44 protein-coding genes and 1 pseudogene are annotated in these 57671 nt (G+C 69.4%); 18 read left to right on the top strand and 27 right to left on the bottom strand.

Annotated elements, in window-relative coordinates; translation table 11 throughout:
• The first annotated feature begins 8 nt into the window (after window positions 1-8).
• Both ACIQPR_RS34785 and ACIQPR_RS34780 read left to right on the top strand, forming a co-directional pair.
• Window positions 9-785, top strand: a complete 777-nt coding sequence (locus tag ACIQPR_RS34785; RefSeq protein WP_403656616.1) for an SDR family NAD(P)-dependent oxidoreductase — start codon at window positions 9-11, stop codon at window positions 783-785.
• The gene (locus ACIQPR_RS34780) at window positions 785-961 is read left to right on the top strand and encodes a hypothetical protein (RefSeq protein WP_403656614.1); all 177 of its coding nucleotides are present in this window, start codon (window positions 785-787) and stop codon (window positions 959-961) included. Before ACIQPR_RS34785 ends, ACIQPR_RS34780 begins: the two co-directional genes overlap by 1 nt.
• 82 nt (window positions 962-1043) lie before the next feature.
• On the opposite strand, the gene ACIQPR_RS34775 is transcribed toward ACIQPR_RS34780, so the two are convergent.
• Entirely contained in the window at window positions 1044-2237 is a 1194-nt protein-coding gene (locus tag ACIQPR_RS34775; RefSeq protein ID WP_403656612.1) for an RtcB family protein, read from the bottom strand.
• A 219-nt stretch (window positions 2238-2456) separates the two neighbouring features.
• Between ACIQPR_RS34775 and ACIQPR_RS34770 the strand changes: the two genes are divergently transcribed.
• The 3 genes from ACIQPR_RS34770 to ACIQPR_RS34760 all read left to right on the top strand — a co-directional run bounded on the left by ACIQPR_RS34770 (window position 2457) and on the right by ACIQPR_RS34760 (window position 5843).
• Entirely contained in the window at window positions 2457-3302 is an 846-nt protein-coding gene (locus ACIQPR_RS34770) for a DUF3558 domain-containing protein (protein WP_403656609.1), read from the top strand.
• Window positions 3303-3435: 133 nt separating this feature from the next.
• Window positions 3436-4341: a DUF3558 domain-containing protein gene (locus ACIQPR_RS34765; protein WP_403656608.1), complete on the top strand. Its 906-nt coding sequence runs from the start codon at window positions 3436-3438 to the stop codon at window positions 4339-4341.
• Between the two features lie 194 nt (window positions 4342-4535).
• Window positions 4536-5843, top strand: coding sequence for a DUF2637 domain-containing protein (locus ACIQPR_RS34760; protein ID WP_403657320.1), 1308 nt, complete (start codon window positions 4536-4538; stop codon window positions 5841-5843).
• Between the two features lie 65 nt (window positions 5844-5908).
• Here the strand turns inward: ACIQPR_RS34760 and lysS are convergent, their stop codons facing one another.
• A complete protein-coding gene (gene lysS, locus ACIQPR_RS34755) occupies window positions 5909-7651 on the bottom strand; it encodes a lysine--tRNA ligase (protein WP_403656605.1) in 1743 nt (580 codons plus the stop codon).
• 385 nt (window positions 7652-8036) lie between these two features.
• Between lysS and argS the strand changes: the two genes are divergently transcribed.
• Window positions 8037-9803, top strand: a complete 1767-nt coding sequence (gene argS / locus ACIQPR_RS34750; protein ID WP_403656603.1) for an arginine--tRNA ligase — start codon at window positions 8037-8039, stop codon at window positions 9801-9803.
• A gap of 122 nt (window positions 9804-9925) precedes the next feature.
• Here the strand turns inward: argS and ACIQPR_RS34745 are convergent, their stop codons facing one another.
• Window positions 9926-10363: a peptidoglycan-binding protein gene (locus ACIQPR_RS34745; RefSeq protein ID WP_403656600.1), complete on the bottom strand. Its 438-nt coding sequence runs from the start codon at window positions 10361-10363 to the stop codon at window positions 9926-9928.
• Window positions 10364-10670: 307 nt separating this feature from the next.
• Here ACIQPR_RS34745 and ACIQPR_RS34740 point away from each other — a divergent pair, with 307 nt between their 5' ends.
• From ACIQPR_RS34740 to ACIQPR_RS34730, 3 genes and pseudogenes are all read left to right on the top strand, one after another.
• A complete protein-coding gene (locus ACIQPR_RS34740; RefSeq protein WP_403656597.1) occupies window positions 10671-11486 on the top strand; it encodes a peptidoglycan-binding protein in 816 nt (271 codons plus the stop codon).
• Window positions 11483-12346, top strand: coding sequence for a helix-turn-helix domain-containing protein (locus tag ACIQPR_RS34735; RefSeq protein WP_403656595.1), 864 nt, complete (start codon window positions 11483-11485; stop codon window positions 12344-12346). The genes ACIQPR_RS34740 and ACIQPR_RS34735 overlap by 4 nt, the downstream gene beginning before the upstream one ends.
• 365 nt (window positions 12347-12711) lie before the next feature.
• Window positions 12712-12876, top strand: a pseudogene (locus ACIQPR_RS34730) (DUF2690 domain-containing protein); the annotation flags it as partial.
• A 171-nt stretch (window positions 12877-13047) separates the two neighbouring features.
• Here the strand turns inward: ACIQPR_RS34730 and ACIQPR_RS34725 are convergent.
• The 5 genes from ACIQPR_RS34725 to ACIQPR_RS34705 form a co-directional block, all read right to left on the bottom strand.
• Complete coding sequence (locus ACIQPR_RS34725) at window positions 13048-13422, bottom strand: hypothetical protein (protein ID WP_403657360.1); 375 nt, start codon at window positions 13420-13422, stop codon at window positions 13048-13050.
• 568 nt (window positions 13423-13990) lie between these two features.
• Window positions 13991-14425: a DUF4259 domain-containing protein gene (locus ACIQPR_RS34720; protein ID WP_403656592.1), complete on the bottom strand. Its 435-nt coding sequence runs from the start codon at window positions 14423-14425 to the stop codon at window positions 13991-13993.
• Window positions 14426-14471: 46 nt separating this feature from the next.
• Window positions 14472-21332: a polymorphic toxin-type HINT domain-containing protein gene (locus ACIQPR_RS34715; RefSeq protein WP_403656589.1), complete on the bottom strand. Its 6861-nt coding sequence runs from the start codon at window positions 21330-21332 to the stop codon at window positions 14472-14474.
• A 32-nt stretch (window positions 21333-21364) separates the two neighbouring features.
• Window positions 21365-24985 (bottom strand): LamG-like jellyroll fold domain-containing protein, encoded by a 3621-nt coding sequence (locus tag ACIQPR_RS34710; RefSeq protein WP_403656587.1) that lies wholly within the window; start codon window positions 24983-24985, stop codon window positions 21365-21367.
• 14 nt (window positions 24986-24999) lie between these two features.
• A complete protein-coding gene (locus tag ACIQPR_RS34705; protein WP_403656585.1) occupies window positions 25000-26556 on the bottom strand; it encodes a hypothetical protein in 1557 nt (518 codons plus the stop codon).
• 243 nt (window positions 26557-26799) lie between these two features.
• Between ACIQPR_RS34705 and ACIQPR_RS34700 the strand changes: the two genes are divergently transcribed.
• Complete coding sequence (locus ACIQPR_RS34700) at window positions 26800-28734, top strand: glycosyltransferase family 2 protein (protein ID WP_403656583.1); 1935 nt, start codon at window positions 26800-26802, stop codon at window positions 28732-28734.
• 5 nt (window positions 28735-28739) lie between these two features.
• Here ACIQPR_RS34700 and ACIQPR_RS34695 read toward each other — a convergent pair whose 3' ends face one another.
• Complete coding sequence (locus ACIQPR_RS34695) at window positions 28740-31481, bottom strand: protein kinase (protein WP_403656580.1); 2742 nt, start codon at window positions 31479-31481, stop codon at window positions 28740-28742.
• Between the two features lie 49 nt (window positions 31482-31530).
• Window positions 31531-31947 carry an ATP-binding protein gene (locus tag ACIQPR_RS34690; protein WP_403656577.1) on the bottom strand — a complete coding sequence of 139 codons (417 nt, stop codon included), beginning with the start codon at window positions 31945-31947 and terminating at the stop codon, window positions 31531-31533.
• A 122-nt stretch (window positions 31948-32069) separates the two neighbouring features.
• On the opposite strand from ACIQPR_RS34690, the gene ACIQPR_RS34685 reads away from it, so the two are divergent.
• The 4 genes from ACIQPR_RS34685 to ACIQPR_RS34670 all read left to right on the top strand — a co-directional run bounded on the left by ACIQPR_RS34685 (window position 32070) and on the right by ACIQPR_RS34670 (window position 34841).
• Window positions 32070-32882, top strand: a complete 813-nt coding sequence (locus ACIQPR_RS34685; protein WP_403656574.1) for a Scr1 family TA system antitoxin-like transcriptional regulator — start codon at window positions 32070-32072, stop codon at window positions 32880-32882.
• The gene (locus ACIQPR_RS34680) at window positions 32879-33118 is read left to right on the top strand and encodes a DUF397 domain-containing protein (RefSeq protein WP_403656571.1); all 240 of its coding nucleotides are present in this window, start codon (window positions 32879-32881) and stop codon (window positions 33116-33118) included. Before ACIQPR_RS34685 ends, ACIQPR_RS34680 begins: the two co-directional genes overlap by 4 nt.
• A gap of 37 nt (window positions 33119-33155) precedes the next feature.
• A complete protein-coding gene (locus ACIQPR_RS34675; protein WP_403656568.1) occupies window positions 33156-33923 on the top strand; it encodes a DUF4253 domain-containing protein in 768 nt (255 codons plus the stop codon).
• A 168-nt stretch (window positions 33924-34091) separates the two neighbouring features.
• Complete coding sequence (locus tag ACIQPR_RS34670) at window positions 34092-34841, top strand: SDR family oxidoreductase (protein WP_403656565.1); 750 nt, start codon at window positions 34092-34094, stop codon at window positions 34839-34841.
• A 51-nt stretch (window positions 34842-34892) separates the two neighbouring features.
• On the opposite strand, the gene ACIQPR_RS34665 is transcribed toward ACIQPR_RS34670, so the two are convergent.
• The 3 genes from ACIQPR_RS34665 to ACIQPR_RS34655 form a co-directional block, all read right to left on the bottom strand.
• Window positions 34893-36794, bottom strand: coding sequence for an FHA domain-containing protein (locus ACIQPR_RS34665; RefSeq protein WP_403656562.1), 1902 nt, complete (start codon window positions 36792-36794; stop codon window positions 34893-34895).
• A gap of 73 nt (window positions 36795-36867) precedes the next feature.
• Window positions 36868-38082 carry a PLP-dependent aminotransferase family protein gene (locus tag ACIQPR_RS34660; protein ID WP_403656559.1) on the bottom strand — a complete coding sequence of 405 codons (1215 nt, stop codon included), beginning with the start codon at window positions 38080-38082 and terminating at the stop codon, window positions 36868-36870.
• 72 nt (window positions 38083-38154) lie between these two features.
• Window positions 38155-39057, bottom strand: coding sequence for an SAM-dependent methyltransferase (locus tag ACIQPR_RS34655; protein WP_403656556.1), 903 nt, complete (start codon window positions 39055-39057; stop codon window positions 38155-38157).
• A gap of 306 nt (window positions 39058-39363) precedes the next feature.
• Here ACIQPR_RS34655 and ACIQPR_RS34650 point away from each other — a divergent pair, with 306 nt between their 5' ends.
• A complete protein-coding gene (locus ACIQPR_RS34650) occupies window positions 39364-39564 on the top strand; it encodes a hypothetical protein (protein ID WP_403656553.1) in 201 nt (66 codons plus the stop codon).
• A gap of 49 nt (window positions 39565-39613) precedes the next feature.
• Here ACIQPR_RS34650 and hemB read toward each other — a convergent pair whose 3' ends face one another.
• From hemB to ACIQPR_RS34620, 6 genes are all read right to left on the bottom strand, one after another.
• Window positions 39614-40609 carry a porphobilinogen synthase gene (gene hemB / locus ACIQPR_RS34645; RefSeq protein WP_403656550.1) on the bottom strand — a complete coding sequence of 332 codons (996 nt, stop codon included), beginning with the start codon at window positions 40607-40609 and terminating at the stop codon, window positions 39614-39616.
• 292 nt (window positions 40610-40901) lie between these two features.
• Complete coding sequence (locus tag ACIQPR_RS34640) at window positions 40902-42608, bottom strand: uroporphyrinogen-III synthase (RefSeq protein ID WP_403656547.1); 1707 nt, start codon at window positions 42606-42608, stop codon at window positions 40902-40904.
• Complete coding sequence (gene hemC / locus ACIQPR_RS34635; protein WP_403656544.1) at window positions 42605-43576, bottom strand: hydroxymethylbilane synthase; 972 nt, start codon at window positions 43574-43576, stop codon at window positions 42605-42607. The genes ACIQPR_RS34640 and hemC overlap by 4 nt, the downstream gene beginning before the upstream one ends.
• Window positions 43573-45312 (bottom strand): glutamyl-tRNA reductase, encoded by a 1740-nt coding sequence (locus tag ACIQPR_RS34630; protein ID WP_403656541.1) that lies wholly within the window; start codon window positions 45310-45312, stop codon window positions 43573-43575. The genes hemC and ACIQPR_RS34630 overlap by 4 nt, the downstream gene beginning before the upstream one ends.
• On the bottom strand, window positions 45309-46070 hold the full coding sequence (locus ACIQPR_RS34625) for a redox-sensing transcriptional repressor Rex (protein ID WP_403656538.1): 762 nt from the start codon (window positions 46068-46070) through the stop codon (window positions 45309-45311). The genes ACIQPR_RS34630 and ACIQPR_RS34625 overlap by 4 nt, the downstream gene beginning before the upstream one ends.
• Window positions 46071-46317: 247 nt before the next feature.
• On the bottom strand, window positions 46318-46557 hold the full coding sequence (locus ACIQPR_RS34620) for a glutaredoxin family protein (protein ID WP_403656535.1): 240 nt from the start codon (window positions 46555-46557) through the stop codon (window positions 46318-46320).
• 114 nt (window positions 46558-46671) lie between these two features.
• On the opposite strand from ACIQPR_RS34620, the gene ACIQPR_RS34615 reads away from it, so the two are divergent.
• The 3 genes from ACIQPR_RS34615 to ACIQPR_RS34605 all read left to right on the top strand — a co-directional run bounded on the left by ACIQPR_RS34615 (window position 46672) and on the right by ACIQPR_RS34605 (window position 50213).
• On the top strand, window positions 46672-47613 hold the full coding sequence (locus ACIQPR_RS34615; RefSeq protein WP_403656532.1) for an HAD family hydrolase: 942 nt from the start codon (window positions 46672-46674) through the stop codon (window positions 47611-47613).
• A gap of 315 nt (window positions 47614-47928) precedes the next feature.
• A complete protein-coding gene (locus ACIQPR_RS34610) occupies window positions 47929-48756 on the top strand; it encodes an ECF subfamily RNA polymerase sigma factor, BldN family (RefSeq protein ID WP_403656529.1) in 828 nt (275 codons plus the stop codon).
• A 233-nt stretch (window positions 48757-48989) separates the two neighbouring features.
• On the top strand, window positions 48990-50213 hold the full coding sequence (locus tag ACIQPR_RS34605) for a DUF5667 domain-containing protein (RefSeq protein ID WP_403656526.1): 1224 nt from the start codon (window positions 48990-48992) through the stop codon (window positions 50211-50213).
• Window positions 50214-50305: 92 nt separating this feature from the next.
• On the opposite strand, the gene ACIQPR_RS34600 is transcribed toward ACIQPR_RS34605, so the two are convergent.
• The 8 genes from ACIQPR_RS34600 to ACIQPR_RS34565 all read right to left on the bottom strand — a co-directional run bounded on the left by ACIQPR_RS34600 (window position 50306) and on the right by ACIQPR_RS34565 (window position 57544).
• On the bottom strand, window positions 50306-51388 hold the full coding sequence (locus ACIQPR_RS34600; protein ID WP_403656523.1) for a lysophospholipid acyltransferase family protein: 1083 nt from the start codon (window positions 51386-51388) through the stop codon (window positions 50306-50308).
• 14 nt (window positions 51389-51402) lie between these two features.
• Window positions 51403-52464 carry an NAD-dependent epimerase/dehydratase family protein gene (locus tag ACIQPR_RS34595; protein WP_403656520.1) on the bottom strand — a complete coding sequence of 354 codons (1062 nt, stop codon included), beginning with the start codon at window positions 52462-52464 and terminating at the stop codon, window positions 51403-51405.
• Window positions 52465-52652: 188 nt separating this feature from the next.
• Complete coding sequence (locus ACIQPR_RS34590; RefSeq protein ID WP_003948845.1) at window positions 52653-52751, bottom strand: 30S ribosomal protein bS22; 99 nt, start codon at window positions 52749-52751, stop codon at window positions 52653-52655.
• 111 nt (window positions 52752-52862) lie between these two features.
• Entirely contained in the window at window positions 52863-53075 is a 213-nt protein-coding gene (locus ACIQPR_RS34585; protein WP_004984898.1) for a helix-turn-helix domain-containing protein, read from the bottom strand.
• A gap of 129 nt (window positions 53076-53204) precedes the next feature.
• Entirely contained in the window at window positions 53205-54020 is an 816-nt protein-coding gene (locus ACIQPR_RS34580; RefSeq protein WP_403656517.1) for a phosphatase, read from the bottom strand.
• Window positions 54021-54446: 426 nt separating this feature from the next.
• A complete protein-coding gene (locus ACIQPR_RS34575) occupies window positions 54447-55619 on the bottom strand; it encodes an acetoin utilization protein AcuC (protein WP_403656514.1) in 1173 nt (390 codons plus the stop codon).
• Window positions 55570-56781 carry an MFS transporter gene (locus ACIQPR_RS34570; RefSeq protein ID WP_403656511.1) on the bottom strand — a complete coding sequence of 404 codons (1212 nt, stop codon included), beginning with the start codon at window positions 56779-56781 and terminating at the stop codon, window positions 55570-55572. Before ACIQPR_RS34570 ends, ACIQPR_RS34575 begins: the two co-directional genes overlap by 50 nt.
• Before the next feature lie 118 nt (window positions 56782-56899).
• A complete protein-coding gene (locus ACIQPR_RS34565; protein WP_403656508.1) occupies window positions 56900-57544 on the bottom strand; it encodes an HAD family hydrolase in 645 nt (214 codons plus the stop codon).
• Between the last annotated feature and the right edge of the window lie 127 nt (window positions 57545-57671).

Genomic DNA, 57671 nt, shown 5'->3' with positions numbered 1-57671 from the left:
AGCAGCCCATGGCCACCGCCGCACCGTCCGCCGCCTCCCGTATCGCGGTCGTCACCGGGGCGAGCGGCGGCATCGGCGCCGCCACGGCCCGCCGGCTCGCCGAGGCCGGGTACCGGGTCGTGCTCACCGCGCGCCGCAAGGACCGCATCGAGGCGCTGGCCGAGGAGATCAACAAGGCGGGCCACAAGGCGACGGCGTACGCGCTCGACGTCACCGACCGGAGCGCGGTCGACGAGTTCGCGACCGCCTTCAGGACGATCGGCGTGCTGGTCAACAACGCGGGCGGGGCGCTCGGCGCGGACCCGGTCGCGACGGGTGACCCCGCCGACTGGCGCACGATGTACGAGACGAACGTCCTCGGCACGCTGAACGTCACGCAGGCCCTGCTGCCCGCCCTCACCGCGAGCGGCGACGGCACGGTCGTGGTCGTCTCCTCGACGGCGGGCCACGGCACGTACGAGGGCGGCGCGGGCTATGTCGCCGCCAAGCACGGCGCCCATGTACTCGCCGAGACGCTGCGGCTGGAGATCGTCGGCACTCCGGTGCGGGTGATCGAGGTCGCGCCCGGCATGGTGAAGACGGACGAGTTCGCGCTGACCCGGTTCGGCGGGGACGCGGAGAAGGCGGCGAAGGTCTACGAGGGCGTCGCGGAGCCGCTCACGGCGGACGACGTGGCCGACACGATCTCGTGGGCGGTCACCCGTCCCAGCCACGTCAACATCGACCTGCTCGTCGTCCGCCCGCGCGCCCAGGCCTCGAACACGAAGGTCCACCGGGAGGTCTGATGCCCGACCGAGAGGGCGCCCCCGACAACTCCCAAGAGGCCCTGGACAAGCGCAGGTTGGCCGAGGAGACCAGAAACGAACGCAAAGTCTGGTATTTCCTCGGCTACTTCCTCTTCGGCATCCACATCGTCGCGTTCGTGATGATCTACGCGGTGACGCACGCACCGAACAAGTAGCGCCGACTCCTCACCCCGAGTCGGTGTGGTCGACCAACTCGTTCAGGACGGCCGAGGCCCCGGTCGGCCGGGGCCTCGGCCGTCAGCCCTTCACGCAGACGACCTGCTTCAGCTTCGCCACGACCGCCACGAGGTCCCGCTGCTGATCGATGACCTGCTCGATCGGCTTGTAGGCGCCCGGGATCTCGTCCACGACACCGGAGTCCTTGCGGCACTCCACGCCCCGCGTCTGCTCCTCCAGATCCCGCACGGTGAAGTGCCGCTTCGCCGCGTTGCGGCTCATGCGCCGACCCGCGCCGTGCGAGGCCGAGTTGAAGGCCTTCTCGTTGCCGAGGCCCTTCACGATGTACGAACCCGTGCCCATGGAACCCGGGATGATCCCGTACTCGCCGGAGCCGGCCCGGATCGCGCCCTTGCGGGTGACGAGCAGGTCCATGCCCTCATAGCGCTCTTCGGCGACGTAGTTGTGGTGGCAACTGATCTCCGGCTCGAAGGTCGGCTTCGCCTTCTTGAACTCCTTGCGGACCACGTCCTTCAGGAGCGCCATCATGATGGTGCGGTTGTACTTCGCGTACTCCTGCGCCCAGAACAGGTCGTTGCGGTAGGCCGCCATCTGCGGGGTGTCCGCGATGAAGACGGCGAGGTCGCGGTCGACCAGGCCCTGGTTGTGCGGGAGTTTCTGCGCCGTGCCGATGTGGTGCTCGGCCAGTTCCTTGCCGATGTTGCGGGATCCGGAGTGCAGCATGAGCCACACGGCGCCCTGCTCGTCCACGCAGACCTCGGTGAAGTGGTTGCCCCCGCCGAGCGTCCCCATCTGCTTAGCCGCCCGGTCCTCCCGGAACCTCACCGCGTCCGCGACCCCCGCGAACCGCCCCCAGAAGTCGTCCCATCCCGCCGTCGCGAACCCGTGCAGCCGCCCGGGCTCGACCGGGCTGTCGTGCATGCCCCGTCCCACCGGGATCGCCTGCTCGATCTTCGAGCGCAGGCGGGACAGGTCGCCGGGGAGGTCGTTGGCGGTGAGGGAGGTCTTGACCGCGGACATTCCGCAGCCGATGTCGACACCGACCGCGGCCGGGCAGACCGCGCCCCGCATCGCGATGACCGAGCCGACCGTCGCGCCCTTGCCGTAGTGGACGTCCGGCATGACGGCGAGGCCCTTGATCCAGGGGAGGCCGGCCACGTTGCGCAGTTGCTGGAGTGCGCCCTCCTCGACCGACGCCGGGTCGGCCCACATACGGATCGGGACCTTCGCCCCGGGTATCTCCACGTACGACATTTCGTCCTCATTCCCCCGAAATCAAGCAGAAGTCTAAAATCGCAAAACCGGCGCCAAGGTCAACGAATGGGACACCGGACCGGCGTTCACGGCTGTGCGTGCGATACACATTGTCTCCAGGGGGTCCCCCGGTGCGGCAAGCGATTAACCAGCGGGGACACTGGCAGGACCCTTGATCATCGCGCAGCACCCCTGATCGTCGTCGAGAGGAGCCCTACCGTGCAGCGGAAGGCATACGTACCCGGCGCCGCCGCGCTCCTCGTGGCGCTGCTGGCCGGTTGCACGAGCGGCTCGGGCAACGGCGGCACGACGGACGACGCGAACCCGGGCGACGCCGGTACGGCGACGGCGGCGGCCCAGCCGGGCAAGTACCGCACGCTCCCGGAGCCCTGCGGAGCCGTCAGCCAGAGCACGTTGGACTCGCTGCTGCCCGGCATCAAGCAGATCACGGACGCGGAGCAGCGCGAGGCCGCCTACGCGGGCGAGGCGACGCTGACGTACGACACGGACCGCAAGGTGGGCTGCCGTTGGAAGGTGGAGTCCACGGACGCGACCGACCATCTGCTGGTCGACTTCGAGCGGGTGGTGTCCTACGACAACGCCGTGAGCGACGACAGCCAGGCGAAGACGCTCTTCGCGACGAAGGAGACGGCGGCGGACCTGCCGGAGCCGGCCGCGAGCACGACGACCGCGTCGGACTCGACGACTCCCTCGGCCTCGGCCTCCGCCACCTCGTCGGCGTCCTCGTCGTCCTCGGCCTCGGCGTCCTCCTCGGCATCGACCTCGACCTCGGCCTCCCCCTCCGACTCCACCACCCCGTCCGCCCTCCAGCCCCGCACCCTCTCCGATCTCGGTGACGAGGCGTTCCTCGACGACGCGTTGAGCAGCTCCGGTTCGACGGCCAAGCAGCGGACGGTGACTGTGGTGTTTCGCACGTCCAACGTCATTGTGACCGTCGAGTACGAGGAGCAGCCGGCGACGGTCGGGGTGGTCCCGGACAGCCAGAAGATGCAGGACAGGGCGCGGAAACTGGCCGCGCAGCTGGCCGACTCGCTCAACGGTTAGGGGCTCGGGGGGCCGCCCGCGAGGGTCCGCGCAAAGCCTGTGAACGGAGACCGCACAGCTGACTCACCGCGTACCGTGGCCCCTCGGACCCGATCCGACGGCAGGAACCACGAGCGTCATGAGTGAAGGAACCATGCATCAACCAGCACAGCGTGACCGGCAGGACCACCAGCGAGCGAAGCGTCTCCACCGCGTCCTTGTCTGCGCGGCGGCGGTCCCGGTGATGGTGATCGCGGCCGGCTGCTCCTCGGACTCCGGCTCCGGCGGCAGCGCGGGCAAGGACACCACGGGCGTCGGCGCGACGACTTCCGCCGACGCGACGGCCGCTCCGACGGTGCAGGCGGCGGCGTACAAGAAGTTGCCGGAGCCGTGCGCGGTGCTGTCGAAGAAGACGTTGACCGATCTGGTCCCGGAGGGGGCCAAGTCGGGCAAGGAGGGTTCGTCCACGGACACCGCGTCGCGGGGCAGTTGCTCCTGGACCAGCCTGGACAACAACGGGGTCAAGGGTTCGCAGTTCCGCTGGCTGAACGTGTCGTTGCTGCGGTTCGACTCCTCGCAGACGCAGGGCGAGGGCGACAAGCTGGCGGAGGCGTACTACACGAAGCAGGTGCAGGAGGCGCAGTCGGTCACCGGCGCGAAGAACACCAAGTCGGCGCCGGTCTCGGGGGCGGGCGACCAGGCCACAGCGGTGCGCTACGACCTGAAGAAGAAGGAAGGCGCCTTCAAGCAGCAGACGGTGGTGGCGCGGGTCGAGAACGTGGTCGTCACGATCGACTACAACGGCGCGGGTCTGGCGGGCGACAAGACGCCGGACGCGGACACGTTGACGAAGGCGGCGGAGAAGGCCGTGCGGGAGGCGGTGGCGGCGGTCTCGTCGGCCAACGGCAGTGGCGGGGGCGGCGGCGACGCCGGCACGCCCTCCGCGTCCGCGTCGAAGTCCGCCTCGAAGTCCCCTTCCAAGTCCGCGTCCCCGTCCGCCTCACCGTCCAAGTCGGCGGCGAAGGCCTCCCCTTCGGCCTCCGCCGACAAGAAGAGCTGACCGTCACATCCAGGACGTTTTTCGGCTTCAACTCGCAGGTCAGCCAAGCCCTTTGACGGAGCCCGGCGCCTCCTCGGCACCGGGCTCCCGGCAGACCGGCGCCCGGGACGCCGCACACATGTGCCACCCTGTTCCGCGCAACACCATGCAAGGGGAGGGGAGTACGGGTGTCCGCGCCCATTCAGCTCACACGTATGCACCGGGTGCTCATCGGCGTGGTCGTCTCCGGTGCGATGGTCATCGCCGGTATCGGCTTCGCCGGTTCGTACGCCGCCGTACGCGAACTCGCCCTGAAGAAGGGCTTCGGTAACTTCGCCTACGTCTTCCCGATCGGTATCGACGCGGGCATCTGCGTGCTGCTCGCCCTGGACCTGCTCCTGACCTGGATCAGGATCCCCTTCCCGCTGCTGCGCCAGACGGCGTGGCTGCTCACCGTCGCGACGATCGCGTTCAACGGCGCGGCGGCCTGGCCCGACCCGCTCGGTGTCGGTATGCACGCGGTGATCCCGATCCTGTTCGTGGTCTCGGTGGAGGCGGCCCGGCACGCGATCGGCCGGATCGCCGACATCACGGCCGACAAGCACATGGAGGGCGTGCGCCTGACCCGCTGGCTGCTCTCGCCCGTGCCGACGTTCCTGCTCTGGCGCCGGATGAAGCTGTGGGAGCTGCGCTCCTACGAGCAGGTCATCAAGCTGGAGCAGGATCGTCTCGTCTACCAGGCGCGCCTCCACTCCCGCTTCGGCCGCGCCTGGCGCCGCAAGGCCCCGGTGGAGTCCCTGATGCCACTGCGCCTGGCGCGCTACGGCGTCCCGCTCGCGGAGACGGCCCCCTCGGGCCTGGCGGCGGCGGGCATCGAGCCCGTACTCCTGCCCCCGGCCCCGCAGTTGGAGCCGGCCCGGGAGCCGGAGCCACAGCAGGCACCGGTCCGCGAGCAGTTGCCTCCGGTGGCCGACGAGCGCCCCGGGCCCCAGCCGCAACAGCAGACACAGGCGCAGGCACAGGCTCAGTGGGCACAGCAGCAGCAGGAGTACGCCGAGTTGCAGAGCCAGTGGCTCCAGGCGCGCGACCCGCAGTCCGTCGAGTACCAGGGCGGCTACGACCCGACGTACGACCCGGACGCCGCCTACCAGGAGTGGTACGCGGAGCAGCAGCAGGCGGAGCAGTTCCAGCAGTACGAGGAAGAACAGCAGCAGTTCGCGCAACAGCAGCAGCAACAGCCGGAGCCCGAGCCCTCTCCGGAGGACACCGGTACCTTCCCGATCCCGGCGGGTCCGGGCCGTACCCGTGAGCTGGGCGCGGGCGGCGGCACGGAGCCGACCGAGGAGGACTACTACCAGGTCTTCAAGAAGTCGATAGACGGCAGTTACCCGACGTCGGGCCAGTTCCGGGGCAACGTCGAGGACACGTACGGCATCAAGCTCCCGCAGCGCGAGGCCGACCGGCTGGTCAACAGCTTCACGAACCGTCACACGGAGGAACTCCAGGAGTACCACAGCGCCTGAGTCGATCCTCTACGACGATGGGGGCGCCCGGTGTTCACCGGGCGCCCCCATCGTCGTGGAACGGCTTACTCGCCGAGCAGGCTCCGCACCCGCTCCTGCCCCACCGCCAGCAGCAGCGTGGGCAGGCGCGGGCCGGTGTCGCGGCTGACGAGCAGGTGGTAGAGGAGGGCGAAGAAGGTCCGCTGGGCGGTCTTGATCTCCGGCGGGAGTTCCTTCGCGGTCGCGTCGGCGGAGAAGCCGGCCTGGACCTTCGGGACGCCGTAGACGAGGTGGCTCAGGCCGTCCAGGGACCAGTGGTCGGCGAGTCCGTCGGTGAGCAGGCGCAGGGACTGCCGGGCGGGCTCGTCGAGGGACTTGAGGAGGTCGATGTCGGGTTCGTCGCGCACGATGGTCCGCTGGTCGGCGGGGACGTGCGTGTTGATCCAGGCCTCGGCCTTGTCGAGCCGGGGGCGGACCTCGTCGAGGGTGGACAGGGGGTCGGCGGGGTCGAGTTCGCCGAGGATGCGCAGGGTCTGGTCCTCGGCCCCGGCGGTGATGTCGGCGACGGACGCGAGGGTCCGGTACGGCAACGGGCGGGGCGTGCGCGGGAGTTCACCGGCGGCGGTGCGGACGGCGCGGGAGTGCGCGGCGAGGTCGGCGGGCAGCGCGGAGCCGTCCTCGACCTTGGCGTCGAGCTTGTCCCACTCGTCGTAGAGGCGCTGGATCTCCTGGTCGAAGGCGATCTTGAAGGACTGGTTGGGGCGGCGGCGGGCGTAGAGCCAGCGCAGGAGCTGCGGTTCCATGATCTGGAGCGCGTCGGCCGGGGTGGGGACCCCGCCCTTGCTGCTGGACATCTTGGCCATGCCGCTGATGCCGACGAAGGCGTACATGGGGCCGATGGGCCGCTCGCCTCCGAAGATCCCGACGATCTGGCCGCCGACCTGGAACGAGGACCCCGGGGACGAGTGGTCGACACCGCTGGGCTCGAAGATGACGCCCTCGTAGGCCCACCGCATGGGCCAGTCGACCTTCCAGACCAGCTTGCCGCGGTTGAACTCGCTGAGCAGGACGGTCTCGGTGAAGGCGTCCTCGGTGCAGACGTAGGTCAGCTCGGTGGTGTCGTCGTCGTAGGCGGTGACGGTGGTGAGGTCCTTGCCGCAGCTGCCGCAGAAGGGCTTGTACGGGAAGTACCCGGCGGAGCCGGAGCTGCCGTCGTCCTCCTCCGCCGCGCCGGAGCCGGCCTCGGCCTCCAGCTCGGCGGCGTCGACGGCCTTCTGCTGCTGCTTCTTCGGCGGGGCCTTCTTGGTGCGGTACTGCTCAAGGATCGCGTCGATGTCACCGCGGTGCTTCATGGCGTGCAGGATCTGCTCGCGGTACACGCCGGAGGTGTACTGGGCGGTCTGGCTGATCCCGTCGAACTCCACGCCGAGCTCGGCGAGCGAGGCGACCATCGCGGCCTTGAAGTGCTCGGCCCAGTTGGGGTGCGCCGACCCGGCGGGCGCCGGTACGGAGGTCAGCGGCTTGCCGATGTGCTCGGCCCAGCTGCTGTCGATCCCCTCCACGCCGTTGGGCACCTTGCGGTAGCGGTCGTAGTCGTCCCAGGAGATGAGGTGCCGGACCTCGTGCCCGCGCCGGCGGATCTCGTCGGCGACGAGATGCGGGGTCATCACCTCGCGCAGATTGCCCAGGTGGATGGGCCCCGACGGGGACAGCCCGGACGCGACGACAACCGGTTTGCCCGGGGCCCGACGCTCCGACTCCTCGATGACCTCATCCGCGAAACGGGAGACCCAGTCGGTGGTCTCGGTGCTCTGAGCCACGATCGGCACGTCCTTCTTTCAGACACGGGGCAGCCGGTACGGTCGCACGACTGACCCCACCATTGTCCCAGCCAAGCCCACATCCACGAAAACGGCTTTTCCAAGGCCATGACCCTGAGAATCAGAAACACGGGACCTGAGCCCGGAATGGCGGCGCAGCCGCCTTCAAGGGGCGCGGGGAACTGCGCGACCAGCCCCCACCGGCCCGCAGCCGACGAACCCCGAGCCCCGGACGGCGGCGCAGCCGCCTCTCAGGGGCGCGGGCAGTATCCACATCCGGCTCCGCCGCGGAGCGCGCCCAGCCCCCACCGGCCTGCGGGCAAAAAAACCGCTTCACCCCCCGTGGGATACTGACCGTGTCTACCAAACCCACAAGGAGAACGGCTCCCACCCCATGACCTCGGTCACGTCGCTCACGGATCTCGTCCATCAGCGCCTCTCGGACGCCCTCGCTTCCGCCCTCCCGGAAGCCGACGGAGTCGACCCGTTGCTGCGCCGAAGCGACCGCGCCGACTTCCAGGCGAACGGCATCCTCGCCCTCGCCAAGAAGGCCAAGGCCAACCCCCGTGACCTGGCGACGCAGGTCGTCTCGCGCATCACCACGGGTGACGTGATCAAGGACGTCGAGGTCTCCGGCCCCGGCTTCCTGAACATCACCGTCGGCGACCGGGCGATCACCGAGAACCTGGCCGCGCGCTACGCCGACCCGGCCCGCCTCGGCGTGCCCCTGGCCCCGCACCCCGGCACGACCGTCATCGACTACGCGCAGCCCAACGTCGCGAAGGAGATGCACGTCGGCCACCTCCGTTCCGCGGTGATCGGCGACGCCCTGGTCCAACTCCTGGAGTTCACCGGCGAGTCGGTGGTCCGGCGGCACCACATCGGCGACTGGGGAACGCAGTTCGGCATGCTGATCCAGTATCTGGACGAGCACCCGGGCGAGTTGGACCACGGCGGTGCCCAGGTCACCGGCGAGGAGGCGATGTCGAACCTCGACCGGCTCTACAAGGCGGCCCGTCAACTCTTCGACTCCGACGAGGAGTTCAAGACGCGGGCGCGGCGCCGGGTGGTCGATCTCCAGGCGGGCGAGCCGAAGACGCTGGCCGCGTGGCAGAAGTTCGTGGACGAGTCGAAGATCTACTTCTTCTCCGTCTTCGAGAAGCTGGACATGGAGATCCGGGACCCGGACATCGTCGGCGAGTCGGGCTACAACGACATGCTGGACGAGACGTGCCGGCTGCTTGAGGAGTCCGGGGTCGCGGAGGTGTCGGACGGCGCGCTGTGCGTGTTCTTCGACGACATCAAGGGCCCGGACGGCAACCGGACCCCGCTGATCGTCCGCAAGTCGGACGGCGGTTACGGCTACGCGGCCACCGACCTGTCGGCGATCCGGGACCGTGTCTTCAACCTCAAGGCGACGAGCCTGCTGTACGTGGTCGACGTCCGCCAGGCCCTGCACTTCAAGATGGTCTTCGAGACCGCGCGCCGGGCCGGCTGGCTGAACGACGACGTGTCGGCGTTCCAGCTGGCCTTCGGCACGATCCTCGGCAAGGACGGCAAGCCGTTCAAGACGCGTGCGGGTGTCTCGGTGAAGCTGGAGGACCTGCTCGACGAGGCGGTGCAGCGGGCGACCGCGGTCGTCCGGGAGAAGGCCGAGAAGGTGGGCCTGACCGAGGAGGAGATCGTCGAGAACGGGCGGTACGTCGGGATCGGCGCGGTGAAGTACGCCGACCTGTCGACGTCGGCGGTGCGGGACTACAAGTTCGACCTGGACCAGATGGTGTCGCTGAGCGGTGACACCTCGGTGTACCTCCAGTACGCGTACGCCCGTATCCAGTCGATCCTGCGCAAGTCGGACGGCGCCCGCCCGCTGGCCCACCCGGAGCTCGAACTGACCGGGGCGGAGCGGGCGTTGGGCCTGCACCTGGACCAGTTCAGCGAGGTGGTGGCGGACGCGGCGAAGGAGTACGCCCCGCACAAGCTGACGGCGTACCTGTACCAACTGGCGTCGCTGCTCACGACGTTCTACGACCAGTGCCCGGTCCTGAAGGCGGACACCCCGGAGCAGAAGGAGAACCGCCTGCTCCTGGTGGACCTCACGGCCCGGACCCTGCACCGGGGCATGGCGCTGCTGGGCATCAGGACGCCCGAGAAGCTGTAGCCGTCCCGCGCACACGGGACCGTGGCCCGTCCTCTCCCCCGAGAGGACGGGCCACGGTTGTCAACACGGCGTTTTTCAGCCGCCGTTGATCTCAGCAGCCGTCGCCTCGGCCGCCGTTGATCTCAGATGCCGTTGGCGAAGGTCTTGAACGCGGCGCGCGTGCCGCTGCCCGCGTCGCCGTCGATGGCGCCGGTGTAGCCCCAGCCCTGGAGCAGCCGCTGAAGGGCCTTGATGGTGTTGACGCCCGGGTCGCCGTCGATCGCGCCGGTGTAGCCCCAGTAGGTCGACAGGTTGCGCTGGAAGGCCTTCCAGCTGTTCGGGCCGAGCTGGCCGTCGATGGTGTCGGTGTAGCCCCAGTATGTCTTCAGCCAGGTCTGCACCTTCTTCGCCTCGGCGGTGCTGAGGCCGAAGTTCTCCACCGCCTGGATCGAGACGGAGGAGGCCTGTACGGAGGCGGCCGGCGCGGCGAAGCTGGGGGCGGCGAACGCGACACCTCCCGCCGCGATACCGGCGACGGCGGTGAGGCTGACGAGCGTCCTGGCCACGACATTCGGTCGCATGGGTTCCTCTTTCGGGTTGTCGGTCGTCGTTCGTCGTTCGTCGTGCTGGAACGAGATTGCGGGCCGCGCCCGACCGTCCGCCACGGACCGCGCCGAAGTGACGTCCACGCGGGACGACACCACCGCTGACCTGCGGGTACGTCGACGGCGGGGACGGTGGGACGGGACGCTCGGCGGGCCGTTGTGGACCTTGGCCGATTCCGTCCGCACAGCAGAACCGAATAGGCGTGCGATCAGTGGTCGGTGATGCAGAATGCGACGCGGCCGGACCGCTGACCCCGGTCCCCGATCGCGAAGTGGGGGGCGCATGTCGCGCTGGAAGCCGTTGCCTGCGGAACTGGACCCGCGGGTCCGGCAGTTGGTGGTGCGGCTGCGTCGACTGAAGGACCACAGTGGCCTGAACGTGCGGCAGTTGGCGGCCCGCACCGAGTACAGCCCGAAGTCCTGGGAGCGCTATTTCGGCGCCCGCGCGCTGCCGCCCGTACCGGCCGTGGCCGCGCTGGCCAGGGTCTGCGGCGAGGACCCGACCCGGCTGCTGGCGCTGCGCGAGGTGGCCGCGGAGGCCTGGCCGACGGCCGTACCGGACGCGGACCCGGACACAGGCCCGGACGCGGACGCGAACCCGGAGCAGGAGCCGGAGCCGGACACCGAGCCCGACATCGTGCTGTCGAAGCGGCCCCCGCTCTCTCCGGAACGGCGGGTGCTGCGCATCGCGCTGGTGGCCGGTTCGGTGACGCTGGTGCTGGTGGTGGTGTCGGCGGTGCTGGTGACCGTACGGCTGATGGACGGCCGCGACGCCGGTACGGGACGGTCGTCGACGGCGCCGCTCGCCACGCCCGCGTCGGCCTCGCCGTCGCCGTACTCCTGCCGGGTGGAGCGGGTCGGCGGGCACTGGTACGCGGGCAACAGCCGTACCCAGCAGGAGAATCTGGCCGTGGGCAGCAACGGCCCGGACGTGGCCGAGGCGCAGTGTCTGCTGCGGCGGGCGGGGATCTCGCCGGGCGGTATCGACGGGATGTTCGGGCCGTTGACGGAGCACGCGGTGAAGCAGTTCCAGGAGCGGGCCGGGCTGGACGCGGACGGCATGGTCGGGCCGCACACCTGGAAGGCGCTGCGGGCATGAACCAACTGGCTGCCGCGCTGCGGGAGTTGCGGACCACGACCGGGCTGAGCATGGCGGCGCTCGCGGCGAAGACGCCGTACAGCAAGTCGTCGTGGGAGAGATATCTCAACGGCCGTACGCTGCCGCCCCGCGAGGCGGTGGAGGAACTGTGCCGACTGGCCGGCGAACCGGCGGGCCGCTGCCTGGCCCTGTGGGAACTCGCGGAGTCGGAGGCGAGCGGACGGGCGGTACCGGTACCAGTACCGGTGGCGCCCAAGGCCGCCGCTGCCTCACCCGCCCCGTCCACCCTTTCCACCCCATCCACCCCATCCGTTCCGCCTGCCCCTTCCGACCCCTCCGTCCCCGAGCAGCGGGGTGTCGTCGCGCTGGCCGTGCTCGCCTCTGTGTGCGCGGTGGCCGTGAGTGCCGTGGTGCTCGCGCTGCTGCTGCTTCCGGGGTCCTCCGGGTCCACTCCGCTGTCGCCGACCGCCGTGCGGAGCACGGCCACGGCGGCGTCCGGGCCGGGGTGCCGGGGCGCGGGGTGCGAGGGGCGGAGTCCGCTGGCGATGCGGTGTGCGGCTCGGCCGGACACCGTCGCCCGGCACGAGACGGCCTCCGGGGCGTGGGTGGAGCTGCGGCACAGCAAGGTGTGCGGGACGTCGTGGGCCCGGATGTGGGGCGGCCGGATCGGCGACCGGATCGAGCTGGTGGTGCCGGGCCGGGCGGGTTCCGGGCACGCGGCCGAGGTGGGCAACGCGGTGGAGGCGGACACGTACTCGTACACGATGATGGCGGTGACCGTGCCGGGGACCGTGGTGCGGGCCTGTTTCCAGCCCGTGGGGGGCGAGAAGAGGGAGTGCTTCGAGGGGCGTGTGGCTTGAGCCCGAGGCCATCGTCCAAGTGCACATACGGCAGGCGTCAGTTATCGGCGTCAGGCAGATCGCCCGAGCAGTCGGCCATCGCGCCTCAGCCGCAGACGCAGACGCAGACGCAGACGCAGACGGGAGTCCTCGGCACTGTCGAGGCTGTTCTCACTCCGGGTGCGAGACGAACTCCTGGAACAGGAAAGGGGTCTCGTCGGGTGAGCCTGGATCGCACGAGGCCCGAATGACTTCGCCGCCGGACGAGCCTCTTCGTCGCCGGTGCGCCGCTTGGGCATCAACCGGCGCCATCCGAGCCAGCCACCGGCAACGTCACCGGACCGCGCTGTCGCGACGCGACCTGCGAGGGCAGGAGCCCGGTGACCATGCACTGCGGCGCCCAGCCGGACACCCTGCGCACGTACCAGACGGCCACCGGGGCCTATGTGCAGCTACGGCACAGCGGCGAGTGCTGGACGAGCTGGGCGCGGATGTGGGGCGGGTGGATCGGCGACCGCATCGAGATGGATGTGAGCGGCCGGGCGGACACGGTCCGCAGTGCGCGGGTCCGCACCTCGAAGGAGGCGAACACGTACATCTGCACGGTGATGACCATGACCCGCCCCCGGCACCGTGATCCGCTCCTGCTTCCGCCCTGTGACGGGCGGCAGGCAGGAATGCTTCGACGGGCGCGTGAAGTCGCTGTCCAGAGTCTCCAGGTCCTACTGCCAGCGCTGATTACGACTGGTCGGAAACGGGCCGAACAGGCCGCCATACTCACCGATGTCATCAATGAAAGCGAAATCTGGGCTCAGGTTCTTCACGGCCGTATGAAGGCGGGCCACCAATACCGTCGGAGCTTCGAGGGACAGACCAAGCGACTCGGCAACCCGTGCTTGCTCAGCGGCCAGCGCCGGACGATCTAACATCATGTCGCGACAGAGAAAATCCGTCGCCGATTCCATGAAGCCCAGGTACCCACCCGCAGAATATTTCGGGGAGTCCCTCCAGCAAGGAAAGCCAACGACCAGCACGAGTGCCTCACGCAAGTCGGTCGCGATAATGCCGGCATCGCCTTCCGAGCTCGCGTGCAGCACAGGGCGGGGAGACCCTGCGTCGCCACACAGATTGTACGGCCATAGCAGAGCGCAGGCATACCGCCCGCAGTCAGACCGACTTCGGCGACGCAGGAGGCCCCTAGGAACCACAGTTTTCGGAGGGAGTCCCGGAGGCGATTGCGATACAGGCATGGCAGTCATGAGCACCGCAAGACTCATTCACCATGTCCCGAACACCTGGCGCATCGATATCGCCACCCACCAGCGCCACTCCCTCCTTTCTGCTCGGACCTGTCCCCGATGTCAATGTCAGGTCATATTTTTGCCCTAGCTCTGCATTATGAACAAGCGCCAGCACGCTACCGGCCAGCACATAGCACGCATTTGACGCGGCTTCCTCTACCTGCCTTTTCACTGGTCAGGCACTGTTTACTGGTCCGATCGACGCGCGCGGGAGTCCGTGGTTGCAGGGGGCTGCTGGCGTCGCTACTGCCGTCACCCCGCGCAGAAGCCCCGCCAGAACGCGCCAGGCGGGGCTTCATTCTCACTCTTGAAAACGCGATCTCTTAACTGAATTACGGCGAGATCACGGCACTAGAATGCAGCATTACCAGAGCCCTTCCGGTGAATCCTCCTGCTCGCCGGAAAGGATTCTACCGAGTCGCCGCAAATTGCCGTTCCAGTGCTCCCCCTCCGGCTCACCACTCCAGTCATCGCTCAAGTCATTATCGCCATCGAGCAGGCGATTGACGGCTCTAACTGCCAGTGTCACAAAATCTGATGACACAGGGGGAATGCTCTGCATTGGACCACACACCGCGGATTGAAACTGTTCCCCGTCAGGAAAACCGCGAGCAACGACCGCAGCGGCCGCGATAGCGACTTCCGCACGACCGGCGTCTACATGTCCATCACTCGCAGCCACAGCAGACAAAGCAGCCCACAGCAGCCCGAGGCGCTCCGACTCGTGCGCCTCGTCGAGATCGCCAGAAAAATCAGCAGCCGTGTCATTCTCGAACGGCTTGTAGCCCCACTTACCCATCTACCTAATCCCGTTCCCTGCTCCCACCGGCGAACGCAAGGGAACCTCATCGATCGAATGGGAGTTCCATTTGAGTGTTGAGGAATGTTCGATCATTGTAGAGATTCCTTCCGTACCCCTCGATGCCGCTACTGAGTTTGATGCCCATCTTCTGAAACTGATCCTTGAATATGTGTTCCCGAATTCTGAGCGCAGTGTCATCACCACAGACATGAACACATATTGCATCGCTCTTGTCGTTGAGGCGCCCAAGACGTATGTGCTGATCCAGGCGCGTATCGAAATTCCCCGTCTTCCCGACGTATACGCTGCCTGGCTTGGTCAGGTCGTTGAAGACGTACACACCCTGGTTCTTACTGCAATTGTGAACCAGTACAGGCGTCTCGCCCGCCAGCACATAGTACGTGTGGAATTCACCGACAGTGAGGTTGTGAACAGTCGCCGAGGGAACCGTCCACCGCTTGATCGCGGTGATCTGGACCCGCGTGCCGGCACTGGTCCGAAGCCACTCGCCTGCCTTCAGATCCGTGGCGTCGATCCACTGACCCAGTTCGGGCACCCAGAAGGGATGTCCGTCCGTGGCCGTGACTGAAGAGGTCTTGGAACCCTTCTCGCCATCGGTGTCCACGGTGACCTTGACCAGGTGCTTCAGCCCCGCGCCCTTGATCTCCGCGGTGACTGTCTCGGCCTTCGTCTCACCGGTCTCGGCGTCCGTCGCCAGGACCTTGTCGCCGATGTCGACGTCTTCGATCTTCTTCGTGGTGCCGTCGGCCAGCAACACCCTTGTTTCCGGTGTGAAGCTGTTCTTCACCGCGCAGCTCGCGGCGTCCTCGGCCGCTTTAACCGCCTTCTTGCTCCTCTTCCAGTCCTGGAAGCTGTCCTTCAGCTTCATCCCGAGCCCGGCGATCCGCTTCGCCAGCGCAAACGCCTTGTCCGCTCGGAAGACGTACTTCGAGACGAGCCTGGCCAGCGGTCCGCCGCCGATGAGCGACGTGACGACGTTCGCCGCGGTCGCACCGCAAGACCCGAGGCTCCCCGTCGTGAAGCAGTCCAGTGCGTCCGTGATCCCCAGTTCGTCGGCGATGATCTTGCCGAGTTCCTTGGCGATCGCGATCGCCTTCGCCTTGGCCGCGTCCTCCTTCTCGCGGGCCTGGTCCGCCTTCGCCCTGGCCGGTGTGGACGTGTCCGTGGAACCGGTGCCGCTCTGGGTCTTGGTGGACCCGTTGCTGGAGGATCCCGAATTCGTGTACGACGTGTCCCCGGTGTTCTGGCCGTAGCCGTCACAGATGTCCTTCGGGCACAAGCCGCTGGGATCGCTCAGGGTGACGGGGTTGTTGTTGGCGTACGCGTACCCGTTGATCTGCTGTGGGTCGGAGTAGTCGACGATCGGGTCGGCCGAGATGAAGCGGCCCGTGTCGGAGTCGTACTCCCGCGCGCCCAGTGTCGTCAGACCCGTGGACGCCTGGATCGTGCCGCCCACGAACCCCTTGTCGTTGACCCAGCCCGTCGAGGAGGACGACGACGAGTCCCGCGCGTTGCCGAACGGGTCCGTACGACGGCGCGTCGTCGTGCCCGTCTTCGCGTCGACCGCCAGCTCGGCCGTGCCCTGGTGGTCCGAGGCGAGGAAGTGGACTCCGTCCGCCTCCCGCATCGCGACCGTCGCGCCACCGAAGGAGTAGTACCGGGTGGCCGTCACCTTGGACGTGGACTTCTCCAGGTGCAGCTCCATACCGGGCAGGTAGAACGTCTTCTCCGTCGGAGTGTCCTGGAGGACCCGCTCACCGTCCGCGTCGTACTTGTACGACGTCACCGTCCCGTCCGCGTTCGTGACCGTCGTCAACTCACCCTGCTTGTCCCAGGCCAGGGACTGGGCGTCACCGGACAGCACCCGCGTCGCCGTGTTGCCCGACGCGTCGTAGGTGTAGGTGTCCTGTGAGGTGACCTGCGGCGTCGTGGCCGTGGCGTCGGTCTTCGTCGTCACCGACGACACCGTGTGCGGGCCCGAGTCCGTACCGTTCGGGCCGGAGCCGTCACTGTAGGCGTACGAACGGGTCGATGTGGCCGTGCCGTTCAGGCCGTGCCGGGTCTCGCTCTGCCGATTGCCCAGCGAGTCGTAGCCGTACTCCGTCCAGAACGGCGAGATACCGCCGACCGTCGAGGAGGACGCGCCCGAGGAGCAGGCCGACTGCGTACTGCCCGTGCCGTTCGCCCCGTTCGGTGTCACCGAGGACGTCCATGCGTCGGTCAGTCGCTGAAGACCGTCGTACGCGAAGCACTGCACGTCGCTCGTGCCGCCGGTCGGCGTGTCCGCGATCGAGAGGACGTTGCCGGAGGCGTCGTACGTGTAGTCGGCGTCGTAGGCGACGCTCGATGCTCCCTCGACGTCCACACGCGAGTTGGTCAGCCGGTCGGTGCCCGCCTCGTAGGAGTTGGTGATCCACGTCTTCTTCGCCGTGGACTCACCTGTGTAGAGCTCCATCTGCTCCAGGTTCGACGTCGGCGAGTACGACGCGTCGGTTACGTAACTCAAGCCTCCGAGCGATGAGTTGAGACCCACCGGACGCTGGAGGTCGTCGTAGACGTACGCGAGCGCCTCGCCGGACAGGTCGCCCGCCGCGGGCAACCCCTCGCCCTGGACCAGGCCGTCGCGGTTGTACTGAGTGGTGTACTCGTAGGTGCCGCCGAGTTGCGGCTCGGCCGTCTTCGACAGGTAGTACTTCGTCGAGGTCGGCTTGAAGTCATTGGTCTCGTCGAGGACCGGATAGGTCACCGACGAGTAGACCGCGCCGTCCTTGTACGTGTAGACGCCGTACAACTCGCCCTTGGCGACCGTGTCGTACTTGGTCACCGAGAGCTTGGTGCCGGTGGTCGCCTCGCCCTGCCAGGTCGAGACCGCGCGCCCCAACTCGTCGTAGAGAGTCGAGGTCTTGTTGCCGTTGACCGTGACCGACGTCGGGCGGTCCAGGTCGTCGTACGTATAGGACGAGGAACCCGTGTCGGGGTCGACCGCCGTCTTCTGGCGGCCCAACTGGTCGTATGTGTAGGACCAGTTGTTGCCCTGGTCGTCCGTGACCTCCGTCAGCTGACCGGCCGGGTTGTAGTCGTACGACGTGGCGATCGCGGGGCCGTCCGTCGGGTACGCGACCTGGGCCGTGGTCAGGTCCCGGCCGTTGGTGACCACCGTCGTCTTCGTGCCGCCGGCCGGCGGGGTCGTCGTGACGCGGTCGCCGCCGTACGCGTATGTCGTGCGGTACTTCTCCGTGCCCTGGACCTTGAAGACCGAGGCCGTGGCGCGGCCCGCTCCGTCGTACTCCGTGACCGTCGTCGCGTCCAGGTCGGCGTCGACCGGGTCGAACAGTGTCGAGGACGGGGCACCCGCGGCGTAGTAGGTGTCGTTCACCCGCACCACGCGGCCGGAGCCGTCGTAGAGCGTGTCGGCGACCATACGGCCACCGCCCGCGCCCTGCGTCTGATCCTGACGTGGCCTCAGATAGCCGTCGTACAGCGACCATTCACTGCCGTACGTCGCCCCGTCGGCCTGGATCTTCTGCGTGTGGACGGCGGTCGGGCCGTCGCTCCCGCGCACCAGGTACTCGTACTTGAGCGAGGCCGTGAAGCTCGACGCCTTGGGGCGGTCCGGGAGCCAGACCGACACCAGGCGGCCGAGACCGTCGTAGGCGAGGTCCGTGCGCTTGCCGTTCATGTCGACCTTGGCACTCGCCAGGCCCCACTGCGGCGCGTACTCGGTCGACGTGGTCCAGCCGTCGATGTTGGTGACCGTCGACTTGGTGGCCAGGCCGTAGGTGTCCGTGTAGGTGGTGGAGGACGTGTACTGCGTCGACGAGGACGCCGTCGTCGCGTCCTTCGCCACCAGCGGACGGCCGTAGACGTCGTACGTCGTCACGGCGGTCGTCTGGTAAGTCGCCGTCGTGCCGCTGTACGCCGAGAGCCGCTTCGTCGTGGTCACGTCGCCCTTGGTGGGGGCCGCGCCCAGCGTCGTCGAACCGTCGTAGTACGTCAGGTCGTCGGAGATGACGTCCTTGGTGCGGTCGGGGGTCGAAGCGCAGTCGACGCCGACCTTCTCCACCCGAGAGACGTACGAGTACAGGTGCAGGCTCGCGCTGTCCGCGTATTCGGTGCGGGTGCACTGGTTGTCGGCGACACCCAGCTCACCGTCGTCGTCGACCTGGGTCGCGCGGCCGGTCGAACCGTCGTATGTCGTCGTCGACTTGGTGTGGCGCCAGCCGCCCGCCGCGAGCGCGGTGTACGTGTCCGTCGAACCCGTCGCCATATAGCGGGACTTGCGAGTACCCCAGCTCTCCGTCTGGGTCCCAGTCACGTTCGTCCACGGCACCGTCACCGACTTCTCGGTGATGGCCGAGCCGTTGTAGGTGACCGTCTCCAGCTCCTGGCCGGCCTTCCAGTCGGTGTCCTCGTAGGAGACACCGTTGGAATCGGTGACCGTCGCGGAGCGGGAGTCGCCGTCCTTGTCGACATCACCGTCGAGACCGCGGAAGAAGACGTGCTCGGTCTTGGTGTTGGCCGCGGAGTTGGTGCCGTCGGAGGTGACGACGGTGACCTTGCCGTAGCCGCGCCAGTCGCTCCAGGTGCGGTCCTCGTCCTTGGTGATGCCGTCTGCGGGGTTCTTTCGCCAGCCCGCGTCACCCGAGTACGTGTACGACGTGACCTGGTCGGCGGTGTCGCCGGTGAGGTCGGTCTGGACGACCGAGGCGACCGCGTACTTGTGGAACCAGTCGACGATCGTGTCCGTGGCACCCGGCGGAATCCACTTCACCGGAAAGCAGCGCTTGGTGGAGGAGTCTTCGGCCGGGACGGTGCTAGGTGTGCACTGCGTGTCGGCGTAGTTGACGCTGAGCGCGCCGCCCGTCTCGTTCTTCACGCCGGAGAGGCGGAAACGGTAGAAGGGCTGGAGGTTGTCGCCGGTGGTGTCCACACGGTTGGCCAGCTGGGTTCCGTAGAGCTCGACGGAGGGCACGGACACGTCGGTGCCGACCTTGCCCGTGTGGTCGATCTTGCTCAGCCACAGGGACTTGGAGCCGTCGCCGTTGTCGGTGAAGACGTGGGTGAGACTCCACTCGTCGACCGGGGTGTAGGTCGCGTCACCGGTGCGGATCTGCGTGGTGACCTTCGTCAGTTCCTTGCGGGTCCAGAACGTCGGTGAGTTCTGACCGGGGCACTTCGTGTCCACCTTGCAGTTCTGGTCCCAGGGGACGTCCGGCCAGTCGGCGGCCGTGGAGTCCGTGAGCGCTCCGGCGGAGCAGTCCGTCAGGGAGCCGATGCAGCGCTCGGCGGTGGTGAAGACGACCTGCGCGGCCGGCTTGGTGGAGTAGACCGCGCCCGCGCGCTGACCGTAGTCGATGCGCTTGAGGTAGCCGCCGCGGATGTAGGCCTTGCCGTTCTCTGTGGTCTTGAGGCCCTGCGTGTAGTAGTTCGTCTCAGTGCCGTAGTAGTACGACATGACGTCACCGTGCGAGTCGACGACGTAGTCGAGGTTCCAGCGCCAGGCCTGGGTGCAGTAGGCGTCCGCGAACGTCGCGTTGTAGCAGGGCTCGCCCGAGTCGTCGCCGTAGACCGGAGCTGTCCACGTAGAAGCCGTCTGCTCGTTGCCGCTGGCATAGCCGGGCAGTTGGTTGAGGCCGAAGTAGTACTGGGTGCCGTCGCCGGTCGTGACCCTCCAGTACTCGCCGTTGTTGTCGCCGTTGGTGGCGCCGGTCAGGTGCTCGACCTTGGAGTTGTCGTCGGAACTGATCCGCCACTCGCCGGTCGTGTCGTCCTTGATCAGCTGGCCCGAGGTGCCGCCGGAGAGGGAGATCGTGGCGTTGTCGTACGCCCAGCACTGGTCGCCGTTGGTGTCGTCGTGACCGTCGTCGGCGCACGCCTTGTAGCTGCGTTCGATATAGCCGGGGTCGTAGGAGAAACCCTGGCCGATCCACGAGCCCTGGTTGTTGGTGGTGGCCGTCTGGCCGTCTATCGACTGGGAGTTGTAGCTCAGACCCACGGTCGGCTGGAGGCCGCCGGGAACCGGTGGGGTCGTTATCGGGTAGCTCCAGGTGAACGCCCCTGACGAGGTATCCACCCCCCACTGGGAGGACGCGGACAGGCTCGTCGCCTTGTAGTCGCCGCCTTCACCGCCGCTGCTCGCGGTGGCCGCGAGGACGGTGGCCGAGGACGAACTCGTGTCCGCTTCCAGGAGTTGGGCGGAGGGTCCCGAGGTGTCGCCCGCGGCCTGGACCGTCGCCGAGAGTGTCTGCTTCGCCGCGTTGTTGCTGCTCTTCAGGTGCGTCGGGGTCGAGCAGGTCTTCTTCTCCGGCGTCGTCAGAACACACTCGGGGTACTGGACGAGGTGGAGGCGTGAGCCGTAGCCGCCGCCGTAGGCGTCCGCGAAGTCCGAGTAGTCCAGGCTGACTTGGGCCGCGCCCTCGGCTGCGCTGCCGTCGGTGCGGGCCACGGTGAACAGGACGCCGTCCACGCCCGCCGCCTGGGTCGCCTTACGGTCGAGAACCTGGACGCGGACGGAGTCGGCCGCCTTCGTGCCGTCGGCCGCCTTCGCGGTGAGCGGCAGCCCCTCGGCCTTGGCCGCCTTCGCGGAGAGGGTGACGTCGGCGCTGCCCGCCGCCGGCCAGTGCGTCGTATCGGCCTTCTTGACGGCCGCCTTCTTGGCCTGGTCGGTCTTCTTGAAGGTCTTGGCCGTGGCGTTCTTGCCCCGGACCGGGTCGTCGAGGTTTGTCTGGGTCTTCGGCTTGGTCAGACCCGTGTCGGCCGTGGCATCGGGCGCGTACTGCGGGAGCAGACCGATGGACAGCGCCAGCCCGAGGACCAGCGCCGCCCGTCTGCGACCGCTCCGCCAGACCGGTCTCGTGGACCGGTACCAGGGAGACTGGGACATCAACTCTCCTAGTTGATAAGGGGAACGGCCGGTCAGGCCGAGGTCTCGTCGATGCTGTCGCCGCCTGGCAACACCGCGACGAGCGCGACCAGTGAGGCGTCCAACGGCCCTTGGTAAAGGCGGACTTCGTCCACGGCGCCGGAGAAGTACTCGCTCGCCGTCGTACCGGTCAGCGTGCGGCCGACCTGGAGGCTCGTCGTGCTGAAGTCCCAGGTGTTGTCCCAGGAGGCGTCGGCCACCGCGGTGCCGTTGACGTAGAGGAGCACGTCTCCGAAGACCGCGTTGTAGACCAGCGAGAGGTGGTCCCCGTCGCCCTGCGAGCTCGGCGGATCGGCGCTGTCGAGGAGCGAGGTCGTCACCGGGGTCGCCGAGTCGGCGGAGGTCACCACGAGCTGCCAACGGGAGCTGGCCGCAAGGTATTTGACCCTGATTGCACTCCCGTTGGCGCCGGTGAGCGACAGCACCGTCTCGTCCGCGGCCGGGTTCGCGGAGGCGAGCCGGGCGCGGGCGGTGAGGGTGAAGCTGTCCTGGGCGGTGAGCGGTCCGGTGGCCGCGCGGGTGGCGTAGGCGTCGGTGCCGTTCAGTACCAAGTGCCCGTCGCCCCAGAGGGGTTCGGCGGGAGGCAGACAGTCAGGGTCGGCTTCCGGGTCGCAGGAGTCGTCGGGTACGTAGACGGAGGCGCCGCCCCCCAGAGTCAGCCCGGTACCGCCACTCGTCTCCGGAGAGACGCCGCCCGAAGCGGAATCGAGCTGCCAGTAAGCGAGTTGGTGCGGCTGGATGCCGCCGAGTTCCTGGCCCTCGGCGGCAGGGACGACCCGGTCGTGCAGCTTGACGTCGGCGACGCTCCCCTTGAGGTTGTTCGTGTAGCCGTCGAGAGCGAGCTTGCGGCCGATCTGCACACCGCCGGTCGCGCTCCACGTGGTGTGGCGGGCCTGCACGTCGTCTGCGACGAGGACGCCGTTGACGTAGAGCATCATCTTGCCGAGTTCGGCGTCGTGGACCCCGATGAGGTGGGTCCAGCTCCCCGCGACGGCCGCCGCGCCGGAGACCTTCCAGGTGCCGAGCGACTCCATGTCGCTGACGGGGATGCGGAAGGTCCACGACGCTGTGTCGACGTCGTAGCCGAGTTCGAAGCCGGGCTGCGCGGTGCCGTCCTGGCTGACGACGGTGACGTTCTCGGTGGGCAGCGTCGGCAGCATGACCCAGGCGCTCACCGAGAAGGTCTTGCCGGTGTCGACGCCGGCCGTGCCGGCGTCGAGGTAGGCGTTCTCCGTGCCGTCGAAGGAGGCGGCGGTGTCGGTGGCGCCGAGGGGCCCCTCGGCGCCGAAGGCGACCCCCGAACCGGCGCTCGCGTCAGGTGTGCCGCTGCTGCCGGCCGCCTTCGTCGAACCCTTGGCATCTCCGAGGGTCCATCCGGCGACGGGGGCGCGGCCGTCGCTGACCAGGAAGATGTGGACGGTCGGTGTCTTCTGTGCGTTGCCCGCGCCGTCGACCGCGGTCACGTGCAGGGCGTACGTGCCCTCGCTCGGCGGCATCCAGCGGACGGTCGCCGGGCCACCGGTGGACTCGGCGGCCACCGTCTTCTTCGTGTTGTCGGCCTGCGGGCCGGTGAAGTAGTAGGAGTACGCCGTCACGTCGGTGGACGGGGAGTCCATGGTGAAGTTCCCGTAGTCGCCGACTCCCGTGTGCCAGGCCTCGTCGTCCGGGTACTCGGTCGAAGTGATCGTGGCCGACGTGGGCTTGGAGGTGTCGTAGATGAACTCGCAGCGGGTCTGATCCCCGTCGGTGGACCAGGCACCGTACGCCTGCTGGTCGTAGCCGCGTACCGCCCAGGCGACGGTGGTGTTCGACGGGACGGTGAAGCCCGCCTCGCCGTCACCCGAGACATCGCTGCCGACGGTGTAGAAGAACGTGGCCACGCCCGTCTGTTCACTCCAACTGGAGTCGACCGTCGACTTCTTGGCCGTCATCGCGTAGTGCGTGACCGTGTTGCCGGAGCCGTCGGTCCACCAGACCTTGAACTGTGCCTGCAAGGTCTCGGAGTTGGAGCCGGTGTCGCCGTGGTCGTAGTCCCTGATCACAACGGAGACACGCGGCGCTGCGGTGACGTAGTGCTCGGTGGCACTGCCGTACTCGCAGGTTCCGCCCGGTTTCATCTGGAGGTCGCCCTGGACCGGCTCCAACGGCGGTCGGTTGTAGGTGACTTCGAGGTGCGCGTTGCCGCAGAAGCGGCGCCAGTACGAAGTGTCGGACTCGCTGCCCGCTTTGAGGCGGAACGTGGTGGTGTCCCAGCTGGCGTCGGCCGCCTTCTGGACGGTGCCCTTCACATCGAAGCGAACGTTCTGGTTGGTCGAAGTGCAGGAGCCCGCAGTCTGCGTGGTCGACTGGGTGTCGATCGTCTCCTTGGAGGAGGGCTGGTTCGACCAGTTCGTGGCCGAGCTGATCGCGCTCGCACCCGTGCTGTTGACCCGGGCCAGTTGCACGTCACGGGCGGAGGAGCTGTAGGTGAAGACCTGCGTCACCGCGAACTCGGCGCTGACGATGTCCTTGCCCTCGAAGGTGCCGGTCGGGATGGCGAAGAACTGCCGCTTGACGTCGGAGGAACTGGAGCAGCGGGCGGACACGTCGGAGGGGCACAGGCCCACGCCCTCGTCGTCGTCGAACTTCCAGAACTCGGAGGTGGAGTAGTGCGAGGACACCATGGTCCAGGCGCTGCGGCTGGCCGTCTTGACCACGGGGTCGATGTAGACCGGGTAGACGGTGTCCGCGTCAGTGAGCAGATCCGCGTTCGGGGTGAGCGTCATCGTGTCCGAGGAGACGTCCACACCGACGTCGGCGATCTGGGCCCCCTCGGGAGGTGTCTGGGTGCTCTCCGCCGCAGCGGGCGCCTGTTCCGTGCCGTGGCTGGAGTCCCACATCACGGGCTGCGGTGCCTCGAAGACCGCGCCGCCGGCGCCGGGGTCGGTGGCGGTGAGCCCGCCGTGCCAGTCCTCGGCGAGGGTCACCGAGTCGGTGTCGAAGGGGAGTTGGAGCTCGGTCAGCGCCGGGTCGGCCGCCGCCTTCGCGGTCTTGACCACCAGCACGTGCGAAAACCCCTCGGCACTGGCGGTGACCTTGAGGTCGACGCCGTCCAGGACGTTCGGGTACGTGGCGGTCGAGCCGTCGATCTTCGGCGCGGGCAGTCTCGTCGGCCAGTCGAGGGAGAGCGCGTGGCCGTCCTTCTCGATGGTGGCGAACGTCGTGCCACCGCCGCCGGAGAAGGACATCGCGGTGAGCGCGGCCTTCGGGGCGAGGGTGCCGTTCCGCTGCCGGACCAGTGTCGTGTCGATGTCCGTCCACCTGCCGTCGACGCGGGTGCGGACGGCCTGGACGTACTCGGTGGTGGTGAAGGTCCCGTCGGGATTGGCCACTGTGGTGCTGTGTTCGTCCCGCAGACTCGTGATCTCGACGGACTTGCCGGACTTCATCGCCCTGGTCTGAGCGGCGTTCGAGGAGAGGGACGAGCCGCCGCTCCCGTCGGTGCCGCTCGCGCCGACCGGCGCCGTGCGCTCGGCCGCGGGGGCGGGGACGGCCGACAGGCCGGGGGTCAGCAGGGCCGCGACGGCGAGGGCTACCGCCAGGCGGCGGTGACCGGACCGGGTACGGGTGTTCATCGTGGTGCGCCTTCTCATTGGATCGCCCCGAGCGCCGCGCCGGTGTCCGGCAGACCGCCCGTGCCCGGCTGGTAGGTGGTGGTGCCGACGCTCGTGGTGCCGTCGACGTCCGTCCAACGCGTGACGTAGAGGACGCCCTTGGACGTGTCCGAGGCCTTGCTGTACGGCACGCCGACGTAGAGGTTGGTGTTGCCTGCCCCGAGCGCGATACCGGTGTAGTCCCGGGCCGTCGCTGAGCCGGGCAGCCCCGAGCCCCGGGTCAGCACCTTGTCGGCCGCGCCGATGTTCGCGTCGAGTGGCCGGTAGATGTGGACATCGCCCGCGTCCTTGACCGTGGCCGTGTCCTTGCCCGGCTCACCGACGGCCAGGCGCACGTTCGCCGAGACGGTCACGACGCTGGTGTCGGTATTGGCGATCGCCACCCGCTGGCCCATGAAGTCACCGGCGGCCGCGTCGCCCTCGGCGTCCGTCGCGTTGCCGTCGACCGCTGCAACCTGGGTGTACGCGCCGGATGGCTGGACCCGTACGACCGTGACACCGCCGGCGTCCGCCAATGTCCCGATGTCCTCGCCCGGCACTCCGACGGCGAGCAGCACATCGGAGTTGTACGTCTGGTCGCTGGGCCGGTAGCCGGTGACGGAGACCGAGGTTCCGAAGCCGTCACCGGCTTCCGCCACGCCGGAGATCCCGGCGCTGTTCTGATCCAACCCCAGAAGTGGCGTGGGCATGCCATCCGAGAGAGTGTGGCTGAAGACCGCCACCCCGCCGGCGAACTCCTCGTCACCGATGGCCTCTCCCGGGCTGCCGACCGCGAAGTAGCGGTTGGTCCCGGCCAGCGAGTAGCCGAACCTGTCGTTCGTCTCGACATCGCCGGGCACTCCCGGGTCCTTCTCGGTGATGCCGATCGTGGTGGTGCCCTGCCGGTACTCGATGGAGCCCGCGTCCGCGTAAGTGGTACTGCCCACGGGGACGTTCTCACCGGGGACCCCGACGACCAGATACGGCGTACCGCTCGCGTTCGTGCCCGCCTCCAGGGCGTAGCCGAACCAGTCGTACGCCTCGGTGGTGCTCTTGGAGTTGAAGGCGGTCTGGGTGTATCCCTCGATCGTGGAGCCCGCACCGATGCCGGTGGGCATGCCGTGGATGACGTAGACCGCCCCGGCGTCGACGAGGTTGACGCCGTCCTTCACGACGTCCTCGGTCGGTGTTCCCACCACCAGGTCGGTGCAGCCGTCGCCGTCGGCATCGTAGGTGTCGTAGGCGGCTCCGAAGCCGTCACCTGCCTCTGGCGTCGCGGACATCCCTGGCGTGGCCTGGGATATCTCGGACACCCCCTTGCCGCCCCCGAGGACCACTCGGACGAGTCCTGCCTGCTTGGCTCCGTTCACCGTGGCATCCGGGTCCGCAAGCACCGTGTCGGTCACGCCGTCGCCGTTGAAGTCGTTCGCCGTCCCCGCCGTGCACGTGGCCGCCACCGCCGGTGGCGATGCCAGTGTCACGACCCCCATCGCGGCCAGGAACAGACCGGCCAGACCGGCCAGCCCCCCGGCTACATGCGTACGCGTACGCACACCCCACCCCTCGTTGGCCTTACAAGGGCGCCAAGGTAAGACGACCCCGTGAATGACGTAAGAGGAGACTAAATACGAGTTAAATAAAGACCGTCAAGACCATTTCAGGAACCGACTGTACATAGCAATCACACAGAGTGTGACCAACCCCGCCTCCAGGGCGAAAGCCGCACCCCTCACATCTCAAGGCAAGTCGGCAAGCTTCAGTTCACCATGGTTTCACCGCCGGGTAAGGTCCGTGGAATGCCGAGAGTCAAAGTCAGCGTGATCGTCCCCGTCTACAACACCGGGAAGTACGTCGACGAGTGCGCACCGTCGCTGCTAGGGCAGAGCCTGCCCGCCGACGAGTACGAGGTCATCTACGTCGACGACGGCTCGACGGACGACACCCTGAGCCGCCTGGAGAAGATCGCGGCCGGGCACCCCAACGTCCAGGTGCACACACAGCCCAACTCGGGCTGGCCCGGCGCCCCTCGCAACCTAGGCATGCGGCACGCCCGGGGCGAGTACATCCAGTTCGTCGACCACGACGACACGCTCGGGTCCGAGGCCCTTGAGCGACTGTACGAGCACGCGAAGCGGAACGACGCCGATGTGGTCCTGGGCAAGATGTCCAGCACGATGGTGCGGCCGAGGCGGCTGTTCCGGCACACGGTGGACTCCTGCACGATCGAGAACGACGAGCTGACGCAGAGCATGTCGCCGCACAAGATGTTCCGGCGGGCGTTCGTCGAGGAGCACGGGCTGCGCTTTCCGGAAGGACCATGGATTCTTGAGGATCTGGCCTTCGTCAGCGCCGCTTATCTCAAAGCGGAACGCATTTCTATCCTTGCCGACTATCCGGTCTATTACTGGATGAAAAGGGATGACGGCGGCAACAACACCCAGCACCGCTTCAACCCACGCCACGGTTTCTGGCCGAACACCCGCACCATCGTGCGTCAGATCAAGGACGGCACGTCCGCGTCCGACGACATCGACGCGCTGCAGAACCGGCTCCTCCACCGTCTCTATCACGTGGAGATCCTCTCTCGCACCCGCGAGCCGGAGATCCTCCGTGAGGATCCGGAGGAGCAGCGGCAACGGTTCGCGGCGGCGCGGGAGGTGGCGGTCGAGGAGTTCCCGGCAGCCGTACGCGATGGTCTCCCCGCCGTGTCACGACTGCGCGCGGAATTGCTGGAACGCGGCGACTTCGACGGTGCCGTCGCCCTCGCGGAGCGTGTCCGCGAGGTGAAGGTCCGCAGCGAGGTCGGCGAACTCAGCTGGGAAGACGGCCTCTTGGTTGCTGACGTCACGCTGGATCTGCTGCGCGAGGACGGCGAACCCCTGGTACTCGTCGAGCGGGCGGGAAAACATTGGCTGGATCCGGAGTTGATCGCCGGAGTGCCGGGGACCGAGGACGGCTGGGAGGTACCGGACCCATTCCGGCGGGCGTACGCGGAACTGATCGTCAAGGACCGGGACCGCGAGGACTGGTGGTACCCGGAGGGCGACCTGAACGTACGACTGAAGTCCCTCGGGGACGGGCGTTCGCAGGTGATCGCCTCCGGCCGTCTGCGTCTGGACCCCGAACGGCTCGCGGGCGGGCGGCCGTTGGAGCGCGGCGTGCACGACGTGTGGGCGTACGTCCAACTTTTGGGCGTGGACCGAATGGTGCGGGTCACCACCCGTGACAGCGGCACCGGCAGCCCGGCCGCGGACCCGGCGCTGACCGGCGGCCGGCTCGCCCTTCCGTACTGGACGGTCAAGGGCCAACTCGCCCTCGATGTCGACCAGCGGCTGCGCAGACTCGGCCCGGACACGGCACCGGCCGCCGCGCAGAACACCGCACGCGGCAAACGCTCCATCCCGTTGCCGTACATCGTGACGACACCGACCGCCGCCCCCGCCCGCGTGAAGGTCACAGTGGCGACCCTCTCGGTCCAGGCCGACCTCCTGCCCACCCCCGAGGGCACGACCGCCTACCTCCGCCTCCCCGCCCGCCTCAAACTCCCCTCCGGCCGCCACCCGGTCAACCTCCCCAAGACGGCCAAGCCGCTGGCCTACGCCGTCGTCCGGGACGGGACGGTGCTGCGCGTGGAGGGCCCGGCCTACGAGGCGGGCGGCGGACGCCGCTTCCTCGACGCGGTGGTGGACAGCCGTCAAGTGCGGCGGGTGCGCGGGAAGTTGGGGCGTTAGGGCGGTCAGGGTCGTCGGGCTCCGACCGGCGCTTCGAGGTCTGTCTCCTGTTGGGCCTCCGGTGTCGCGGCGAGCTGTTCCAGGAAGCGTTCGGGGTTCTGCGGGCGGGCCGCCGGGGAGCGGGACAGCATCCGGCCGAGCAGCGAGCGGAGTTCGTCCGAGACGAGCAGGGCGTCCACGGACACGTCGGTGTGCACGATCTCGTAGATCACCTCGTGCGCCGAGGACGCGTTCCACGGCTGGGCGCCCGACAGGCACTGGTACAGCAGGATGCCCAGGGTGTAGATGTCCGTCCTGATGTCGGCGGGGTTGCCGAGCGCCTGTTCCGGTGCCATGTAGCCGGGTGTCCCGATCACCATTCCGACGAGGGTGACGTCCCGGTCGTCGATCTGCGGCCGGGCGATGCCGAGGTCGATGATCACGGCGCCCCGCTCGGGATGGAGCAGGACGTTGCTCGGCTTGAGGTCGATGCGGGAGATGCCCATGCTGTCGATGAAGGCGAGCGCCTCGCCCAGTTGGCGGCCGATCCGCGCGACCGCTCCCACCGGGAGCGCGCCGCGCTCGCTCAACACGTCGTGCAGCGAGGGCCCTTCGACCAGTTCCATGATGAGGGCGGGCTCCGTGCCGGCGGACTCCAGGACGTCGAGGGTGCGGACGATCTGCGGGTGGTTCAGCTGCCGGCTCACCTCGGCCTCCCGCTGGAACCGCGCCACCATGCGTTCGTCGTTGCGCGCGGAGCGGTGCATCACCTTGATGGCGACGGCCCGGCCGGTGAGCAGGTCCAGGCCCCGGTAGACGGCGCCCATCCCGCCCTGGCCCAGGAGGCTGGACATCTCGTAGCGCTCGGCGAGCACCCCGACGGCGGGCGTGGTGGGGTCGGGGGTGTCCGGCGGAGCGGCGTCCGGTGGGGCGGCGCCCATCCGGCCGGTGCCCGGCGACATGGTGGTCGGCGGGGCGGCGCCCAGTGGCCCGGTGCCCGGCGGGGCGGTGGTCGGCGGGCCGATCGGTGCCGGGTCCGCACCGGCCCGGCGCGCGTCCGCACCGGGCGGGACGAAGGGCCACGGGGCGCCGGTGCCGGCCGCGGTCGGGTCGTAGGGCCCCGGGCCCGGCGGCGGGGAGACGATCCCCAGATCCGCGCGTTCGCTCTCGCTGCTGTGGACGAAGCGCGCCAGTTGGCGCTTGTAGGTGTCCGAGAGCTTGTAGTACGCCAACGCCGACTCGGCCCCGCCGTACCGCGTGGCGTTGGGCCGGCCCGGCTCGCTCACCACGTCGAGCATGCCCGCCCGCACCAGATGGCGCAGCAGCCGCTCCACCGCGGGCGGGGTCATGTGCAGCAGCGGATCGATCCCCTCCGGGCCCGTGACGTCGGTCGAGGTGAACGGTCTGCCCTCGCTGCGCAGCGCCCAGTCCACGACGTGGTACCCGCCGAGCCGTCTGCGGTCGCCGTCGATCGCGACGGGCGCGGCCGAGCCGTTGGACCCGACGGCGGTGATCGTCTGCGACACGACCGCCTCCAGCCGGGCGTAGAAGTCGATCCGCGCCCACTCCTCCTCCGCCACGCTCAGCACGGGTGAGCCGTCCTCCCACGCCACCACGGAGTTGAACTCCTGGAGCAGCCGGCGCGGGACGCCACGGGCCTTGAAGCTGAGGTAGCTGATGAAGCGGGCGAGCCGGGTCTCGTCCAGGTCCGCCCGCGAGAGGGCGTACGTGACGTCGGGGCCGTAGGGGAGGGGAACAGGGGCGGGAGCGAGCGCCGGTGGGCCCCAACCACCCTGGTCCGGCCGGGGTGTTGAGCCGTTCTGCCCCGCCTGCACCAGTCCGCGTACGAGCCGGTCGGGCGCGTCCCAGAGGCAGGGGACGTACATCCGCCATCCGAAGACGCTCTCGTAGACGCCGTTGCCGCGGTCGGAGTCCTGGAGGGCGCGGTCGTGCAGATCGGGGCCGGCCACCACGATGAAGTGGGCGCCGCGTGCGGTGAGTACGTTCTTGATGCGGCCCAGCAGCGCTTCGAAGAGGGCGATCGGTTCGGGTCTGTTGTCGGTGAGCTTGTCGACCTCGTCGAGGACGACGACCGGATGCACCCGCAGCCGCGCCGTCTCCCGTCCACGACGTCTCAACAGCCGTCGGCCGCGCCGATGTTGATGGTAGGGCCGGCCCTCGATGCCGTTGAGCAGATGCACGATCCGGACCAGGTCGTGCTCGACGTCCGTCTCGGAGTAGGCGAGGAACGCCGCCTCCGTCGCCTGCGACCTGGTCCTACGGCCGCTGAAGCTCATCGTGGGCGCCAGCCGGTGCTGCGGGGAGAGCCCGAGCGAGGTGGCCCGCTCCGAACTCTCCGACTGGGTCTGGGTGAACGACAGCGAGGTCCGCGAGTACGCCAGCAGCAGCGAACGCTGCACCTCGCGCGGCAGCCGGGCCAGCAGATCCCGGTCGTCCAGGGACTCGAAGATGCGCCGGACGACGGCGAACAGCAACTGGTCGGTCGTCATGGCGCGCGCCACGTTCAGGTGCACCACGAGCAGTTCGTCACCGCCGCCCCACGCGCCCATGGTCTCCGCCAGCGCACGCAGCACCAGGGTGGACTTGCCGACCCCGCGGAAGCCGCTCACCAGAAAGGCGCCGCCGTGCGAATAGGTCAGCCGCTCCTTCAGCGCCTCGACCAACGCCTCGTGCCCGAGCGCCGGAATGGCCGCGTCACCGGCCGGAAGCGGCTCATGGATGTACCGGAACTGCCGGTGTAGCGGCATGTGCAGCACGACATCGCCCCCGAGACCGCTCCTTCGCCGTACATCCAGCTTAGAACGCGGTCGCCGCCTCGGCAGGTGCCTCGGCGCACTCGAACTCGGCCCACACGAGTTTGCCCAAGTCCCGTTCCCCCACACCCCACTTGTCGGCGAGCGCGGCGACGAGCAGCAGCCCGCGCCCGCCCTCGTCGCCGTCCTCGGCCCGGCCCACGTGCGGGACACCGCCCCCGCTGTCGTGCACCTCGACCCGCAGCACCCGGCCGTCGTAGCACAGGAACACCCGGAACTGACGCCCCGGCGGCACCCCGTGCACCAGCGCGTTGGTCGCCAACTCGCTGACGCACAGCAGTACATCGCCGCCGCGCTCGGCTTCGGCGAGTCCCCACTCGGCGAGGAACGCGTGCGCGAAGCGCCTGGCGGCGGGCACGGACCGGCGTTCGCGCCGGAAGAACTTCTCACTCGGGTTCACGGGACAAGAGTTGCGGAGCGTCACTACTGTTGACAGGGCGTGAGGGCCGTATCCGTTTTTGTACGGGCGGAGTACGGGTCCGTGTGGGGTCCGGAACGGGTGGACATGGGGAGCACCACAGCATGAACTCCAAGAAGAACCGCTCGACGATGCGGATGCTGGGCAAACAACTCCAAGCGGCCCGCAGGGCGGCCGGTTACACCCAACGCCAGCTATCCGAGCTGGCGTTGGTCGACGAGGAGACGATCGCGTCGGTCGAGCAGGGGCGGCGCCGGTTGATGCCGGACCTTGCCAGCACGCTGGACCGGATCCTCGACACCAAGGGCACGTTGGAGGCAGGGGTCGAGAATCTGCCGGAAATCGACCAGTTTCCTCTGTATGCCGAGCAGTACATGCAACAAGAGGGTGAGGCGGTATCGCTGTCCTTCTACGCCAGCAACGTCCTGCCTGGACTCCTTCAGACCGAGGCATACGCACGAGCCGTTCTGCGCGAGCGTGTTCCGGCATATGACGAGGACGAGATCGAGACCAAGACAGCAGGCCGAGTCAAACGCCAGGAGATCCTTGAGCGCAAGTATCCGCCAACCCTCAGCTTCGTGGTGTGGGAGCCAGTGCTGCACATTCGCGTCGGCGGTCCGCAGGTGCGCCGGGAGCAACTGCTCCACCTGCGAGAGATCGCCGAACTCCCAGGTCTCACACTGCAAATCCTGCCTCTGGACAGCCCCTCGCACGCAGGGCTCGACGGCCCTTTCGTCCTCCTGGAGACCCCACTTCACCAGCACCTCGCCTACGTCGAAGGACAGCGAGGCAGCCAATGGGTCTCGGACGCAGACGAGGTGTCCTTCCTTGCGCGCAAGTATGCGATGCTGCGGACGCAGGCCCTCTCCAAGCAAGAGTCCCTCGGCCTGCTGGACCGTCTGCTAGGAGATCAATGAGCACCGCACTCAAGTGGTTCAAGTCGAGCTACAGCGGCAGCGAAGGCGGCGAGTGCCTCGAAGTCGCCTACACCTGGCGCAAGTCCAGCTACAGCGGCGACGAAGGCGGCCAATGCGTCGAAGTCGCCACCTGCCCCCACACCATCCACATCCGCGACTCCAAGAACCCGGACGACAGCGGCCCCACGCTCCAACTCGCCCCCTCCGCCTGGGCGGCGTTCACCGCCACCCGTTAGGGCCCGGCTGTCAGTGGGCGGCTCTACAGTCTCGGGCATGGCGACTCTTCCCAATCCGCTGCCGAAGCTGGCGGCCGACCCGAGCGGTGGCTCGCTCGGGCTTGAGCTCCCTGTCGGGAGACTGATCGACGCGACGGCCGAAGGCACCGCGGACGAACCGCTGTTGTGGTGCGCGGCCGGACCGGCGGAGCCCGGTGACTACGACACGCTGCGGTCCGCGCGCGCCGCCGGGCTCCTCCCGCTGCTCATCGACGTGAACGGCGACCAAGGCGGCCCGGAGCGATGGGAGTTGCGCCCGGACGAGATGTCGTATCCCGGGGACCACGACGCCGACGAGGTGCTGGAAGAGTTCTGGGCGGAGTACACGGCCGAGGGCGACGAGTGGCCCGGCCTCGCCGAACCGCTCGCCCTGGTCGCCGATCCCGACGAGCGGGCGGCCGAGGTCGCCGACTCCCTGACGGGTGGTCGCCCGGGGTTCGAGGCACCGCATGTCGCCCTGGTACCGGCCCGCCGCAGCGCGGACGTCCCCGCGGCGATCGGCTGGAGGGGCCCCGTCAACCAGGAGAACGACACGGCCCGCCTGTGCGCGGTCCTGCGTTCCTGGGAGGACCGCTTCGGCATACGGGTCGTGGCCCTCGGTTTCGACTGGCTGACCCTGTCCGTGGCGGCGCCGCCCGCCGACCTGGAGGAGGCCGAGGAGGTGGCCGCCGAGCACTTCGCCTTCTGCCCGGACGACATCGGCGACCCGCAGGCGTACGCCCGGGAGCTGATCGACCGGCCCACCTGGCACTTCTGGTGGGACTGACCCGGCCCTGAGGCGCCGAGGCGGCACGGCACTCCGGTGTCGGTGTCCGGTGGTGGGGGCCGGTGACCCGGGATACGTTCGGGAGGCCTGTCCCCCGTCCCCCCGTCCCCCCGTCCCCCCGTCCACTGTGTCGTGTGTCGTGTGTCGTGTCGCCCAGCGGAGGCTTTGATGAGTGCGAGCGTGCCCGACCGGCCGCTGGAGCTGGCCGGTCAGACCGTCGTCGTGATCGGGGCCAGCTCGGGCATCGGGCTCGAAACCGCGCGCCAGGTCCGGGCCGCCGGGGGCCAGGTGGTCATGGCGGCGCGGGACCCGCGGCGGCTGGAGCGCGCGGCTGCGGAGGTCGGGCCGCTGAGCACGGCGATCCTCGACGCCTTCGACACGGACCGGGTCCGGGAGTTCTTCGCCGAGCTGCCCCACCCGGTCGACCACGTCCTGTCGACGGTCGGCGGCCCCCTGTACGGGCCGCTGGCCGATCTGGACCCGGCGGAGGCCGGCCGGTACTTCGGGGAACGCCTCGCCATGGTGCTGGGGATCGCGCAGCACGGCGGGAGCCGGGTCCGGGCCGGGGGCACGCTGCTGTTCATCGGCGGCACGGGCGGTCGCCGCCCCGGCGTCGGCCTGTCCGTCATCGCCGCGATGACCGCCGCCCTGCCCGCCCTCACCGCGAACCTGGCCCTCGAACTGGCCCCGGTCCGGGTCAACGTCATCGCCCCCGGATTCGTCGACACCCCGATGTCGGCCGCGCTCCTGGGCGACCGGCTCGACGCGCGCCGGGAACAGCTCCGCGCCTCGCTCCCCATCGGCCGGGTCGTCGGCGCGGCGGACGTCGCCGCCCTGGCCGTGCACGTCATGCGCAACGAGGCGCTGACGGGCGCGGCCTACGACATCGACGGCGGGCAGTTGCTGCTGCCCCAGTGACCACAACTCACCGCTGTGTGGCCACTGTTGGGTGACTCACTGCTGCGGGACTCACTGTTGGGTGGCCGGTTCCAGTGCCTCCACCGCCGCCGCGGCGGCCGAGGAGTCGGGGCCGTAGAAGATGTCGATGTCGACCTCCTCGCCGCCCATGGTCAGGGTGTCCCACGCGCCGCTGAGGACCAGCATGCGCAGGGTGCGGTCCTCCAGGGTGCCGAGGCGTTCGAGGATCGCCTCGTCGTCCGGCATGCCGGACAGGCGGGGGGCGAGGCGGTCGCGGATGGCGCCCATGCGCGCCAGCAGGGTCGCCGTGTCGGCCTCGCGGTCGGGTTCCTCGGTGATGCCGTCGATGCCGTGGTCGATGATGTCCTTGATCGCCCAGGTGACGCCCTGGTCGTCGGTGGTGACCATGGCCTTCCACGCGCGGCTCTTGTGCCGGTACTGGAGCATCGACATGGCGGCCTCGTGCCGCAGGAAGTCGGCGTCCCGGAAGGGGCGTCCGTTCCAGGCGCTGTTGAGCGAGCGGGACAGCGAGATCGCGGACGCCAGACCGCTGTTGAGGCCCCGGCCGGGCCAGAAGTGGATGGAGTTGGCCGCGTCGCCGAGGAGGAAGCCGTAGGTGCCGGGGGTGTTGACGGTCGGCGGCAGCAACTCGGCGGAGAAACGCGGCCGTTGCACCATGTCTAGACGGAAGCTGGTGACCGCGGACAGGTCCTGGGACTTGACGTCGAAGAGCCGCAGCCCCTCGTGCACCCGCTTCCACAGGGGCGAGCCCTTGATGAGGGCGGGGAGGAACAGCGTGCCGTGGGTGGCGCACTGGAAGTCGCCGTGCTCGTCGCGGTTCATCAGGCAGGGGCGGGAGGCGATGCACTCCTCGAAGACCCGGCGCACCGGGTCGATGCCGATGACCTCCGCCAACTCGGCGTCGGTGAGCCGCATGTTGAGGAAGCCCTCACCGCGCAGGGAGTTGAGCAGGAAACGGTTCTGGGCGACCGTCAGCAGGATCGCCATCGGGTCCGGCAGTTCCGACTTGACCCGCAGGCCGAGGACGACGTCCCGCAGGTGGACGCCGTCGAGGGAGTAGATCGACTCGTCGGCCTTGCCGAACCGGCCCGCGAAGTGCTCCCGGGTGCGCGACCGCCCGCCGTCGCAGATGGCCAGCACATGCTGCGAGGCGAGTTCGTCCCGCTGCTCCGCCGCGTCGAACTTGGCGGGGATCAGCCGTATTCGCTCGCGCTTCTCGTTGGCCAGCTCCAGCAGCCGGTCCTCGATGTAGGCGATCCGCATGTTGCGCGGATGGTGGTCGCCGATCGAGTCCGGGCCGGACGGCCACATCTCGGTGTAGTTCTCCGGGTCGAACAGCCGGTCCTGGACGTACTGCGGCCAGGCCAGGTACTGCCGGCTCTGCACGGTCACCACCTGCTGGCGCCGCACATTCCCCTCGTCGGCGCCCTTCCAGACGACGGTACGGCCCTGCCGACGCCAACGGCCCTCGTAGACCGTGACCTTGACCTGCGCCCCGAGGAAGTGCTCCAGCAGCAGCGCCATCGACAGCCCCACCGGACCACCGCCGACGACGGTCACCCGCAGCACCGAGCCGTCGCTCTCCTCCGGGTGGGTCACCGAGCGGGGAAGGTTGAGCGCCATCAGGGTCTGCATGGCGTCCGCGACCTCAAAGCGGAACTCCTGGTCCCCGATGGTGATCTCGTCCCCCGCCTGAAGCAGCCGCGACTCGATCTCCGCACCGTTGACCTGCGTACCGTTACTGCTGCCGCAGTCGCTCAGGACATAGCCCTGGTCCTGGTCGAAGACGATCTCCGCATGAAAGCGCGAGACGCTCGGGCTGGCGATGACGACCGTGTTCCCCGCGTTGCGCCCAAAGGTGACGCGGGTGTCGACAATCGGGATGCGCTCTCCCGCGAGCGGACCCTCACGCCCGACCAGCACCGGTGCCATGACACTTCCTTCCGGAGCCGAGCAGCCTGCTCAACTCATCGCGCTGACAAGGTCGTTCACCGGTCCACCGGACCTACCCAACCATGAAAGCACGATGCAGCCGTCGCAGCCCCTCCCCGATCTCCGCCGGAGTCTGCGTCACGAAGCACAGCCGCATCGTCGAGCGGTCGGGCTCCCCCGCGTGGAAGGGCGCACCCGGCACATAGGCCACGTCGTGGCGCACCACGCCCGGCAGCAGTGCCGTCGTGTCGTAGGACTCCGGGAGCCGCGCCCACAGGAACATGCCGCCCTCGGGACGCTCCCAACTCGACCCCTCGGGAAGGGAGTCGGCGAGCCCCGCGAGCATGGCGTCCCGGCGCTCCCGGTACACGGCGGCCACCCGGGCGACATGCGCGTCGAGGTCGTTGTCCGCCAAGTACCGTGCGGCGGCGAGCTGGTTGACGGTCGGGGTGTGCAGGTCGGCGGCCTGCTTGGCGACAACACAGGCCCGCAGCAGGGATGTCGGCGCCCGCAGCCACCCCAGCCGCAGCCCCGGCGCCATCACCTTGGAGAACGAACCGAGCAGCACCGTACGGTCCGCCGCGCCCTCGTGAGCGGCGATCCACGGCAACCGCTCGCCCTCGAAGCGGAGTTCGCCGTAGGGATCGTCCTCCACGATCCACAGGCCGCGCCGCGCGGCGACGGCGGCGACCGCGGCCCGGCGGTCGGCGGGCAGGGTACGGCCGGTCGGGTTCTGGAAGGTGGGCACGGTGTAGAGCAGCTTGGGCCGCTCGCGGACGACGAGTTCCTCCAGCGCCTCGGGATCGAGGCCGTTCTCGTCCCCGGGCACGGCGACGACCCGCGCTCCGGCGAACGCGAACACCTGAAGTGCCGCCAGATAACAGGGGTTCTCGACCAGCACGACGTCCCCGGGCTCCAGCAGCGCGGTCGCGAGCAGCGAGAGCGCCTGCTGCGAACCGGTGGTCACCAGGAGGTCGTCGGCCTCGGTGGGCAGCCCGCGCGCGGCGGTACGCGCGGCGAGCGCGGCGCGCAGCACCGGTTCGCCCTCGGTCGTCGCGTACTGGAGCGCCCGCGCGGGCGTCTCGGCGAGGACCGCCTGGTACGCGGCGGCGATACCGGCGGCGTCGAAGAGTTCGGGAGCCGGGAGCCCGCCCGCGAAGTTGATCACTTCGGGGCGGGCGGTGACGGCGAGGATGTCCCGGACCGGCGAACCGCCGATCACGCGGGCCCGGGCGGCGAGCGGCGGAAGCGGGGCGCGGGAGGCGCGGACTGGCTCGGTGAGGGTCATCTCCGCAGCGTAGGAAAGTACCTGCCGTCTACAAACAGGTTTCCGCGATCCGGACGGTCGCCCTTGCGTGGATCAGGCCTTGGTGCCGGTCGCGCCGTAGACGTTGATGTCGTCGTCCGTCACGTCGTTGATGTCCCGGTAGGTGATCTTCTCGATGTCGTCGAGGCTGTCGAAGTACGCCTGCTCCACCGCCGGAGGCGCCGGTGCCGGACCGGGGTGCCACTGGTGGACGGGCACGACACCCGGCTCGTCCAGGGTGACCCCGGCGGCCTCGGTGAAGAACCGCTCGACCTCGGTCTTCGAACGGAACACGAAGGTGAACCCCCGCTCCGTATAGGTCCGTTGGACCGCACGGCTCGGGATCGGATGCATCTCGTCGGTGAGATGGCTGAGCACGACATGGCTCCCGGACGGCAGCACATCCACCAGTTCGCGCACCAGCGGATACGCCTCCTCGTCCTCCACGAAGTGCAGGATCGCCACCAGCAGCAGCGCGATCGGCTCGTTGAAGTCGAGGGTCTTGGCGGCCTGTTCGAGGATGTCGGCCGGGCTGCGCAGATCGGCGTCGATGTAGTCGGTACGGCCCTCGTCCGTGCTGGTGAGCAGCGCGCGGGCGTGCGCCAGGACCACCGGGTCGTTGTCGACGTACACGATCCGCGACTCGGGGGCGATGCCCTGGGCGATCTGGTGCACGTTCTCCGCGGTGGGCAGCCCGGTGCCGATGTCGAGGAACTGGCGCACACCGTGCTCCTGCGACAGCCGGGTCACCGCGCGGCGCATGAAGTCGCGGTTGTGCCGGACGTCGAGATAACCGCGCGGGTTGGCGGCGAGCGCGGCGGCGGCGGCCTGGCGGTCGACGGGGTAGTTGTCCTTTCCGCCGAGGAAGACGTCGTAGACGCGGGCCGGGTGCGCCTTGCTGCTGTCGATCCTCCTTCTCAGCTCGGCGGGATCTTGGCTGAGGGCGTCACCGGGCATGCAGGTCTCCCAGGAGAGTGGGTCCAGTGGTCAACAACCTAACTCCCTGCGGGACTTGATGGTGCCCAAGTCGCAGGAAGGGGGCCCGGCGCACTCAAACCGTCCCGTGCCGGGCCCGAACGGGACGGCGTCCCCGCAGGTCAGCGCGGCGGGACGGTCCGGGCGTCCCGAATCCGGCGCGGGCCGTAGCGGAGGCGGGACGGGACCGCCCAAGCTGCACCGGACGACGCTTCACTCCGACAACTCGCACAGCTTCCGACAGCTCCGACAGCTCCGACAGCTCCGACAGCTCCGACAGGGGGACCCATGCCCGACCGCACCACCCGCGCCCGCGCCCGAGTCCGTGGCCGTGCACGTGCCCGCGCCCGCGTCCTGGCCGGCGCGACGGCGGCCGTGCTCGCCGCGCTGCTGCTCACGGGCTGCAAGGACGGCATGGGCGTACGCGACGAGGGCCCCTCAGGCACGACCCCCACGCCGTCCGCACAGCCGTCACAGCCCTCGCGTTGAGGGCTGTGCGGACGGTCGGCGGACGGTCAGTCGTGCACCGCTCTCCCGCTCAGTCGCGCAGCTTGAGGGCCGCCTCGACCGCCCAGTAGGTGAGGATGTTCCGCGCCCCGGCCCGCTTGATCCCGGTCAGCGTCTCGAAGATCGCGCGGTCCCGGTCCAGCCAGCCCTTCTCGGCGGCGGCCTCGACCATCGAGTACTCGCCGGAGATCTGATACGCGGCGACGGGAACGTCCACGGCGTCGGCGACCTTCGCGAGGATGTCCAGATAGGGGCCCGCCGGCTTCACCATCACCATGTCGGCGCCCTCTTCGAGGTCGAGCGCCAACTCCCGCAGCGACTCACGGGCGTTGGCCGGGTCCTGCTGATACGTCTTGCGGTCCCCCTTGAGCGAGGACCCGACGGCCTCGCGGAAGGGGCCGTAGAACGCGGACGAGTACTTCGCGGTGTACGCGAGGATCGCCACGTCCTCCCGCCCGATCTGGTCGAGCGCGTCCCGGACGACCCCGATCTGCCCGTCCATCATCCCGCTGGGCCCGACGACATGAGCGCCGGCGTCGGCCTGCACCTGGGCCATCTCGGCGTACCGCTCAAGGGTGGCGTCGTTGTCGACCCGCCCCTGCTCGTCGAGCACACCGCAGTGCCCGTGATCGGTGGTCTCGTCCAGACACAGGTCGGACATGACGAGGAGTTCGTCCCCCACCTCGGCCCGCACGTCCCGCAACGCGACCTGGAGAATGCCGTCCGGATCCGTCCCCGGGGTCCCGAACGCGTCCTTCTTGCTCTCCTCCGGCACCCCGAACAGCATGATCCCGGAGATCCCGGCGGCCACCGCCTCGGCAGCGGCCTTCTTCAGACTGTCCCGCGTGTGCTGCACGACCCCGGGCATCGCCTCGATCGGCACCGGTTCCCCGATCCCCTCCCGCACGAACGCCGGAAGAATGAAGTCGGCCGGGTGCAACCGGGTCTCGGCGACCATCCGCCGCATGACGGGGCTGGTCCGCAACCGCCGGGGCCGCGAGCCGGGAAAGGATCCGTACGTCGTCATGCCACCTACGCTACGCCTGGGGCTGAAGGGCACTTGCCGACGACGAGTCGGTGATCAGCGCCTACGACACCGGTGCGCCCGGCATCCCTTCGCCCGGCCCCGGCATCATCCGGCCGACCGTTCCCGCCCGGCCCCTTCTCGACTCAGCTCCGTGAAATCCAGCCCGTCCGGCGTTTGAGGACGAGGTCCCTTCAGGGCCGATGCGGGGGTGCGGGGGCGCAGCGCCCCGCGGACGCCCGCCCCCACCACCCGTCGCCACTCGCTCTCACCCGTCGCAACCGGCTCCCCGGCCTCAGGTCGTGCGGCGCCGCCTGGCGCCCGGTCGGCGCTCGCTCGGGCGGGTCACCGGGTCACCGGCCTCCTCCGCCGCCGCGCGCCTGCGCAGGCCGAAGTTCGCCAGGGCCTCCGCCAGCTTGTGCACGGACGGCTCCGGTGCCATGACGTCCACCCGCAGGCCGTGCTCCTCGGCGGTCTTCGCCGTCGCGGGGCCGATACAGGCGATCACCGTCACGTTGTGCGGCTTGCCGGCGATGCCCACCAGGTTCCGTACCGTCGAGGAGGAGGTGAAGAGAACGGCGTCGAAACCGCCCCCCTTGATCGCCTCGCGGGTGTCGGCGGGCGGCGGCGAGGCCCGTACGGTCCGGTAGGCGGTGACGTCGTCGACCTCCCACCCGAGCTCGATCAGCCCGGCGACCAGCGTCTCCGTGGCGATGTCGGCCCGCGGCAGGAACACCCGGTCGATCGGGTCGAAGACGGGGTCGTACGGCGGCCAGTCCTCCAACAGGCCCGCGGCCGACTGCTCACCGCTGGGCACCAGGTCCGGCTTCACACCGAACGCGATCAGCGCCTTCGCGGTCTGCTCGCCCACCGCGGCGACCTTGATGCCCGCGAAGGCCCGCGCGTCGAGCCCGTACTCCTCGAACTTCTCGCTCACCGCCTTCACCGCGTTGACCGACGTGAAGGCGATCCACTCGTAGCGGCCCGTCACCAGTCCCTTGACCGCGCGCTCCATCTGCTGGGGCGTGCGCGGCGGTTCGACGGCGATCGTCGGCACCTCGTGCGGGACGGCGCCGTAGGACCGGAGTTGGTCGGAGAGCGAGGCCGCCTGCTCCTTCGTGCGCGGGACGAGGACCTTCCAGCCGAACAGCGGCTTGGACTCGAACCACGACAGCTGGTCGCGCTGGGCGGCGGCGGAACGCTCACCGACCACGGCTATCACCGGCCGGCCGCCGTCCGGCGAGGGCAGCACCTTCGCCTGCTTCAGCGTCTGCGCGATGGTGCCGAGCGTCGCGGTCCAGGTGCGCTGGCGCGTGGTCGTACCGGCCACCGTGACCGTCAGGGGGGTGTCGGGCTTGCGGCCCGCCGCCACCAGTTCGCCGGCGGCGGAGGCCACCGAGTCCAGCGACGTGGAGACGACCACCGTGCCGTCCGACGCGCCGACCTCGGTCCAGCAGCGGTCCGAGGCGGTACGGGCGTCCACGAAGCGGACGTCCGCGCCCTGCGCGTCCCGCAGCGGGACACCGGCGTACGCGGGCACCCCGACGGCCGCGGCGACACCGGGGACGACCTCGAAAGGCACACCCGCGGCGACGCAGGCGAGCATTTCCTCGGCGGCGTACGTATCCAGTCCGGGGTCCCCGGACACCGCACGTACGACCCGCCTGCCGCCCCGCGCGGCCTCCATGACAAGATGTGCCGCATCCCGCACAGCGGGTAGGCCAACGGTTGTTGACACACCGTCAACGACCGTTAGTTGAGGCGTGCCCGTGCCCGGGAGCGAGTCCGCGGAAGGACCCGTTTCCGGATGCACGACGGCGACGCCCGATCGGGCGTGCGCGCGTACGACGTCGAGCACCTCGTGCTCGGCGACGAGTACGTCCGCGTTCGCCAGCGCCTCCACGGCGCGCAGTGTGAGCAGTCCCGGATCTCCGGGTCCGGCACCCAGGAAGGTGACGTGCCCGTGTTCCGGACCGGCGGCGGGAAGAGTGGTGGGGCTCACTTGGCTTGCTCCCCCATCAGACCGGCCGCGCCCTGGGCGAGCATCTCGGCGGCGAGTTCGCGACCGAGCGTCAGTGCTTGGTCATGCGTCTCGGGCACGGGACCGGTGGTGGACAGCTGCACCGTACGCGAACCGTCGGTCGTGCCGACTATTCCGCGCAGGCGCATTTCCTTGACAATCTGCCCGTCGGCCAGAAGGTCGGCCAGCGCGCCCACAGGGGCGGAGCAGCCGGCCTCCAGGGCGGCGAGCAGGGACCTTTCGGCGGTCACCGCGACCCGGGTGAACGGGTCGTCGAGTTCGCCGAGTGCCGCGATCAGCGCAGCGTCTTGGGCGGTGTGCCCCGCCCTGCACTCGATCGCCAGGGCCCCCTGGCCGGGGGCGGGCAGAACCGTGTCGACCGACAGGAAGTCGGTCACTTCGTCGAGCCGGCCGATCCGGCTCAGTCCGGCGGCGGCCAGGACGACGGCGTCCAGCTCACCGTCCCGCACGAAGCCGATCCGGGTGTCGACGTTGCCCCGGATGGGGACCGTCTCGATGTCGAGGCCGTGGCCGCGCGCGTACGCGTTCAGCTGGGCCGTGCGCCGCGGGGAGCCCGTACCGATGCGGGCCCCTCGGGGCAGGTCGGTGAACTTCCGGGCGTCCCGCGCGACCAGCACGTCCCGCGGGTCCTCGCGCTCGGGTACGGCGGCGAGCACGAGCCCTTCGGGCTGCGCGGTCGGCAGGTCCTTCAGCGAATGAACCGCGAAGTCGACCTCACCGCCGAGCAGCGCGTCCCGCAGCGCGGTCACGAAGACGCCGGTGCCGCCGATCTGGGCGAGGTGTTCGCGGGAGGTGTCGCCGTAGGTGGTGATCTCGACGAGCTCGACGGGCCGTCCGGTCACCTGGCTCACGGCCTGCGCCACCAACCCGGACTGGGCCAGGGCGAGTCTGCTTCGCCTGGTCCCCAGTCTCAGTGTCCTGCTACTCATGCGAGCCCTCGGTTCTTGCTGTTCTTCACAGAGTCTTCTTCGGCCCGCGAGACGGAGGCCACCGTCTCCTGGTCGAGGTCGAACAGGGTGCGCAGCGCGTCCGCGTACCCGGCGCCGCCGGGCTCGGCCGCGAGCTGCTTGACCCGGACGGTCGGCGCGTGCAGCAGCTTGTCCACCACGCGCCGCACGGTCTGGGTGATCTCGGCGCGGTGCTTGTCGTCGAGGCCGGGCAGCCGTCCGTCGAGCCGGGCGATCTCGCCCGCCACGACCTCGGCGGCCATGGCGCGCAGGGCGACCACGGTCGGCGTGATGTGCGCGGCCCGCAGGGCTGCCCCGAAGGCCGCGACCTCGTCGGAGACGATACGCCGGACCGCGTCCACATCGGCCGCCATCGGAGCGTCCGCCGAGGCCTCGGCGAGCGACTCGATGTCGACGAGCCGTACCCCGGCCAGCCGGTGCACGGCCGCGTCCACGTCACGCGGCATCGCGAGGTCGAGGACCGACAGCACCGGTGCGGGGCGCGGGATCTGGGCGACGGGTTCGGGCCTGCGCCGCTCGGGGATGCGGCCCACGGTCGCCGAGGCGGCGGCCAGTGCGGCGATGGCGTCGGCGTCGGCGGCCGGGTCGAGCACGGTGCCGGGCCGCGCGGTGGTGCGTACCGTGCCGTTGTCCACCCAGGCCGCGTGCTGCTCCAGGTCGGCCGCGGCCATCCCGGCGACGGCGGCCTCGCCCTGCACGGAGAACCCGGCGGTGGCCTGCACCGCCGACACGTCGAGCGGACAGCCGTCGTCGGCACCGATGCTGGTGGGCGGCAACTCGCCCCGCCCGGCGCCCGGTTCGGCCGTACGGCCCGTGCGCTCGGCGGCCGGTACGGTCGCTGCGCCCTGCGCGGGCACCCGGCCCGACACCGCCTCGGCCACCGCGTCCGCCGTCAGGACCAGGCCCGTCGCTCCCGTGCAGGACACGGTGACATCGGCACGTGTCAGCTCGAACGGCACCGAATCCATCGGTACCGCGCGGGCCGACACGTCCGTTTCGGGGCTCTCGGTGATGATCTGGGCGAGCCGCTCGGCGCGGTCGGCGGTGCGGTTGGCGACGACGATCTCGGCGACCCCGGCGCGGGCGAGGGTCGCGGCGGCCAGCGACGACATGGAGCCGGCGCCGATGACCAGGGCGCGTTTCCCCTTCGCCCAGGCCTCCACCGGCGTACCGGAGGAGAGCTGCTGAAGGCCGAAGGTGACCAGGGACTGGCCCGCGCGGTCGATGCCGGTCTCGGAGTGGGCGCGCTTGCCGACCCGGAGGGCCTGCTGGAACAGGTCGTTCAACAGCCGCCCGGCGGAGTGCAGTTCCTGTGCCCTGGCGAGCGCGTCCTTGATCTGGCCGAGGATCTGGCCCTCGCCGACCACCATCGAGTCGAGGCCGCAGGCCACCGAGAAGAGGTGGTGGACGGCCCGGTCCTCGTAGTGCACGTAGAGATAAGGAGTGAGCTCGTCCAGGCCGACCCCGCTGTGCTGGGCGAGCAGCGTGGACAGTTCGGCGACGCCCGCGTGGAACTTGTCCACGTCGGCGTAGAGCTCGATGCGGTTGCAGGTGGCGAGCACGGCCGCCTCGGTGGCCGGTTCGGCGGCGACCGTGTCCTGGAGCAGCTTGATCCGGTCGTCCGCGTTCAGCGTAGCCCGCTCCAGGACGCTGACCGGGGCGCTGCGGTGGCTCAGCCCGACGACGAGGAGACTCATGCCGGCATCACGGCGGGGACGTCCCCGTCAGGGCCCTGCTCGGTGGAGTCGCCGCGGTGCGCGGCGGCCGGGTGCGCGGACTCTGCGGCGGCTTCCTCACCGGCCTTGCGCTGCTCGTGGAAGGCGAGGATCTGGAGCTCGATGGAGAGGTCGACCTTGCGGACGTCGACGCCGTCGGGAACGGTCAGCACGGTCGGCGCGAAGTTCAGGATGGAGGTGACTCCGGCGGCGACGAGCCGGTCGCAGACGGGCTGGGCGGCTCCGGCCGGGGTCGCGATGACGCCGATGGAGACGCCGTTCTCGCTGATGATCTTCTCCAGCTCGTCCGAGTGCTGGACCGGGATGCCCGCGACGGGCTTGCCGGCCATCGCCGGGTCGGCGTCGATGAGGGCGGCGACCCGGAAGCCGCGCGAGGCGAACCCGCCGTAGTTGGCGAGGGCGGCGCCGAGGTTGCCGATACCGACGATGACGACCGGCCAGTCCTGGGTGAGGCCCAGCTCGCGGGAGATCTGGTAGACGAGGTACTCGACGTCGTAGCCGACACCGCGGGTGCCGTAGGAGCCGAGGTAGGAGAAGTCCTTGCGCAGCTTCGCGGAGTTGACGCCCGCGGCGGCGGCCAGCTCCTCGGAGGAGACCGTGGGCACCGAGCGCTCCGAGAGTCCGGTCAGCGCGCGGAGGTACAGCGGGAGACGGGCGACGGTGGCCTCGGGAATCCCTCGGCTACGGGTCGCCGGTCGGTGAGTTCGGCCAGTTGCCACGGTGCTCCTGCGGGTAGAGCGGGGCTGTGGGCGGTCACACGAACCCAGACCGCCCCGTCGGAAGCAGGCTATGTCTTTGTGAACGCGTGCACAAAGATGGTGTCCGTTTTGCCCACCCAACGTGACCGGGGTCACGCACACGCGTTCCCGTCGCATTCCAGGGGGCAAAACCGCCACACTCCTCGTAATTCCCGCCCCCGAGACCAAACCGCCGTCGATCCTAAGCGACGTTCGGGTGCGCGTTGAACTACTTGGTCAGTTCCCGGCGCAGGCGGCCCTCGTCCACCCGCCAGAAAGTGTGCTGTTTCCCATCCACCAGCACGACCGGGATCTGCTCCCAGTACGCGTCGTGGAGCTGCCGGTCCACGGTGATGTCCTTCTCTTCCCAGGGGACACCGAGATCGGCGCAGACCTTCTCCACCACGCGCTGCGCGTCCTCGCACAGATGACAGCCGGGCTTCCCGATGAGGGTGACGACATGACTCATGCACCCCATTCTCACGCCCTCCGGCCCCTTCTTTAACGGCCCGGTCGCGGAGAGTTCACAGCCTCCGAACCTCTCGGCTCCGGAACCACCGAACAAACTGGCTATGCTCACGACATGGCCGCTCTCGGATGGCTCACTCCCCGTAGGCGCTCCGCCACGGCGCGGAGCGTGTTGGCAGGCGAGGCCTCTGCGGAGGCAGCGCGCAAGTCGTCGCAGGACGTTTCCGACATACAGGACGCCCGCGCGGAAGAGACCGCCGCGGAACCGGAGTTCCCGGTCCTCGGCGACGACAGAGCAGCCGCCTTCTTCGACCTCGACAACACCGTCATGCAGGGCGCGTCGATCTTCCACTTCGGCCGCGGCCTGTACAAGCGGAAGTTCTTCGAGACCCGCGACCTCGCCCGGTTCGCCTGGCAGCAGGCCTGGTTCAGGCTGGCCGGCTCCGAGGACCCCGAGCACATGCAGGACGCGCGCGACTCCGCGCTGTCCATCGTCAAGGGCCACCGCGTCGCCGAACTCCAGTCGATCGGCGAGGAGATCTACGACGAGTACATGGCCGAGCGCATCTGGCCGGGCACCCGCGCCCTCGCCGAGGCCCACCTCGCGGCCGGCCAGAAGGTGTGGCTCGTCACGGCGGCCCCGGTGGAGATCGCCAATGTGATCGCCCGCCGCCTCGGCCTGACCGGCGCGCTCGGCACGGTCGCCGAGTCCGTCGACGGCGTCTACACCGGCAAGTTGGTCGGCGAACCGCTGCACGGCCCCGCGAAGGCGGAGGCGGTACGGGCGTTGGCCGCGGCCGAGGGCCTGGACCTGTCGCGCTGCGCCGCGTACAGCGACTCCCACAACGACATCCCGATGCTCTCGCTGGTCGGGCACCCCTACGCCATCAACCCGGACGCCAAGCTGCGCAAGCACGCGCGGGAGCTGGACTGGCGGCTGCGCGACTACCGAACGGCCCGCAAGGCGGCCAAGGTCGGCATCCCGGCGGCGGCCGGCGTCGGCGCGGTGGCGGGCGGCACGGCCGCGGCGATCGCATTGCACCGCCGGCGCCGGTGACACGGCGAACACAGCCAATCCACGGGTCGTACCCGCGTAACCCCCTGTCCAGTCACGTTGGCTGCACACGGCCACAACACGCCCTGCTCCCTGACTGAATTCGGACCGTTCTGATCAACAACCGTTCACTCTGCGGTACTTGATCGAGCGCCAATCGGTTACAGAAGCGACGTAATCGATGATTTGAGCAACTGGGTGTAGCAGCGCCTGTACGAAGCGTTATTCTCCTCAGACGCAATCCGGCACCTCTCTGTCGCTACGACGGGTGAACGTACCGGTACTGCACGTGATGGAAGCTCTGCCTCTGGGAGTCCCGTGTACCCACACGTCGGGGTTGACGCCTCGGGCCTGGCTACGCTGCGCGCAACGGTCCAAGACCTGTTGCGCGGCTTCGTCCCCACCGCGTACGCCGTCCCCGCCGCCTTCGCCACCACCGCACCCGTCGGTCCGTGCTACGCACTGGCCGACGGCATCGAGCAGGTGCCAGCGCGGAGCGCTGTCGTCGAGGGGCGGGGGTCGGGTGACGGGCGGGCCGTCGGCAGACGAGGGCGGTCGGCCGGCACCACCACCGCACGCCGCCCGGCCGCCGACAGCGACAGCGCCCGGATGATGGACCTCGTGGAGCGCGCCCAGGCCGGCGAGGCCGACGCCTTCGGCCGCCTCTACGACCAGTACAGCGACACCGTGTACCGGTACATCTACTACCGAGTGGGAGGCAAGGCCACCGCCGAGGACCTCACCAGCGAGACCTTTCTGCGCGCCCTGCGCCGCATCGGCACCTTCACCTGGCAGGGCCGCGACTTCGGCGCCTGGCTGGTGACCATCGCCCGCAACCTCGTCGCCGACCACTTCAAGTCGAGCCGCTTCCGGCTGGAAGTGACCACCGGCGAGATGCTCGACGCCAACGAGGTCGCGCGCTCCCCCGAGGACTCCGTCCTGGAGTCCCTCTCGAACGCCGCTCTCCTCGACGCCGTACGACGGCTCAACCCCCAGCAGCAGGAGTGCGTCACGCTCCGCTTCCTCCAGGGCCTCTCCGTCGCGGAGACCGCCCGCGTGATGGGCAAGAACGAGGGCGCGATCAAGACCCTCCAGTACCGCGCGGTGCGCACCCTCGCCCGGCTCCTGCCGGACGACGCCCGCTGACGGAACACGCTCGGTGACTCCCAACTCGCGCTCAGTGAAAGTCCGTTGAGTTCGCGGTCGGATCATCCGTCGTCCGTAACCCAAGTGCCGCGCCACTCGTTGTGCGGGATACAGGCTCCCTGTGGTCACACCCTGACCCTCTCCGATCACTCGATCGTGTGGATGCGGTCAGGAGGTGCAACCCTCAGGACCCCCTGGGGAGTCGACCGTCATGACGAGAGGAGGTGCCGCCAGTGATCGCGAACGTATCGGCGCACCGGCGGGCGAACGCCTTCGCCCAGGCCCTGGAAGAGGAGCAGTCCGACCGGGGCACGGCGGCCGAGCAGCCCGAAGGACCGGCACCGGCCCCGGCTGCTGCGGAACAGACCGAGCAGGGCCGCATGCTGGCCTTCGCCACCGGTCTCGGCGAGCTGCCCAAACCCGTACTGGACCCCGAGGTCAAGGTCGTTCAGCGGGCTCAGCTGGTCGCCGCGTTCGAGGCCATGCTGCAAGGAGGCGAGGCACCACAACCTTCGGTACCGGAGCAGCGGTCCCACCGGTCCCGGGGCACCCACCGGGCCACCGGACTGGGCAAGCTGCGACCCCGGTCCCGGCTCAGCAAGGGCCTCGCGGCCGGCGGCCTCAGCGTCGGAGTCGCCGCCGGGGCCTTCGGCGGAGTCGCCGCCGCCAGCTCGGACGCCCTCCCCGGCGACGGGCTGTACGGCCTGAAGCGCGGCATCGAGGACTTCAAGCTCAACTACCTGTCCGACGGCGACGACCAGCGCGGAGTGGCCTACCTCGACCAGGCGTCCAACCGCCTGAGCGAGGCACGCCGGCTGATGGAGCGGGACCGCGGCGGCCACCTCGACCACGAGCAGCTCGGCGAGATCCGCCGCACGCTGGCCGGGATGACGCACGACGCGTCCGAGGGCCACCGGCTGCTGCACGAGGCGTACGAGCAGGACCCGAACTCGCTGGGCCCCATCCAGGCGCTCTCCGCGTTCTCCCGCTCGCACCGCGAGGCCTGGGGCGCCCTGCGCGACCGCCTGCCGGTCCAGCTCGGGGACGTCAGCGACCAGGTCTCCTCGGTCTTCGACGCCATAGACGAAGAGGTCGCCCCGCTCCAGTCCCTGCTGCCCCAGCCCCCGGCGAAGACCGGCGGCGGCACCGGCAGGCACCGCGCTCCCGACACGGAGTCCACCGGCTCCACGGGCTCGCACCGCTCGACCGCACCGAGCGACACGGCGGACTCCCCGGCGAGCAGGAGCAGCCGCTCCACCGCCCCCAGCGAGTCCGCCACCGAGGGCGACGGCCTCCTCGGCGGCAGCACCGGCGGCCTCCTGGACCCCCCGAAGTCCTCTGGCACGGCTTCCCCGTCCACGAGCAAGCCCTCGATCACCGAACCGGACGTCACACTGCCACCGCTCCTGCCGGGCCTGCTGCCCGGCCTGGGCATCGACAGCCAGGACGCGAACTAGGCGGTCAACGCCTGTGGGCTACGGGACTTCTCCCGTAGCCCACAGGCGCGTGTCAGCTTTCTCAGACACAGCCGCCGAAGAATCGGCGCCCCTCAGAAGAACACCGACCTCCGCTGCACCAGCAGCTTGTACAGCGTGTGCTGGATCTGTTCCCGTACCTGGTCGGTGAGGTTGAACATCAGCATCGGGTCCTCGGCCGCCTCCGGCGGATAGCCGTCCGTGGGGATCGGCTCGCCGAACTGGATGGTCCACTTCGTGGGCAGCGGGATCGCGCCGAGGGGACCCAGCCAGGGGAACGTCGGGGTGATCGGGAAGTACGGGAAGCCCAGGATCCGGGCCAGGGTCTTGGAGTTGCCGATCATCGGGTAGATCTCCTCGGCCCCGACGATCGAGCACGGGACGATCGGCACGCCCTTGCGCAGCGCGGTCGACACGAACCCGCCGCGGCCGAAGCGCTGGAGCTTGTAGCGCTCACTGAACGGCTTGCCGATGCCCTTGAATCCCTCCGGCATCACCCCGACCAACTCACCGCGCCCCAGCAGCCGTTCGGCGTCCTCCGCGCACGCGAGCGTGTGACCGGCCTTGCGGGCCAGCTCGTTGGCGACCGGCAGCATGAACACCAGGTCGGCCGCGAGGAGTCGGAGATGCCGGTTCGCGGGATGGTTGTCGTGGACGGCGATCTGCATCATCACGCCGTCCAGCGGGATCGTCCCGGAGTGGTTGGCGACGATCAGCGCGCCGCCGTCCGCCGGGATGTTCTCGATGCCCTTCACCTCGACCCGGAAGTACTTCTCGTACAGCGGGCGCAGCGCCGGCATCAGGACCTCGTCGGTGAGCTCCTCGTCGTAGCCGAAGTCGTCGACCTCGTAGTCCCCGGTCAGCCGGCGGCGCAGGAAGGACAGGCCGTGGGCGATACGGCGCTCCAGGCCCCCCGGGCCGCCCTGGCCGCTCTGGTCCGCCTCGTCGCCCGGTGTCCGCTCCGGCTCCTGCTGCTCACGTGTCACAGGAACATCATCCTGCGCGAAGTCCCGGCCCGGCAGGGGCTGGACCTCACGGACCAGCGCGGGTTCGCCGTTCTTGCGCCGGCTGCCCGCGCCACGGCGCCGCTGCGGTCGCTGCACGGCACCCGCGCGGGACCGGTCGTCGTCGAACGGAATGACCTTGGCATCCGCCATCGTTGATGCGCTCCTCAGTTGGCGCTCGGCGTCGGGGGGTGGCCACTGTCCGGCCGGGACAGCGCGGCGATCCGGTCGACGGCCCCCGCGACGGCCTCCGGCGGCAGCAGCCCCGGGCCCTGGCCGCGTGCGAAGTCCGCGAAGGTCTCGGCGGTCGTGTACTTGGGCTGGTACCCCAATGTCTCGCGCATCTGCACCGTCGAGACGACCCGGCCGTGGGTCAGCAGCCGGATCTGCTCCGGGGAGAAGTCCGTCATCCCCAGCGTCCGCACCAGGGAACCGGCCCAGGTGACCGCGGGCAGCAGCAGCGGCACGGTCGGGCGGCCCAGGCGCCGGGAGCACTGGGAGAGCAGCAGGACGCCGTCCCCGGCGATGTTGAAGGTGCCGCTGTTGAGCGTGCCGCGCTCCGGGTCGTGCGAGGCGATCCGCAGCACCTCGATCACATCGTCCTCGTGGACGAACTGGAGCCGCGGGTCGTAGCCGAACACGGTCGGCAGGACCGGCAGCGAGAAGTACGCGGCGAGCGGCGAATCCGCCGTAGGACCAAGGATGTTGGCGAACCGCAGCACGCACACGGCGACATCGGGCCGCCGCCGGGCGAAGCCGCGCACATACCCCTCGACCTCGACGGTGTCCTTGGCGAAGCCGCCGCTCGGCAGCGACTTCGGCGGGGTCGTCTCGGTGAAGACGGCGGGATCGCGCGGCGCGGACCCGTAGACATTGGTACTGGACTTCACCACCAGCCGCTTCACGACCGGCGACTTCTGGCAGGCGCCCAGCAGCTGCATGGTGCCGATGACGTTGGTCTCCTTGACCGTGGTCCGGCTGCCGCTGCCCAGCGCGGTGCCCGTCACGTCCATGTGGACGACCGTGTCGGCGCCCGACTCGGCGAGCACCCGCGCGATCGTGGGCTGCCGGATGTCGGCCTGGATGAACTCCGCGCCCCCCAGATGATGTCCGGGCGGGACCGCGTCCACGGCGATCACCCGGTCCACCTCCGGGTCACGCTGAATGCGTCGTACGAACCGGCCCCCCAGCTGGCGGGCCACTCCGGTCACGAGCACGACCTTCCCCAAGATCAGCGCCTTCCTTCCGAGTTACCCGTGTACGGCCAACCTAGCGGTTCGGTGTTGCGCTGTGATGACCGCCCGACGCACGAAGTCACGAGTACACGCAAACGGGCACATGCCGGGAACATAACTGTGGCCCCCCACCGGAAACCGGTGGGGGGCCACAGGAGACGCTCTCGCGGCGCCGCGTCGCCTTACTTCTTGTTACGACGCTGCACGCGCGTGCGCTTCAGCAGCTTGCGGTGCTTCTTCTTAGCCATCCGCTTGCGCCGCTTCTTGATAACAGAGCCCACGACTACCCTCGCTCACTTCTCATCACTCGGTGCTGGGCATCATGGGCCCATACGACCTACAAGGGGCCAGCCTACCCGCCCGAGCGCTGAGGTCGTAATCGAGGGTTCACCTCAGGCTGTCTCCACCCCCACGTAGCTCTCGCGAAGGTACTCGTGTACCGCTTGTTCGGGGACGCGGAAGGACCGCCCCACCCGGATGGCGGGCAGATGACCGCTGTGCACCAACCGGTACACGGTCATCTTCGACACTCGCATCACCGAGGCGACCTCCGCCACGGTAAGGAACTGAACCTCGTTCAGAGGCCTCTCGCCTGCTGCAGCCATGACACACCTGAACCTTCCGCACTCGACGGTCACCGGCTTCCCCTTCCGGTGACTCTTCGTCGTTGCGTGCTCACTCCCCAATGTAGGGGCGGGTGATGCGAGTGGGGAAGAGGTGCACCCATCGGCGGCCTACTGTGACAGACACGCTCGATTGAGTACGTAGCGGGTAAGCGGGCGGTAGTAATCGGACCGCACGGCGTCATCAAGTGGAACGGCCACGGACACCGACCCCTCGGCCTCCCCCACGAACAGCGCGGGGTCGTCGGTATCCGCCAGCCCAATGGCCTCGAACCCCAGCTGACCTGCTCCGCAGACCCATCCGTGGTCTCCGATCACCAGCTCCGGAAGCACCCCGCCGGCCTCCGCCGCCGCACCCAGCACGGTACGAACCGGGAGCGGTGAGTGCGTGTGTGCGCCGGGCTCACAACCGGGGCGTTCGGGTCCCGGATCACGGACGAGGGCGACACCTCGTACGTAGGCAAGGTTGTACGTGCGTAGACCGAACCGGGTCGTTATGTCGACACAGCGACCATGCGCGGGGGTGAGAACAGCACATCCCGCCGCCGACAGCGCGTCCGCCAACGCGGCGTAGAACCCGAGCAGCCGGTGCGGGTGCCCGGTGCCGAGGAGCACGGGTCCGTTGCGCTCCGCCACCGCGCCCAGCCTGTCCGCGAAGGCGTCCAGAGCGCTCAGGGTCCGCTCCGGGTCGATCACATCATGCCCGGAAACATGCCTCGGGTCGGCCGAAACCCCACACTTGTCCGCCATGAGACCGATCAAGTCCCGCTGTCCCCATGTCCATTCGGGATCGAGTCCGATCAGTACCCGGGGGTCACGAGCGGCGAAGGCCCGATAGCTGCGCAGGCTCTCCTCGCGCGAGGTGGCCACGGGTCCGGCCAGCCGGGCGGCCAGCAGATGCGCGCGGAGCGCGCCGGTGCTCAACACGCAAGCGATGCTGACGGACGACACCCCCACCCACGGCGGGAACGCCCGGAACACCGCACCGTTGGCGTAACACCGGTGACAGTGGCCGACCCGGCAGATCCAGCTCACCCGGCACCCACCAGCCCGTCCGGCGTTCGAGGCCGAGCCCGTCCAGGCCGAAGCGGGGGCCTGGGAGCGGCAGCCCCCAGGGACGGGACGGACGGGGGCGGCGGGGGCGAGAACCTCCGCCGCCCCCGGCGCGAAGATCTTCATGGCCGTCGAACTGAACATCAGCGTCGACCACGAACACAACCCGGTCGTCGACTCCGGCCGGTACACGTCCTACGCCGGCCCCGTCTACATACCGGCCCGCGGCTACTGCGCCGTCTGGTACGGCGTGATCGGCACCGCCAAGGGCCGCGACTCGGGCCCCCGCCGCCCTCCCCCCTACGCCAACAACCCCCGCAGCGGAAACACCGCCCGCCGAGCCGCCACCACCGCCTGGTCAAGGCGGTCGGCGGGGTCGTACCCCGACTCCCAGTCCGCGTAGGCCACCGGCCACCGCCCGTCCGTCATCCGCTGCGGCCCCAACTCCCGTGTCCGAGCGAACACTTCCTGCCGCCACCCCTCGGGAATCACCGTCTCGGGCGCGATCTCCCGCCCGGCGGCGATCGCCACGAGATGCGTCCACGACCGCGGCACCACCTCCACCACGGCATAGCCACCCCCGCCCAGCGCGACCCACTTCCCGTCCGCGTAGGCGTGCGCCAGCTCGTGGCAGGCCACCTGCACCGCCCGCTGCGCGTCCAACGACACGGCGAGATGGGCGAGCGGATCCTCGAAGTGCGTATCGGCCCCGTGCTGAGTCACCAGCACCTGCGGCCGGAAGTCCGCGATCAACTCCGGTACGACGGCGTGGAAGGCCCGCAACCACCCCGCGTCCCCGGTCCCGGCCGGCAGCGCCACATTGACCGCGGCGCCCTCCCCCCGCCCCGCCCCGGTCTCCTCCGGCCACCCGGTCTGCGGGAACAAGGTCCGGGGATGCTCGTGCAACGAGATCGTCAGCACCCGCGGGTCCTCCCAGAACGCCGCCTGGACCCCGTCCCCGTGGTGCACGTCGACATCGACGTACGCGACCCGCTCGGCCCCCAGCTCCAGCAGCCGGGCGATGGCGAGCGAGGCGTCGTTGTAGATGCAGAACCCGGAAGCGGCCCCCGGCATCGCGTGGTGCAGCCCACCGGCGAAATTCACGGCGTGCAGCGCGTCCCCGCCCCACACCGCCTCGGCCGCCCCCACCGACTGCCCGGCGATGAGAGCCGACACCTCGTGCATCCCGGCGAAGGCCGGGTCGTCCATGGTCCCCAGCCCGTACGCCCCGTCCGCGGACTCCGGATCGGCCGAGGCCGCCTTCACCGCCTCGACGTAGTCCTCCCGGTGGACGAGCCGCAAGGTCGACTCCCCCGCGGGCTTGGCCGCCACCACGTCGACGTCCTTGTCGAGCCCGAAGGCGTCGACAAGGCTCCGGGTCAGGGCGAGCCGGACCGGGTCCATCGGATGGTCCCGGCCGAAGTCATAGCCCGTTACTGCCTCGTCCCACATCAGCTGTGCTCGCCCGCTCATGCCCGTCACCGTACCGGCCCTCCTGCGGCGCGAACGAGCGGGCGTACACCAACGTCACCAGCACCAACACCATCGGCACCAGCATCGCCCCGCGATAACTCCACGCGTCGCCCAGCGCCCCCACCAAGGGCGAACCGATCAGGAACCCCACGTAGTTGAAGACATTGAGCCGCGCGATGGCTGTGTCCGAGGCCCCCGGGAACAACCGCCCGGCCGCCGCGAAGGTCTGCGGCACCAGCACACACAGCCCGAGCCCCAGCAGCGTGAACCCGAGCATCCCGACCCAGGCCCCGGGCGCCACGGCCACCACCGCGAACCCCAGCGCGGCCACCACCGCCCCCAGCCGTACGACGGCCACGGCCCCGAACTTCCGCACCCCGAGGTCCCCGATCCCACGCCCGACCAGGCACATCACCATGTAGACGTTGTACGGGACCGTCGCCACCTGCTCCGAACTCCCCAGCACGTCCTTCAGGTACTTGGCACTCCAGTTGGAGACCGTCGAGTCCCCGATGTACGCGAAGGTCATCACCAGACACAGCGGCAGCAGCAACTTGAAGACCAGCGGCCCGGCCTCGGCCCCCTCGCCCGCCGCCTCCGGCCCGCTCCCGTCGACGTACCACCGGCTCCCCACGAAGGCCGCCGGCAGCAACACCGCCACCACGGGCAGATACGACGCCCACAGCGCGAGATGCCAGTGCGCCCCCGCCCACGCCAGCGAGGCCCCCACGATCCCGCCCAGGCTGTACGCCGCATGGAAGCTGAGCATGATGCTCCGCCCGTACGTCCGCTGGAGACTCACCCCGAGCATGTTCATCGAGGCGTCCAGCGCACCCACCCCGAGCCCGAACGCACCGAGCGAGACGGCCAGTTCGGCCATGCTGTCGCCCGCGCCGACCCCGAGCAGCGCCAGGAGCACGACGGGCTGGGACCAGCGCAGCAGCACACTGGGCCGTATTCGCTTCACCAGCTGCTCGGTGGTCACGCTCCCGACACCGGCGAGGATCGGCACAGCGGCCAGGAAGACGGGCAGCAGCCCGTCCGAGACCCCGTACCGGTCCTGGATCGCGGGGATACGGGTCACGAGCAGCGCGAAGGTGGCGCCCTGAGCGAAGAAGCTGAACGCCAACGAGGCCCTACCGCGCCGCAGCACATCTGTCATGGCGGCGAGCGTAAGGGTCACGGCGTACCCGTGGGTAGATCCAGCCAAAGATGAATTCGGCTCACCTTTGCCGAGCACCGCCGCCCGGCCTACCCAGACACCACCGACATGGCACGTATCAGGCGAGCAGGTCGGGCAACTCCCGCATCTCCCCGAAGAGTTGCGTGGCCCCCACCAGCCGCTCGGCAGGCGTCATCGCGGTGAACCCGTACACGTCCATCCCGGCCGCGACAGCCGCCCGCACCCCCAGCGGACTGTCCTCCACCACCACACACCTCTCCGGTACGACCCCCATCCGCTCCGCCGCGTACAGGAACAGGTCCGGCGCCGGCTTCCCTCGCCCCACGTCCTGCGAGGAGAAGACCCGCCCCTCGTCGAACCACCGGTCGAGCCCGGTCGTCCGATGCCCCACCCGGATCCGCTCATGGCTCCCGGACGAGGCCACGCAGTACGGCACCCCGTCCGCCGCCAGCCGCTCCAAGACGTCCACGGTCCCGCCCACCGGCTTCAACTCCCGCTCGAACGCGGCGAACACGCGAGCGTGGAAGACATCGTCGAAGTCCTCCGGCAACCGCTGCCCGGTCCGCTCCTCGACAAGATCATGCACGCGGTGCATCGCGGCACCCATGTAGTCGCGCAGGGACTCCTCGTACGAGGTCGGATGCCCGAGTTCCGTGAGATAGCCGGCCAGGAGCCGGTTGGAGATGGGCTCGCTGTCGACGAGGACACCGTCGTTGTCGAAGATCACGAGGTCATAGCGCATACAGCCGAGCCTAAACGCAGAAAAGCCCCTGCACCGAATAAACGGTACAGGGGCTTTCGCAATATTTGTTCGGCGGCGTCCTACTCTCCCACAGGGTCCCCCCTGCAGTACCATCGGCGCTGTAAGG

The organism is Streptomyces sp. NPDC091280 (assembly GCF_044768565.1).
In the GTDB taxonomy this organism is placed as follows: Bacteria; Actinomycetota; Actinomycetes; order Streptomycetales; family Streptomycetaceae; genus Streptomyces.
This window is presented reverse-complemented; position numbering and strand designations above follow the sequence as displayed.

Bases quoted from the DNA above. Each gene is read 5' to 3' on its own strand.
- ACIQPR_RS34785 (WP_403656616.1), top strand. From the start codon at position 9: ATGGCCACCGCCGCACCGTCCGCCGCCTCCCGTATCGCGGTCGTCACC.
- ACIQPR_RS34780 (WP_403656614.1), top strand. From the start codon at position 785: ATGCCCGACCGAGAGGGCGCCCCCGACAACTCCCAAGAGGCCCTGGAC.
- ACIQPR_RS34775 (WP_403656612.1), bottom strand. From the start codon at position 2,237: ATGTCGTACGTGGAGATACCCGGGGCGAAGGTCCCGATCCGTATGTGG.
- ACIQPR_RS34765 (WP_403656608.1), top strand. From the start codon at position 3,436: ATGCATCAACCAGCACAGCGTGACCGGCAGGACCACCAGCGAGCGAAG.
- ACIQPR_RS34760 (WP_403657320.1), top strand. From the start codon at position 4,536: ATGCACCGGGTGCTCATCGGCGTGGTCGTCTCCGGTGCGATGGTCATC.
- argS (WP_403656603.1), top strand. From the start codon at position 8,037: ATGACCTCGGTCACGTCGCTCACGGATCTCGTCCATCAGCGCCTCTCG.
- ACIQPR_RS34745 (WP_403656600.1), bottom strand. From the start codon at position 10,363: ATGCGACCGAATGTCGTGGCCAGGACGCTCGTCAGCCTCACCGCCGTC.
- ACIQPR_RS34740 (WP_403656597.1), top strand. From the start codon at position 10,671: ATGTCGCGCTGGAAGCCGTTGCCTGCGGAACTGGACCCGCGGGTCCGG.
- ACIQPR_RS34735 (WP_403656595.1), top strand. From the start codon at position 11,483: ATGAACCAACTGGCTGCCGCGCTGCGGGAGTTGCGGACCACGACCGGG.
- ACIQPR_RS34720 (WP_403656592.1), bottom strand. From the start codon at position 14,425: ATGGGTAAGTGGGGCTACAAGCCGTTCGAGAATGACACGGCTGCTGAT.
- ACIQPR_RS34715 (WP_403656589.1), bottom strand. From the start codon at position 21,332: ATGTCCCAGTCTCCCTGGTACCGGTCCACGAGACCGGTCTGGCGGAGC.
- ACIQPR_RS34710 (WP_403656587.1), bottom strand. From the start codon at position 24,985: ATGAACACCCGTACCCGGTCCGGTCACCGCCGCCTGGCGGTAGCCCTC.
- ACIQPR_RS34700 (WP_403656583.1), top strand. From the start codon at position 26,800: ATGCCGAGAGTCAAAGTCAGCGTGATCGTCCCCGTCTACAACACCGGG.
- ACIQPR_RS34695 (WP_403656580.1), bottom strand. From the start codon at position 31,481: ATGCCGCTACACCGGCAGTTCCGGTACATCCATGAGCCGCTTCCGGCC.
- ACIQPR_RS34685 (WP_403656574.1), top strand. From the start codon at position 32,070: ATGAACTCCAAGAAGAACCGCTCGACGATGCGGATGCTGGGCAAACAA.
- ACIQPR_RS34680 (WP_403656571.1), top strand. From the start codon at position 32,879: ATGAGCACCGCACTCAAGTGGTTCAAGTCGAGCTACAGCGGCAGCGAA.
- ACIQPR_RS34675 (WP_403656568.1), top strand. From the start codon at position 33,156: ATGGCGACTCTTCCCAATCCGCTGCCGAAGCTGGCGGCCGACCCGAGC.
- ACIQPR_RS34670 (WP_403656565.1), top strand. From the start codon at position 34,092: ATGAGTGCGAGCGTGCCCGACCGGCCGCTGGAGCTGGCCGGTCAGACC.
- ACIQPR_RS34665 (WP_403656562.1), bottom strand. From the start codon at position 36,794: ATGGCACCGGTGCTGGTCGGGCGTGAGGGTCCGCTCGCGGGAGAGCGC.
- ACIQPR_RS34660 (WP_403656559.1), bottom strand. From the start codon at position 38,082: ATGACCCTCACCGAGCCAGTCCGCGCCTCCCGCGCCCCGCTTCCGCCG.
- ACIQPR_RS34655 (WP_403656556.1), bottom strand. From the start codon at position 39,057: ATGCCCGGTGACGCCCTCAGCCAAGATCCCGCCGAGCTGAGAAGGAGG.
- ACIQPR_RS34650 (WP_403656553.1), top strand. From the start codon at position 39,364: ATGCCCGACCGCACCACCCGCGCCCGCGCCCGAGTCCGTGGCCGTGCA.
- hemB (WP_403656550.1), bottom strand. From the start codon at position 40,609: ATGACGACGTACGGATCCTTTCCCGGCTCGCGGCCCCGGCGGTTGCGG.
- hemC (WP_403656544.1), bottom strand. From the start codon at position 43,576: ATGAGTAGCAGGACACTGAGACTGGGGACCAGGCGAAGCAGACTCGCC.
- ACIQPR_RS34630 (WP_403656541.1), bottom strand. From the start codon at position 45,312: ATGAGTCTCCTCGTCGTCGGGCTGAGCCACCGCAGCGCCCCGGTCAGC.
- ACIQPR_RS34620 (WP_403656535.1), bottom strand. From the start codon at position 46,557: ATGAGTCATGTCGTCACCCTCATCGGGAAGCCCGGCTGTCATCTGTGC.
- ACIQPR_RS34615 (WP_403656532.1), top strand. From the start codon at position 46,672: ATGGCCGCTCTCGGATGGCTCACTCCCCGTAGGCGCTCCGCCACGGCG.
- ACIQPR_RS34600 (WP_403656523.1), bottom strand. From the start codon at position 51,388: ATGGCGGATGCCAAGGTCATTCCGTTCGACGACGACCGGTCCCGCGCG.
- ACIQPR_RS34585 (WP_004984898.1), bottom strand. From the start codon at position 53,075: ATGGCTGCAGCAGGCGAGAGGCCTCTGAACGAGGTTCAGTTCCTTACC.
- ACIQPR_RS34575 (WP_403656514.1), bottom strand. From the start codon at position 55,619: ATGAGCGGGCGAGCACAGCTGATGTGGGACGAGGCAGTAACGGGCTAT.
- ACIQPR_RS34570 (WP_403656511.1), bottom strand. From the start codon at position 56,781: ATGACAGATGTGCTGCGGCGCGGTAGGGCCTCGTTGGCGTTCAGCTTC.
- ACIQPR_RS34565 (WP_403656508.1), bottom strand. From the start codon at position 57,544: ATGCGCTATGACCTCGTGATCTTCGACAACGACGGTGTCCTCGTCGAC.